Genomic DNA, 55,563 nt, shown 5'->3' with positions numbered 1-55,563 from the left:
GGTACGGAGTGCGCGCAGGGCGGCCCGCAGCGGAGCCTCGGCTGCGCCGGTCACGTGGATGTGGCGGCGTGGCATGGACCGAGCGTATGGCGCGGAGGGGCCCCCGGCACTTTGTACGCTGGACGGCCGGGGCCGCACCCCCACCCCGTACGGACGAAGGAGAAACACCGTGCTCGTGCTGTTGCCGCCCTCCGAAGGCAAGGCCTCCTCGGGGCGGGGGGCGCCGCTGAAGCCGGAGTCGCTGTCCCTGCCGGGGCTCGCGGAGGCGCGGGCGGCGGTCCTGGACGAGCTGGTCGAGCTGTGCGCCGCCGACGAGGAGAAGGCGCGCGAGGTGCTGGGCCTGAGCGAGGGGCTGCGCGGCGAGGTCGCGAAGAACGTGGGGCTGCGGACGGCGGGCGCGCGCCCGGCGGGCGAGGTCTACACGGGGGTCCTCTACGACGCGCTGGGCCTGGCGACCCTGGACGAGGCGGCCCGGAAGCGGGCCGAGCGGTCCCTGCTGGTGTTCTCGGGGCTGTGGGGCGCGGTGAAGGTGACGGACCGGATCCCTTCGTACCGCTGCTCGATGGGCGTCAAGCTGCCGGGCCTGGGCGCGCTGGGCGCGCACTGGCGGGGTGCGATGGCGTCGGTGCTGCCGGAGGCGGCCGGGGACGGTCTCGTCCTCGACCTGCGCTCGTCGGCGTACGCGTCGGCGTGGAAGCCGAAGGGCGAGGTCGCGGCACGGACCGCGACGGTGCGCGTGCTGCACGCCCCGACCCGGAAGGTCGTCAGCCACTTCAACAAGGCGACGAAGGGCCGGATCGTCCGGAGCCTCCTGGAGGCGGGCGCGGCGCCCGCGTCGCCGGCGGAGCTGACGGAGGCCCTGCGGGATCTGGGGTACGTGGTGGAGGACGGCGGCAAGGCGGGGGCGCTGGACGTCCTGGTGGACGAGATCCACTAGCTGGAGGAGATCCACCAGTCCTGTTGCACACCGCGCAACGCTCGTTGCGGGTCCTGCTCGCCCTGGGCAGGATGAGGCCCATGACGAGCGTGTTCGGCCTTGCCCCGGAAGCCCCTGACGTCCCCGTCGTCCCCGTCGTCGTGATCGAGGACGCCGCCGACGCCGTGCCCCTGGCCCGCGCGCTGGTCGCCGGCGGGCTGCCGCTGATCGAGGTCACCCTGCGCACCCCGGCCGCGCTCGACGCCGTACGGGCCATCGCGGCCGAGGTGCCGGAGGCGGTCGTCGGCGCGGGCACGGTCGTCTCGGCCGCCGGGGTCGCCGACGCCGTGGGCGCCGGAGCGCGGTTCCTCGTGAGCCCCGGGTGGACCGAGCGGCTGCTCGACGCGATGCGGGCGTCCGGCGTCCCCTTCCTGCCGGGCGTCTCCACCACCTCGGAGGTCGTCGCCCTCCTCGAACACGGGGTGCGGGACATGAAGTTCTTCCCCGCCGAGGCGGCGGGCGGCGTCCCGTACCTGAAGTCCCTCGCGGGCCCCCTCCCCCACGCCCGCTTCTGCCCCACCGGCGGCATCTCCCCCGCCTCCGCCCCCGCCTACCTGTCCCTGCCCAACGTCGGCTGCGTCGGCGGTACGTGGATGCTGCCCCCCGACGCCCTCGCGGCCCGCGACTGGGCCCTGATCGAGTCCCTCGCGCGCGGGGCGGCGGGACTGCGACGGGGGCCGGGAGTACCCGTCAGCGGGCGGGACCGGTGAACTCCACGCCGACGTGGTCGGTCACCGGGCGGTAGCCGAGGCGCTGGTAGAGGGCGTTGCTGGTGGGGTTGGCCAGGTCCGTGAAGAGCAGGACCCGGCCGGTGCCGGCGGCGAGGACGGCACGGCTGACGGCGGTGGTGACGCCGGCCGCGTAGCCGCGACGGCGGTCGGCGGGCGGGGTGTGGACGAGGTGGACGCGCGCCTGGCCCTCGATGGTGCGCGAGACGGCGGCCATCGAGACCGGACGGCCGTCGGGGGCCTCCCAGAGGTGCAGCCGCCCCTCGGTGATCCGCTCCGTGACGAAGCCGGTGTAGTCCTCGGCGGGCTCCTCCCCGATGGCCACCGCGAACTCCCGCGTCCACCCGGCGACGAGCGGCACGTCCGCCTCGACCGCGAGCCTTCCCCTGCCCTCCGGCGCAGGGTCCGGCGGGGTCAACTCGCCCAGCCGGAACAGCCTCATCCGCCCGGTGACGCGCCACGGCCGTGCGCACGCCGCCGCGTACGCCTCGACTGCGGCCGTCTCGCCGCGCACGGCGACCGGGCCCCCGGAGGCCGGGCTCCCGGCGATCGAGCCCCCGGCAGCCGGTGCGCCTCCCGAGGGAACGAGCGCGTCGGCCTCGGCCGCGAGGGCACGGGCCGCCTCCTCCGTCGTCACCCCGAGGTCGAGGCCCGCGGCCGGGGAGTGGGCGAGCACACCCGTGACCCGGCCATCGGGCTCCTCCCACCAACCGAGGCGTTCCGCCCGGCCCATCAGGGTCAGCACGGCGGTGTTGCGGTCGGGCTCGGCGGCCAGGTGCCGCGCGGCGGCGGCACGGAAGGCATCGGCGTCCTCGGTGAAGTGCCAAGTCATGACCGGATGGTGGTACGCGGACGGGGCCCGCGCCACCCGTTTACCCGGGGCGATGCCGACCCGGCGGCAGAACACCCGCCGGGTCCCGTCCGGAAAACGGCGCCGTCTGCCCTACGGGCGGGACCTGGCCCCGCAGGTGGGAGGTGCCGTTGAGGAGTCGTACGGCAGTGGGGCACCTCCCGCGCCCGAAGGGCCACGGGGGACCGTGGCGGCCGACGGCGACGCGGTGAGCGTGCCAGTCGCTGCGAGCCCTGCCCCGCGGGCGGGCTCAGCCCCGCAGGTGGGAGGTGTCGTTGAGGAGGCGTACGGATGCGTTGCCGTCGGCGTAGTAGGCGACGGCGGAGAGCGAGGCCGCGGAGAGCTCCATGCGGAACAGGGATTCCGGCGGGGCGCCGAGGGCGAGTCTGACCAGGGTCTTGATCGGCGTGACGTGGGTGACGAGGAGGACGGTCCTGCCCGCGTACGCGGCGGCCAGCCGGTCCCGGGTCGCGGCGACGCGGCGGGCGACGGTCGCGAAGCTCTCGCCCCCGCCGGTCGGCGCGGCCTTGGCCGAGGCCAGCCAGGCGTCGAGGTCCGCCGGGTACTTCTGCCGGACCTCGCCGAACGTCAGCCCCTCCCAGGCGCCGAAGTCGGTCTCCCGCAGTCCCTGCTCGATCCGCACGTCGAGGCCGAGCCGGGCGGCGACGGCCGCCGCCGTCTGACGGCACCGGGTGAGCGGCGAGCTGACGATCTCCTGGACGGTGCCCCGGGCGGCGAGCGCCTCCGCGACGGCTTCCGCCTGCCGCAGTCCGGCCGCCGACAGCTCGGGGTCGCTCCCCCCGCTTCCCGAGAACCGCTTCTCGGGCGTGAGCGCCGTCTCCCCGTGCCGGAGCAGCACGAACGTCGCCGGCGCCCCCATGTCGGGCCCGGCCCAGCCCTGGGCCGGGGCGGCGGCCTCCGGCCGTACGGGCGCGGCGCCGTCGCCCTGCGCGGAGGCCGGGGCGGTCGGGGGCGCGGGCGCGTGGGAGCGCGCGGCGTGGCCGGTGGGGGCCGCGGCGCCCGCCTCGGCCTCGAAGTCACCCGAGGCGGTGACGGCCTCGGCGGCGAACAGGCCGTCGTCGTGGCCGGTGTCCTGGTCGGCGGCGGGGGTCGCCGGGCGCGGTGCGGCGCCCGGCCAGGCGCCGGAGCCCGTGGCCGTACCGCCGGGGCCGCCGGTCGTCCCGGCGGCGGTGGCCAGTGCGGCGCGGGCCCTGGCCGCGCCCGCCGCGGCGTCGCCGGGAGGGCCCGCGGGGGGCGGGGTGGCGGCGTTGCGGGCGGCGGAGGCGTCGAGGGCGGCCGTCGAGCCGGAGGGTTCCCAGCGGCGGCCGAGCTTGGCCGCGTCCATGGCCTCGTTGGCGAGGCGGTCGGCGTGCTTGTTGCGCTCGCGGGGGATCCACTCGTAGCGGACGCGGCCGGCCGGGAAGACGCGGCCGGCCTCGGCCGCGAGCGGCTTCATGTCGGGGTGCTTGATCTTCCAGCGGCCGGACATCTGCTCGACGACGAGCTTGGAGTCCATGCGGACGTGGACGGTGGCGTCGGGGAAGAGCTCCCTGGCCGCCTTCAGACCCGCGACCAGGCCCTTGTACTCGGCGACGTTGTTCGTCGCCACGCCGATGTACTCGGCCGCCTCCGCGAGCGTCTCGCCCGTGGCCGGGTCCAGGACCACGGCGCCGTATCCGGCGGGCCCCGGGTTGCCCCGGGAGCCTCCGTCCGCCTCGACGATCAGCTCGCGCGAAGACGTCATTACAGACCGGACTCCGAGGTGCGGACGAGGATGCGGCGGCAGTTCTCGCAGCGGACGACCGCGTCCTTGGCGGCGGCGCGGACATCGTTGAGCTCGGTGATGTTGAGCTCGATGTGGCAGCCCTCGCACTTGCGCTGGTACAGCCGGGCCGCGCCGACGCCGCCCTGCTGCTCGCGGAGCTTCTCGTACAGCTTGAGGAGGTCGGCGGGGACGGTGCCCGCGACGACCTCGCGCTCCTTGGTGACCGTGCCGGCCTCGGTGTCCAGCTCGGCCTGGGCGGCGTCGCGGCGGGCGGTGGCGTCGTCGCTCTTGGCCTGCACGGCGGAGACGCGCTCGGTGAGCTCGGTGACGCGCTCCTGGAGGGACTCGCGGCGTTCCATGACCTCCAGGACGATCTCCTCGAGGTCGCCCTGGCGCTTGGCGAGCGAGACGATCTCGCGCTGGAGGTTCTCCAGGTCCTTCGGGGAGGAGACGGCGCCGGAGTCGAGGCGCTGCTGGTCGCGGACGGCGCGCTGGCGCACCTGGTCGACGTCCTGCTCGGCCTTGGTCTGCTCGCGGCCGCAGTCGCTCTCCTCGGTCTGCGCGGCGACGAGCAGGTCGCGCAGCTGGGTGAGGTCCTTGGTCAGCGCCTCGATCTCGGCGTGCTCGGGCAGCGAGCGGCGCTTGTGGGCGAGCTGCTGGAGGCGAACGTCCAGGGCCTGGACGTCGAGGAGGCGGATCTGGTCGGCGGGCGCGGCGTTCAGTTGGGGGCTCCAGGAGAGGTGTGGTGGGAGGACCAGGGGTCGGTGACCGTCTTCGAGACGTGGACGCGGAGGTCCCAGCCGTGGCGGTCGGAGATCGAGTCGAGCTGGGCGGCGGCCTGCTCGCACCAGGGCCACTCGGTCGCCCAGTGGGCGGCGTCGACCAGGCCCAGCGCGGACTGCTGGGTCGCTTCGGAGACGGGGTGGTGGCGCAGGTCGGCGGTGAGGAAGGCATCCACGCCCGCGGCGCGTGCGGCGCCGAAGAGGCTGTCGCCGGAGCCGCCGCTGACGGCGACGCGGCGCACGGTCATGCCGGGGTCGCCGGCGACCCGGATGCCCTGCGCGGTGGCGGGCAGCCGCGCGGCGGCGCGGACGGCGAACTCGGCGAGGGTCTCGGGGCGGTCGAGCTCGCAGATCCGGCCGAGGTTGTTCTCGGGGACGAGGGGCCCGGTGACGCGGAGGTCCAGCGCGCCGGCGAGGGCGTCGGAGACGCCGGGGTCGGCGGTGTCGGCGTTGGTGTGCGCGACGTGGAGGGCGATGTCGTGCTTGATCAGCGTGTGCACGACGCGGCCCTTGAAGTGGCCGGCCGCGACCGTCGTCGTCCCGCGGAGGTAGAGCGGGTGGTGGGTGACGACCAGGTCGGCGCCGAGGGCGATCGCCTCGTCGGCGATGTCCTGGACGGGGTCGACGGCGAAGAGCACGCGGGTGACCTCGGCGTCGGGGTCGCCGCAGACGGTGCCGACGGCGTCCCAGGACTCGGCCCGCTCTGGCGGCCAGAGGGCGTCGAGCTCGGCGATGACTTCAGACAGACGGGGCACGGAGGAAAGGCTACCTGTCCTCCGTGCCCCCTTGCTCTGGCCGGAGTCCCGGCCTGTGGACAACCTCGTCCGGACCTACTTGACCAGGTCCTCGCGCAGGTCGTCGAGGACGCTGTTCGCCGCGGTGACGCCGAGGCCGAGGTACCAGGTCTCGTCCGGGACGTCCTTGGCCCGGCCGGCCTTGACGGCCTCGAGGTTCTTCCAGAGCGGGTTGGCCTGGGCGGTGTCCTTCTTGGTGGCCTTGGCGTCGCCGTACACGCCGGTGAAGATCCAGTCGGCGTCGGCGTCGTCGATCTTCTCGGGGCTGATCTCGGCGGCGAGCTCATTGATCTGCTGGTTCTTCGGCCGGGGCAGGCCGGCGTCCTCCAGGATCGTGCCGATGAAGGAGGCCTTGGCGTAGAGGCGGATCTTGCCGGGGAGGTAGCGGACCATCGAGACCGTCGGCTTGTCCGGGCCGATGTCCGTCCCCAGCTGCTTCGCCCTGGTCTCGTACGCGGCGAGCTTCGCCTTCGCCTCGGCGGTCCTGTCGAGCGCGGCGGCGTTGAGGAGGTAGTTCTCCTTCCAGGTGAAGCCCGGGCGGATGGAGAACACGGTCGGCGCGATCTTCGACAGCTCGTCGTACTTGTCGGCGGCGCGGAGCTGGCTGCCGAGGATGAGGTCGGGCTGGAGCTCGGCGATGGCCTCCAGGTTGAGGTTGTTGATGGTGCCGACGGACTTCGGGGCGCCGGCGTCCTTCTTCAGGTAGCCGGGGATGCCGTCGTCTCCCTCGGAGGGGGCGTAGCCGACGGGCTGGACGCCGAGGGAGACGACGTTGTCGAGCTCGCCGACGTCGAGGACGACGACCCGCTTGGGGGCGGCCTTGAGCTCCGTCCTGCCGAGGGCGTGGGTGAGGGTGCGCGGGAACTGCCCGGCCTGCGCGTCGGTGCCCATGGCCGCGGTCTTGGCGGCGGCGTCGCCGAAGTCCTTGCCGCCCGTGGCGACGTCCTTCTTCTTGGCGGTGTCCCCCTTCGCGGCGGGGTCGGCGGGCCCGTCGCCCCCTCCGCAGGCCGCGAGCGAGAGCGCGGCGGCGAGGGCGACGGCGGCGGCGGTGCCGCGGCGGCGGAGGGACATGAGAAGGCTCCTGTACGGGTCGTCCTGGCGGAGGCTCAGACTCCGCTTAGGTTCGCCTTACCTTACTCACCATGGGTCACTCCAGCACAACCGCCCCCGCACCCTCGGTCGAACCGCCGCACGACCACCCTTATGTGTGAAGTGACCCGGCTCGTGTTGTTCGGCTGGAAGCGCGAAAACTAGCTTCGTGGCCGGAGGTGACGAGTCGATGACAGCGTGTGCCATCGAGACCGCGGCCGAGGACGACGACCGCGACAGGGACACCGGGTGGCCGACGGGGTTCACGATCACGGCGAACGGCGCGTACGCGGCCAGGCTCGCGGGCGCCGGGAACGCCCTGTACGTGGAGCGGTGGACCCTCGACGGCCCGGAGCCGTACGCCGTTCCGCTCCCCCTCGACCAGCCGGAGGAGCCGGGCACGCGGCTGCTGCCCCTCGCGGACGGCCGGGTCCTCGTCGCCCGCCGGGTGGACGGACGGCGGAACACGTTCTCGCTGCTCTACCCCACCGGCCCCGCCACCGGTGAGCTCCAGCTCGGCGCGGTGGAGGCACCCGGCTCCGAGCACCTGGTGCTCCTGCCGCCCGCGCCCGACGGCATCCGCGCGTACGCGATGTGCGTCGGCCCCGACACGACCACCCTGTGGCTGGTGGCGGGCGGGGCCTTCGGCCCCGAGCGGGTCGCCGAGGTCGAGGGCCGCTGCTCGGGCGGGGTGTGGCTCGACCGCGCGGGCCGGATACTCGCCCTCGACCGGCGGCTCGACGACGGACCGGTGAAGGCCGTCGCCGTCGACCTGGAGCGGGGCGGGGAGGCGACGCCGCTGCTCCAGATCACCGAGGACAGCGACGACCGGCTGCTCCTCGCCGACCCGGACAGCGGGCTGCTCCTCATCCGCTCCGACGCGCCGTCCCCGGGGCACGACCGGCTCGGCTGGGGCGTCCTCGGCAGCCTGCTGCCGGTGCGCTTCCCCGAGTGCCTGCGGCTCGACGACGCGGCGGTGACGCCGTTCGCGGTCCAGCCCGGCCAGGTGCTGATGCCGGAGAGCTGCGCGGTGGCGCTGCGGATCGACGCGGCGGGCGGGAGCTGGGTGGGCACCTGGCAGCCCTCGTCCCGCCGACTGGGCCAACTGGCCGCCCCCGCGGGCTGGCTGGCCGGGGCGGGCCTGTGGACGGCCGGGGGCCTGCTGCGGCTGCCGTACGCGACGGCCGAGGTCCCGTGCGGCCTCGCCGACGTCGAGCCCCCGCCGGAGCCCGCTCCCGAGCCGGCCGTCACCGCCGAGGAGCCCCGGGTCTGCCGTCCGGTGCCTTTGCAGCAGGCTCCTCTGACGGACCGCAGGCCGGCTGGCTAGACTCACTGGCCGCACAGCAGCAAGAGACACGTACGGGGTGAGTTCGACCATGTCGGAAGCAAGCATGGAGGGTACGGAGCCGAACGGCTCCGGGAAGCACCGGGGCGAGGCCTCTCCGGCGGAGGACTCCACGTCCTCGCCGCACGGCCGGCACCGCCGCGAGGCCGACGCCCACGCGCGGTGACGGAGAACGGCGAAGGGCCCCGGGGCCTCCCCCGGGGCCCTTCGCCTTCCCCCGACCCGGCGTCCCCACACCGGGTGTTCCCACCGCCGGACGTTTTTACGACCCGGCGTCACCACGCCCCGGTTCACCACCGCCGGACGTCCCCACGACCCGGCGTCACCACAACACGGCGCCACCGCCGCCGGACGTCCCCACGACCCGGCGTCACCACAACCCGGCGCCACCGCCGCCGGACGTCCCCACGACCCGGCGTCCCCGCCGCCGGGCCCTCGCCACCTCCGCGGCTCAGTCCTTCTTCAGGCCCAGCACCTCCGTCGCGGCGAAGGTCTCGCCCGCCGGGCGGGTCGCGTAGTGCGGGGTCAGCACGGCGTCGAGCTCCTCGTAGGTGAACGCCTCCTTGGCCGTGTCGAACTTGGCGGAGACCCGGGGCCGTTCCACGACGGCCACCATCCCGCCGTGCACGACGAGCAGCTGGCCGTTGACCCCGGCCGCCGCGGGGGAGGCCAGATAGCCGACGAGCGGCGCCACGTGCTCCGGGGACAGCGGGTCGAGCTCCCCCTCACCGGCCGGCTCGGCGAAGCCCGCGAAGACGTCCTCGGTCATCCGGGTCCGGGCGCGGGGGCAGATCGCGTTGGCGGTCACCCCGTACCGGGCGAGCGCGAGCGCCGATGAGGTCGTCAGGCCCACGATGCCGCCCTTGGCCGCCGCGTAGTTGGGCTGTCCGGCCGAGCCGGCGAGGAAGGCCTCGGACGAGGTGTTGACGATCCGGCCGTAGACGCCGGTCTCGCCCGCCTTGGAGCGGCCCCGCCAGTGCACCGCGGCGAAGTGGGTGGTGTTGAAGTGGCCCTTGAGGTGGACCCGTACGACGGAGTCCCACTCGTCCTCGCTCATCGAGAAGACCATCCGGTCGCGCAGGATGCCCGCGTTGTTGACCAGGACGTCCAGCTTCCCGAACTCGCTCACCGCCAGGTCGACCAGGCCCCGGGCCGTCTCGAAGTCGGACACGTCGCCGAGGTGGGCGACCGCGCGCCCGCCGGCCGCGCGGATCTCCGCGGCGACCTCCTCGGCGGGCGCGGCGGAGGCCTCGCCCGAGCCGTCGCGGCCGGGCTGCCCGTAGTCGTTGACGACGACGGCTGCACCGAGCCGGGCGAGTTCGAGCGCCTCGGCGCGGCCGAGTCCCCGTCCGGCGCCGGTGACGATCGCGCTCAAGCCCTCCAGGGGGAGTGACATCTCGCAGCAGTCCTCTCAGATCTCGATGCAGGTGCGGAGTGCCGTGCCCGTACGCATCTGCTCCAGTGCCTCGTTGATCCCCGCGAGCGGTACGCGGTGGGTGATGAGCGACTCCAGGTCGACGCGGCCGGCCCGCCAGAGCGCGATGGTCCGCTCGTACGAGGTGAGCACGTCCCCGCCGCCGTACATGGAGGGCAGGATCCGCTTCTCGTCGAAGAACAGCTCGAACATGTTGAGCTGGAGGTTGTCGTCGAGGGCGCCGGCGCCGACGATGCAGAGGGTGCCGCCGCGCCGGGTCGTGTCGTAGGCGGTGCGGGCGGTGGCGGACTTGCCGACGACCTCGAAGACGTAGTCGAAGCCCTCGCCGCCGGTGACGCGCTGCTTGGCGTCGGCGAGCGCGTCCGGGGCGACCGCCTCGGTGGCGCCGAACCTCAGCGCGGCCTCGCGCCGGGACTCGACGGGGTCGACGGCGACGATCTGGGCGGCGCCCTGGAGCTTGGCGCCCTGGATCGCGGAGATGCCGACGCCGCCGCAGCCGATGACGGCGACCGAGGAACCGGCCTCCACCTTCGCGGTGTTGATGGCCGCGCCGAGACCCGTGGTGACGCCGCAGCCGATGAGGGCCGCGATGTCGAAGGGCACGTCGTCGGGGATGGGGACGGCGCAGCCCGCGTCGACGACGACCTCCTCGGTGAAGGTGCCGGTGCCGGCGAAGCCGAAGACGTCGCCGCCGGGGCGCTTGAAGTTGGGCGTGCCGGCGTTCATGAAGCCGGCCAGGCAGAGCTGGGTCTGGCCGCGCTTGCAGGCGGGACAGGTGCCGCAGGCGGGCAGCCAGCAGAGCAGGACGCGCTGGCCCGGGGTGAGGTGGGTGACACCGTCGCCGATGTCGAGGATTTCGCCCGCGCCCTCGTGGCCGGGGACGAAGGGGGCGGGCTGCGGCAGGACGCCGCTCATCGCGGAGACGTCGGAGTGGCAGAGCCCGGTGGCCCGGACGCGGATCCGCACCCTGCCGGGGCCGAAGCCCACCGCCTCGACGTCGTCGACGACCTCGAGTTTGTCCTGGCCGATCTCGTGCAGTACGGCTGCGCGCATGGGTGCGGCTCCAATCGGTACGGATCTGCTCGGTACGGATCTCTACTCGGTACGGATCCCGTCGGTGCGGATCCGCGGGTCAGGAGTGCTCGACGACGGTGTCGGCGAGTACGGGGGCGTCGTCGCGCTCCACGGCGGTGACCGTCACCTGGACGGTGCCCTCGCCGGCCCACATCCGGACCCGGAGGGTCTCGCCGGGGAAGACGACGCCGGCGAAGCGGGTGCGGTAGGCGCGGACCCGGGTGACGTCACCGTCGAGCAGGGTGTCGACGACGGCCTTGAGGGTCATGCCGTACGAGCAGAGGCCGTGCAGGATCGGCCGGTCGAAGCCGGCGAGCTTGGCGAACTCCGGGTCGGCGTGGAGCGGGTTCCAGTCGCCGGACAGCCGGTAGAGCAGGGCCTGTTCCTCGCGGATCGGCCGTTCGGCGACGGCGTCGGGCTCCCGTTCCGGGACCGGGAGGCGTTCGGAGGGCCCGCGGTCGCCGCCCCAGCCGCCCTCGCCGCGGACGAAGATCTGGGCGTCGCTGGTCCAGAGCGGCCCTTCGTCGTCGGCGGCCTCGGTGCGCAGCACGAGGACGGCGGCCTTGCCCTTGTCGTACACGGCGGCGACGCGGGAGGTGGAGACGGCCCGGCCGCCGGTGGGGACGGGCCGGTGGAGTGTGACCGACTGGCCGCCGTGGAGGACGGCGGCGAGGTCGATGTCGATGCCGGGGGCAGAGAGTCCGCCGACGACCCCCATGCCGGCGCCCGCGACGGTGGCGAAGCTGGGCAGGACGTGGAGCCGGGACTCCAGGGTGTAGCGGAGTTCGTCGGGGTCGGTCGCGGGTGTGCCCGCGCCGAGTCCCAGGTGGTAGAGCTGGACGTCCTTGTGGTCCCAGGAGATCTCGGCGCTGCGGGGTTCGGCGGCGACGGCCTTGGCGGGGTCGATCGGCATCGGGCTGCTGCTCCTCGTGGGCGCGTGTTTCCTCGTGGGCGAGGTGGCGGGGAGAGACCTCGATGCGACCGTCCGCACCGTCGGTCGCACCGAGGCCGTGCGGGACCGTCCCGGACGCGGCCGTTCTAGAACGCGTTCTAGGTCGGTGGATCTCATGTATAGCCGAGGCAAAGGGAGTTGGGAACCCTCCCGACATCGCCTGCCTGACGGTACGTCAGAAAGCTGCATGAGGGGGCGGAGAACTCCCGGCCGACACGACGACGCCCCGCCCGTGGCAACGGCCACGGGCGGGGCGGCAAGGGATCAGGACCGGGTCGGGCCCGGGTGCGGACTCCGGTCCGGGTTCAGGCTCCGGTTCGGACGGCCGGCCCGCCGGGGGCCGTACGCCGGACCACTGCTCGGCGCCGTACTCCTCGAAGCGCTCCGCCCCGGTGAACCGGCCGAGCGCCGCCGCACACGCGGTCTAGCGCTGCGCCCGCCACGTGCCTGCGGCCCCACCGGCGGTGGTGACCAGGGCAACGAGCCGTCCCGGAATGCGCTGTACGGTCAAGTGCAGCCCACCGAGGCGGAGTTCGATTGCGGGGCGGGTGGATGTGGACGACATGGCGCTCTCCCTGTTCGACGAGATGAAGCGACGTTCCGAGGTGGTGCCCACGTGGTGCCACAGATCGTAACCATCGCTATCCGCGCATTGATCGGAGCCTGAAAGCAGGGGGGGTGCATACGTCTGAGCTGGCGGGTTCGCCGGAGTGCCGGTGGGTCCGGCGGACCGACCGGCAGTTGCGCAACACTCAAGCCGGGCAGTTCGGCAGCGCCGACCTGCCACATCCTTCGATCATGATGCGCTGGCGCATGCCGGGTCCGGTCCTGCGAGGAGGTGCCCCCGTACCGCGTAGCCCCCGCCCCCGTGCCCGGTACGCGGAGGCCGTGCACCGCCGGTCCGTGGTGGGCGCCGCCCGGCCGCCGCTGGACAGGCCCCAACGGGTCTCCCGACATAACCTGTTCCTCGTGACCGAGATGCCGCAGGACCACCGCCCGGCGAAGTCCGTCCGCGTCCTCCTCGCCGAGGACCGGGGCATGGTGCGCGGGGCGCTGGCCCTGCTGCTCGGGATGGAGCCGGACATCGAGGTCGTCGCGCAGGTCGGGCGGGGCGACGAGGTCGTGGACGCCGCGCTGGTCGCGCGGCCCGACGTGGCGCTCCTCGACATCGAGCTGCCGGGGCGCAGCGGGTTCGACGCCGCCGCCGACCTGCGGGACGAGGTGCCGGACTGCCGGGTCCTGATCCTCACGACCTTCGGCCGCCCCGGTCATCTGCGGCGGGCGATGGAGGCCGGGGCGGCGGGGTTCCTGGTGAAGGACGGGCCAGTGGAGGAGCTGGCCGAGGCGGTCCGGCAGGTGCTGCGGGGCGAGACGGTCGTCGACCCGGCCCTCGCGGCCGCCGCGCGGCGGCAGGAGGACCGGCCGTAGGACGACGGGGCGGGGCCGGGCCGCTCGCGGCGGGCCTACAGGCCCTCGGTCCGGGCCGCCGTCCGCTGGGCCTCGAAGTTCTTCACGTAGGCGTCGAAGACGGTCGCGTCCTCGTACTTGAGCAGGGTCTCGTCGTTGTAGCGGAGCGCCGTCGTCGTGTAGGTGTGGCTGCCGGTGAAGACGATCTTCTTGTTCACGCCGCCGTAGTACGTGCCCTCGATCAGCAGGTACTTGGTGTGGGAGTCGGAGCCGCCGCGCTTGTCGTTGTCGAGCTGGTGCAGGGTGATGCGGCCCTTGCCCGTGACCGGCCTGGTCAGCCAGTTGGCCACCTGCCCCATGGGCTTGTCGTCGGTGGTCCAGTTGTCGAGCGAGCGGTAGACGATCTCGATGTCGCAGCCCGCGTCGGCGAGCTCCCACAGCTTCTTGGCGACGTCGGTGCGGGTGGTGTGGCCCTGGGCGATGCGGATCTTCGTCCGGCCGTCGCTCGTGCCGAAGCCGGCGGAGTTGCCGCCGCAGGAGTCCGGGGTGCCGACCGGCGCCACCGTGCCGAGGATGTTGACGACGGTGTCCGAGCCGGACCTCGGGAAGAAGTAGACCTTCGCCTTGCCGGCCTGGGTGTCGTGGGCGTAGTCGGCGACCTGCGGGATCTGTCCGGCGGCGGCGGCCGCGAGATCGCCGAAGTACTGCCCGTACGCGCCGAACAGGGTGGTGTTGCCGACGACGGTGAGCGCGTCGTTCCACCAGTCGTCGGTGTCCTGGCTCGTGAGGTTCCCGGAGCCCTGCACGACGACGTCGTCGACCGCGACGTCGCCCTTGCCCCTGGTACGGGAGAACAGGAAGAACTTGTTGTGGTTGACGTTGTCGTACGTGCCGTTCGGGTCCGCCTCCGTGGTGCCCGGGTCCAGGGCCAGGCAGGCCTCCTCCGGCTTGCAGGTCCGCACCCAGGAGTCGGGGCTGCCCGCCGGGTCCGCCAGCCGGGTCTTCAGCGTTTCGAGCCCCGTGGACCGGCTGTCGGCGTCGACGACGACCTGGACGGTGACGCCCCGCTTGTGGGCGTCGCCCAGCTTGTTCGCCAGGTACACCGACTGGAAGAGGTAGAGGGAGATCCGGATGGACGACCCCGCCTCGGCGCCGTCGACGAGGTCCCCGAGGTGAAAGAGGATCCGCCCCCGCGCGGCGGCGTCGGTGCTGTTCGGGTCGTTGAACAGGGCGCCGGTGGTCACCGCCAGGACCGGCTCCGCCGAGGCCGAGGGCGCGACCGTCAGGGCGGCACCGACGGCGAGCGCGGTCACGGCCGTCCGGAACCTGTACCCGCTCGCGCCCTTGCCGCCGTGCTGCTTGTCGTTCTTGATCGATATCACCCGGGCATTGTCACCCGGCGCGCTCGGCCTCCTTCGGGAGCCGGACCAGCATCAGCACCGAGGCCGCCACGAGGATCCCGGCCGAGACGCGGAAGGCCAGGGCGTACCCCGGGACCAGGTACGAGGAGTCCGGGCCGCCGATCAGGGAGTACTCGGAGAACGCGACGGGGGCCGGCAGGCCGCCCGACGCCGCGATCGTGGAGAGGACCGAGAGTCCGAGCGCGCCGCCCATCGTGCGGGAGGTGTTGACGAGGCCGGAGACGAGGCCCGCGTCGCCCGGTTCCGCGTGCGAGGTGGCGAGCGTGGCCAGCGGGGTGGTGGCCAGGCCGAGGCCCACCATCATCACGACGCCGGGGCCGAGGATCGTCCCGAGGAAGGTGCCGTCGACCGTCAGCGTCGACTGCCAGGCGAAGCCGGCCGCCCCGATGAGCGCGCCCGCCACGGCGACGTTCCGGGCGCCGAGCGCCGGCATCAGGCGCGGGGCCAGCTTGGAGCCCAGGATGACGCTGAGGGAGCTGGGGACGAGCGCGAGGCCGGCCTGGATCGGGGTGTGTCCGAGGACGTTCTGCGCGTACACCGTCATGAAGTACCACATGCCGAAGGAGCTCGAACCGCACAGCAGGATCGCCACGTTGGCAGCCGACACGGCCCGGTTGCGGAAGATCTTCAGCGGCATCAGCGGTGCCTGCGTGCGCGCCTCGACGGCGACGAAGACGCCGAGGAGGGCGAGGCCGCCGAGGAGCGTCAGGAGGGTGGCCGGGTCGGTCCAGCCCGCCTCCTCGGTCTGGACGATGCCGTACGCGAGGGTGGCGAGGCCGCCGGTGACGAGCACGGCGCCCGGCAGGTCGAGGTGACGGCCGCCGGTGCCGGTGGGGCCCTCGCGGAGCCAGAGCAGGGCGGCGGCGAGGACGAGGACGCCGATGGGGACGTTGATGAGGAGGACCCAGCGCCAGGAGAGCAGGTCGACCAGGAGGCCGCCGACGAAACCGCCCGCGGCGCCGCCCGCCGCGCCGACCGCCGTCCAGGTCCCGATGGCCCGGGTCCTGGCCGGCCCGGCCTCGACGGCGCCGGTGACGAGGGTCAGCGTGGTGGGCGAGAGGAGCGCGGCGCCGAGGCCCTGCACGGCGCGGGCGCCGATCAGGTACTGGCCCTCCGGGGCGATGCCGCCGACGACGGACGCTCCGGTGAAGAGCCCGAGCCCGAGCAGGAACATCGCCTTCCGCCCGAAGACGTCCGCGGCCCGGCCGCCGAGCAGCATGAAGCCGGCGAAGGCGATCGAGTACGCGCTGACGACCCACTGCAGTCCCAGCGCGGTGAGGCCGAGGTCGTTCCGCATGGACGGCAGCGCGACGTTCACGACGGAGACGTCGAGGACGACGAGGAACTGCGCGGCGCAGGCGGTCAGGACGACCAGCCACGGGCGGGGCGTGCGGGGGGAGGAGGGCGTGGTGGTGTCGCTCGTGGCGGAGTCGTTCTGCGGCATGGATGTCATGGTCACAGACCGGTCGGGACCCGTACATGGGGATTCCGCCCTACGACCTCCGGACCCCTTTCGCCGGCCCCGGCCGCAACGTCACTCCGCCCGGAGGCCTCCCCCGAGGCCCCCGAGGCCTCCCCCGAGGGCTCCCCCGCTGCCCTCCCTGCCTCCTCTATGCCTTCCGCAGCAGCGTCACCACCGCCGCCCCGCCCAGGCCGATGTTGTGCGCGAGCCCGACCCGCGCCCCCGTGACCTGCCGTGGCCCCGCCTCGCCGCGCAGCTGCCACACCAGCTCGGCCACCTGCGCGAGGCCGGTCGCGCCGAGCGGGTGGCCCTTGGAGATGAGGCCGCCGGAGGGGTTCACGACCCAGCGTCCGCCGTAGGTGGTGGCGCCGGACTCGACGAGCTTGCCGGAGGCGCCGTCCTCGCACATGCCGAGCGCCTCGTAGGTGAGCAGCTCGTTGACGGAGAAGCAGTCGTGGAGTTCGACGACGTCGACGTCCTCGATGCCGAGCCCGGAGCGCTCGTACGCCTGGCGGGCGGCGGCCCGGGACATGGGGCGGCCGACGGCGTCGATGCAGGAGCCCGAGGCGAAGGACTCCTCGGTGTCGGTGGTCATGGCCTGGCCGGCGATCTCCACCGCGCGCCCGCGCAGCCCGTGCTCGTCGACGAAGCGCTCGGAGACGACGAGGGCGGCCGCCGCGCCGTCGGAGGTGGGCGAGCACTGGAGCTTGGTGAGGGGCCGGTGGACGGTCTTCGCGGCGAGGATCTCGTCGACCGTGTAGACGTCCTGGAACTGGGCGTTGGGGTTGTTCGCCGAGTGCTGGTGGTTCTTGGCGCCGACGGCCGCGAGCTGCACCTCGGTCGTCCCGTACCGCTCCATGTGCTCGCGGGCGGCGTTGCCGAAGATCTGGGCGGTGGGCGGGGACGTCTCGAAGCCGTGCGCGGCCGCCATGATCCCGTAGTGCCGGGCGACGGGGGAGGTCGCGAAGTCCCCGGCGCCCGACCCGCCGCCGAGGGCGCCCCTGGTCATCTTCTCGAAGCCGAGGGCGAGGACGCAGTCGGCGATGCCGCCCTCGACGAACTGGCGGGCGGTCATGAGGGCGGTGGAGCCGGTCGCGCAGTTGTTGTTGAGGTTGTAGACGGGGATGCCGCTGAGCCCCAGTTCGTAGACGGCCCGCTGTCCGGCGGTGGAGGCCTGGAAGCAGTAGCCGACGGCCGCCTGTTCCACGGTCTCGTACGGGATTCCGGCGTCGGCGAGGGCGGCGGTGCCGGCTTCCTTCGCCATGTCCCAGTACTGCCAGTCCCGGGTCTCCGGCTTCTCGAACTTCGTCATCCCGACGCCGACGACGTACGCCTTGGTGGTCATCGCGGGTCCCCCTCAGTCTCTCGGCAGGCCGAGCAGGCGCTCGGCGACGACATTGAGCTGTACCTGTGTGGTGCCGCCCGCGATGGTGAGGCAGCGGGACATGAGCATTCCGTGCAGCGCCCGTTCGCCGGGCCCCTCCCGCAGGGCTCCCTCGGGTCCGAGGAGTTCGAGGGTGAGTTCGGCGACCTTCTGCTGGTGGAGGGTCTGGACGAGCTTGCGGACGCTGGCGCCCGCGCCCGGTTCGAGGCCGGAGACCTGGAGCAGGGTGGTGCGCAGGCCGATGCAGGCGAGGGCGTGCGCCTCGGCGACGAGGCCACCGATCCGGGCGCGGACGGAGCTGTCGTGCCGGCCGGCCCGCTCGATGAGGGCTTCGAGGCCGGTGTCGAAGGCGACCTGGTCGGCCATGTGGACGCGTTCGTTGCCGAGGGTGTTGCGGGCGACCCGCCAGCCGTCGTTCACCTCGCCGACGACGGCGTCGGCGGGGAGGACGGCGTCGTCGAACCAGACCTCGTTGAAGAGGGAGTCCCCGGTGATCTCCTTGAGCGGCCGGATGTCGATGCCTGGGGTGTTCCGCATGTCGACGAGGAAGTAGGTCAGTCCCTGGTGCTTGGGGGCGGCGGGGTCGGTACGGGCGAGGAGGATCCCGTGGTGCGCCCACTGGGCGGCGCTCGTCCACACCTTCTGCCCGGCGATCCGCCAGCGGCCGTCCTCCAGGCGCTCGGCGCGGGTGCGGAGGGAGGCGAGGTCGGAGCCGGCGCCGGGTTCGGAGAAGAGCTGGCACCAGAGCCGTTCGCCGCGCAGGGTCGGGCCGAGGTGCGTCTCCTGCTGCTCGGGGGTGCCGTAGGTGAGGAGCGAGGGGACGACCCACGCGCCGATCCCGAGCCCGGGGAGGGCGATCCCGGCGGCGTCCAGCTCCCGCTGCACGGCGAGCTGCCGGAGCGGGTCCGCGCCGAGTCCGTAAGGCTCCGGGAGGTGCGGGGCCGCGTAGCCGGTGGGGGCGAGGGCGCGCCGGGCGGCGGCGGGTTCGAGCCCGACGGCGGGGGCGAGGGCCTCGCGGGCGGCCTCGCGGTACGGATCGGCCTCGGGCGGCAGGTCGAGGCGGAGGCCGCGCCGGACGCCGTCGGCGGCGTGCCGCAGGGCGGTGAGCCGGTGGTGGTCGCCGGTGCCGAGGAGCTGGCGGGCGACGACGGCGCGCCGGAGCAGGAGGTGCGCGTCGTGCTCCCAGGTGAAGCCGATGCCGCCGAGGATCTGGATGCAGTCCTTGGCGCAGGTGTAGGCGGCGTCGAGGGCGGTGGCGGCGGCGAGCGCGGCGGTGAGGGAGCGGACCCCGGCCTCGTCGTCCCCGGCGCGGGCGGCGTCCCAGGTGAGGGCGCGGGCCTGTTCGAGCCGGACGAGCATGTCGGCGCAGAGGTGTTTGACGCCCTGGAACCGTCCGATGGGCCGCCCGAACTGTTCGCGGGTACGGGCGTGTTCGGCGGCGGTCTCGACGGCGCGGGCGGCGGTGCCGCAGGCGTCGGCGGCGAGGAGGACGGCGGCGAGGTCGTGGACGAGGCCGGTGTCGAGGGCGAGTTCGCGCGCGGCGGGCACGTGGGCTGCGCGGGCGGTGAGCCCTCCGGTGGGGCGGGTCGGGTCGGCGCTCTCGTGGGCGCGGACGGTGAGGCCCTGGGTGTCCGTGACGTCGACGGCGAGCCAGACGGAGCCGTCGGCGGTGGCGGCCCGGAGGATCACGAGCGCGGCCTGGCCGCCGCCGAGGACGGGGGGCGGGGTGCCGTCGAGGAGCCAGCCGCTCGCGGTGCGGACGGCGGTGAGGCTGCCGGTGCCGCCGAGCGCGACGGCCGCGATCCGCTCCCCGCCGGCGACCGAGGCGGCCGACTCCCCCTGCCGGGCGCGGTGGAGGAGTTCGGCGGCGAGGACGGAGGGCAGGTACGGCCCGGGCAGCAGGGCCCGGGCGGCCTCCTCCACGACGACGGCGAGGTCCCCGAGCCCGCCGCCCCCGCCGCCGTACTCCTCGGGGAGGTGGAGCCCGAGGAGCCCCTGCCCGACGGCGGCGTCCCAGTAGGCGGGCCGTCCGGCGGAGGCGCCGGGGACGTCCAGGTGTTTGCGGACCTCTTCAGGAGGTACGGCGCGGGTGAGCCAGCCGCGGACGGATCGGGCGAGCTCCCGCTGTTCGTGCGTGATGGCGATGCCCATGCGCCGCAGACTAGAACACGTTCCATTCTGACGGAAGGTCAGGTACGGATCGGAATGCGGGAGGGCGTGCGCCGCGACGAACTCGGGTGAGCCGGCCGACGCCGATCCGGCTGACGAACGGCTCACCCCGGTCCCGGGAGGCCGCTCGGCTACTTCTCCCAGGCCGCGGCGCCGCGCAGGAGGTTGTGGTCGGACAGCCCGGCCGTGCAGGGCAGGGCGTCCCCCTGCACGGTCTTGAACCACTCGTAGCTCAGGAAGACGTAGTCGATCTTGGCGATCTCGGTCGGTACCGCCGTGCAGACCGTGTTCTCGCCGCTGCGGCAGCGGACCGCCGTCGCGGGGCAGTCGACGCCCTCCGTGAACTCCGCCTGGTCGTTCTCGTCGACCTCCTGGAACCGGCCGGTCGCATCCGTCCCGTGGTTGTAGAGAGCGTCCATGTCCGCGTGCTCGGGCAGCTGGTTGAAGTCACCACCGAGGACGACCGGCCCGCCGTCCTGCCGGTCCGCCTCGACGAGCCCGGCCACCGCCGTCACCTGGAGGGACGTGGTGGCGTCATGGGGGTCGATGTGGGTGTTGCAGGCACGCACCGTCCGGCCGTCCAGGGCCGTCTGGGCGCACAGGAGGATGCGGTCCTCCGTCGGGACGTCGGCCACCTCGGGCAGGAACGTCACGGTCCGGGTGCCGGGGACGACCGAGCCCTGTCCCTTCGAGAAGATCGCGAGCCCGAAGCGGCGGTCGGTATCGCCCCACTGGTCACACTTGGAGGCGACGGGCAGCGCCGCACCCCACACCGTGTCGTAGGAGGCCTTTCCGGCGCGCTGCGCCGGGGCCAGGGCGTCACGTATCAGCTTCCACTGCCCGTAGCAGAGCTCCTGGAGCATGACCAGGTCGGAGTCCCAGCTGTCGACCTCCGCGACGAGCCCGGACACCCACGCGGCCCTGGCCGCGCCCTTCTCGGCCTCCGTGGCGGTCTCCGGGTAGAGGGGGCACTTCGCCCCGCACACGTTGTACGAGATGAAGCGCAGCGGCTTCGCGGTCTCCGGCGTGACCTCGTCGGCACGGGCGGTCCCGGTCCCGGCGGCGAGCAGGAGGAGTGCGGAGAAGAGCGCGGCGAGGAGCGCTCTGAACGACACACGCACGGGCACGTCCTTTCATGATCGGTAACAGACGGCGCATCCTCGCACGCGCGCCCGCGGCCCGGGGTGTTGTCAGTGAGGCCTGTCACGATGCCCACAGATCGCGAACGATCACGAGCAGAGGGAATGAACACGCCATGGGCACCTGGGACATCGGTCCGTTCGACAACGACACCGCCGCCGACTTCTCGTACCGCGTGGACGAGGCCCCGGCGGAGAAGCGCGCGGAGGTGCTGCGCGCGGCCTTCGAGGAGGTGATCGCGACGGGCGACGACGACTTCCTGGACTCCTGCTTCGCGGAGAAGGCCGTCGCCTCGGCCGCCCTGCTCTCCGCACAGTGCCCCGGCGGTGATCCGGTCACCACCTCGTACGCCCCGAAGGAGCCCCTGCCCGAGCTCCCGACGGACCTCCGCCCCCTGGCCGTGGCAGCCCTCGACCGCGTACTCGGCCCCGAGTCGGAGCTCCTGGAGCTGTGGGAGGAGTCGAACGGCGAGGAGTGGAAGGCGGGCATACGGAAGCTGCGCGCGGTCCTCTCAGGGGCATGAACGCGCGGACGTTCCGGTGGTGGCGCCCGCCGGGAGGCGGATCCGCCAGGTCGTTCCATCCGGCGATCGCTTCGGGTGCTGCCTGGGGAGGTAGACCGAACTCGGGGTCACAGGGGACGGCCGGCGGGAAGACGGTGTGGTTCGAGTGCGACGCGGAGGGCGCGCGGGGGCAGGCGTAGGGCACGATAGGCGCCCGTAACCGCGTACTCGCCAGTAGGAGCCCATCATGTCCGTGCCCACTCCCGAGATCCTTGCCGCCTTCGAGGCCGCGAAGGGCTTCATGCCCGTCGGGGAGGGCCTCGCGCTGTACGGGGCGGCCACCGAGGCCGCGAAGCTCGGGCTGCCGCTGCTGGAGGTCGGGACGTACTGCGGGCGGTCGACGATCCTGCTGGCCGACGCGGCACGGCAGGCGGGGACGGTCGCGGTGACCGTGGACCACCACCGGGGCAGCGAGGAGCAGCAGCCGGGGTGGGAGTACCACGACCCGACGGTGGTGGACCCGGAGGTGGGCCTCATGGACACGCTGCCGACCTTCCGCCGGACGCTCCACAAGGCGGGCCTCGAAGAGCACGTGGTGGCGGTCGTCGGCCGTTCGCCGCTGGTCGCGAAGGCCTGGGGCGGGCAGCTCGGCCTGGTGTTCGTCGACGGCGGGCACACCGACGAGCACGCCACGAACGACTACGAGGGCTGGGCCCCCAAGGTCGCCCCCGGGGGCCTGCTCGTCATCCACGACGTCTTCCCGAACCCGGAGGACGGCGGCCAGGCCCCGTACCGGATCTACCTCCGCGCCCTGGAGTCGGGCGACTTCGAGGAGGCCTCGGCCACCGACTCGCTGCGGGTGCTCCGCCGCGTGGGCTGAGGCCGGTCGCCGCCGTGCCGCCGCCCGCGCCCGTCCGGGCGCTCCGGGTCAGTACCCGGACGTCACGTAGAGGCAGTTGGTGTAGCTGTAGCCGGGCTCGATCTTCGCCTTGCTGGACTTGGTGTCGCCCGCGCTCGCGGTGCCGGTGGACGTCCGCTTCTGGAGGAAGTGGTAGTCGCCGGCGGGCAGCAGCAGGGTCGCCTTCGGGTACTTCGAGGACGGCCCGGTGCAGGCCTTGACCTTCTCGCCGTTCGAGAAGACCGGACCGGGGTACTTGGTGCAGGTCCCGCACGCCTTGAGGGTGACCTTGCCGGTCATCGGGCCGGTGTAGAGGAGCTCGACCTCGCCGGGGCCGTCGTTGCTCACCACCATGACCATCCTGCCGCCGCCGGGGACGTCCGCCGGGGGCAGGTTCCTGCCGGCCGCCGGTTCCTCGTCGGCGATCTCGGCCGCGATGGCGATCGAGCGGGCGTGCGCCGCCTGCGGGCTGCTCGGGTACGCCTTGGCGTAGTCCGTCATGGTCGTGATCGCGGCGGTGAAGTCCTTGTTCTTGAACTGGAAGGTGCCGCAGGCGAATTCGCCCGTCCGCACCGCGTCGGCGGCCTCCTTCGCGGCGCCCTGGAGCGACGGGTCCGACATGTTGTCGAGGGAGGACCGGAGCGCGCGCAGCTCGACGGTGGTGTCGCAGGGCGCGGAGCCGCCGGTGAGGGCGGTCTTCCGGGTCTTGACCGCCGCGCGGACGGCCGGCTCGACGCGGGTGGCGTGGCTCGACTTCGGGAAGGTCTTCAGGAGTTCGTTGAGGCTCTCGCTGGCGGTCGGGTCGGCCGTCTGCACGCCGAGCGCGGCGGTCCCGCACTCGTAGAGGGACTCGGCGAGCGGATCGTCCGTCTTGGCGGGCCGGGAGCCGAGGAGGTCCTTGTCGACCGTGCCGGCCAGACCCCGCAGGTGCTTCAGCGGCGGGACGGCCTCGCAGTACCGCTTCTTCCCGTACGGGGCGGAGACGGTCGCGTAGTACGCGTCGAGGCGCTCGGGGACCAGCTTCCCGGCCCGCGACCCCGCGTGCCGCGTGCCGAGGTCCTCGTACGCGGAGAGCGCCGTGCGGAAGGTCGGCTCGGCCTTGTCGAAGGGGAGCCCGTCGGCGGACTTCACGAGGGCGTCCGCCGCCGCGAGCAGTTCGAGCAGCGCCTGCTCCTTCGCCTCGTCCCGCGCCGCCCCGTACGCGAGCGAACCGCCCGCGGGCACGGCCAGGAGCACGACGGCGAGCGGCAGCGCGAGGCGCCGGAGCGACGCGCCGATCCGCAGCGTGGCGCGCAGTCCGCGCCGGGCCCCGTCGGCGGCCGCGGCCAGCAGGAGGACGCCGTAGCCGACGAGGAGCCCGCCGGGCACGCCGTCGACGTCCGCGGGGAGCGCGAACACCAGCAGCGCGGCCGTGGCGAGCCAGCACAGCGCCGCCCCCGCCCAGTTGCGCAGCAGCACGTACCCGAGGCCGAGGCAGGACAGGTTCAGCAGCCCGATCAGCGCGGCCTGCGCCCGGTTCGCCTCCCCGCGCGGCTGCGCGGGCGGCTGCGGCCCGTACCCGGGCGGCGGACCGTACCCGGGCGGCCCGTACCCCGGCGGTGGCCCGTAGCCGGGCGGCGCCCCGGGCGGCGGCGCCGCGACCCCACCGCCCGCCCAGCCGGGCGCGGGCCCGGCCCCCTCGCCGTGGCCGGGCGGGACCTCTCCCCCACCGCCGGGCGCCGCACCGGACGGCGCACCGAACGCGAGCGTGGGCGTCCCGGGAGCGGCCGGAGCCGGAGCCGTGGCCGCGGGAGCCTGAGCGGCCGGGGCCTGGGTCGCGGGAGCGGCCGGGGTCGGGACCGGGGTCGGCGCCTGGGTCGGCGCCGGGGTCGTGGGCTTCGTCAGGTGCGGAGCGGTCCACGGCGGCTCGGCGGCCCGCGGAGGGCCCACGGGCGCGGGCGGCGCGGCCGGTGCCGGAGTCCGCGGGTCCACCGGGGCCACGCGGGCTGCCGGCCCTGACGGGTCTTCCGGGGTCACCGGCGCTGCCGAGGCTGCCGGTTCTGCCGGGGTTAAGGATCTGTCGTCCGGGATGCGGTCGGACGGTTCGGGACGTGCGTCGTTCGGCTCTTCCCCCACCACGGTTCCCCCTCGTGGTCCATGCGCGGTGGCACCCCACCGTCGCTCTTCTCACCTACCCTTCACCGTCTCCGCACACGCGTCCGCGGTTCCGGGAAGCGGTGACAAAGCTGCGACCTTCGCCCTGCGGGAATTCGCGCCGCCCAGGGCCTAGAGTCGCTGGGTGCCGTACGACCACCGGAACACCGCCCGCCGTGCCCTCGCCCTCGTCCTCGCCGCCACGGGCTGCTGCGCCGTACTCGCCGGATGCGCGGCCTCGCAGGCCGCCCCGCCCTCCGGAAAGGCCCAGGAGACCCGGGAAGCCCAGGAGACCCAGGAGGCCCAGGGCGCCCAGTCCCGTCCCCCGCTGGCGTCCGCCCCGACGCCGACCCGTTCGTCCGCGTCCGCGCCGGCGTCCGAGGGCGGCGGGTCCCTGGCCGGCCGGACCGTTGTCATCGACCCCGGCCACAACTCCGGCAATTTCCGCCATTCCAAGGAAATCAACCAGAAGGTGAACATCGGGACGAACCAGAAGGAGTGCGACACCACGGGGACCTCCACCGACGCGGGGTACACGGAGGCGTCGTTCACGCTCGACGTCTCGCACCGGCTGCGGGACCTGCTCACGGCGCGCGGCGCGAAGGTGGTGCTCACCCACGACGCCGACCGCCCGTGGGGTCCGTGCATCGACGAGCGGGCCCGCATCGGCAACGCCGCCCGCGCCGACGCCGTGGTCTCCGTCCACGCGGACGGTTCGGCGGTCGGCCACCGCGGCTTCCATGTGATCCTTCCCGCACGGGTGCGCGGCGGCGCGGCGGACACCGCGCCGATCGTGGGGCCGTCGCGCGCGCTGGGCGAGCGGATCGCCGACGGGTTCGAGCGCGCGACCGGAACGTCCCCCGCCAACTACCTCGGCGACGGTACGGGGTTGGACGTGCGCGACGACCTCGGCGGCCTCAATCTGTCAACCGTGCCCAAGGTCTTCGTCGAATGCGGCAATATGCGTGATCCGAAGGACGCGCAGCTGCTCACGTCGTCGACGTGGCGGCAGAAGGCGGCACAGGGCATCGCGGACGGCATCGCGACCTACCTCGGGGGGTAGAACCGGCGAGCGATAGATTCGCTCCGTACGATGGGGCCGCCCCCGTGCCGCGAGGCCCCGAGTGCCACCCCCCGACGCGACGACCGACGAACGACGAAGGACTCTTACGTGAATATCCGCTCCCTCACCCGAGGCGATGGCGTGCTGATCGGTGCAGCGGTGGTGCTGTTCATCGCCTCGTTCCTCGGCTACGCCAGCTGCGACGGCCCGGCGTCCATCTGCGACCAGATCGACACCCCGAACTCGTGGGAGGTGTCGCCGCTCGGCTGGGGCTCCTTCCTCCTCGGCATCGCCGGCGTCGCCCTCGTGGTCGTCTCCCACGGCCTGCCGCAGCAGCGCAAGGTCGTCGGCCTGGAGCTGAACCAGGTGGGTGCCGCGTTCACCGTCGCCTCCGCGTGGACCCTGCTGATGTGGGTCTTCGAGGCGACGAACGCCGGTGCGGGCCTGATCCTCGGTCTGATCGCCTCCCTGGTCGCGGCCGGTGCCGCGGTGGCCGGCCCACTGGTGCCGGCGCTGAAGGCGCCGCTGGTCGGTGCACCGAGCCCGCAGGCCCCGCAGCCGTACGGCATGCAGCCGGGCCAGCAGGGTCAGCCGGGCGTTCCCGGCGGCTACGGCTACCCGGGCGCGCAGCACCCGCAGTACGGCGGACCGCAGGACCCGTCGCAGGGTGCGGGCCAGCCGTTCGGCGCGCAGGCCGGCGCCCCGCAGCCGCACGCCCCGCGGCAGCCGGAGCCGCAGGCCCAGGCCCCGCAGCCGGCGGCGCCCGCCGCGGACTTCGCGCCGTTCTGGTTCGCGGTCCCGGTCGCCCGCCCGCTGTACGCGGAGGACGGCTCGCAGGCGCCGATCGCCGAACTGGCTCCCGGCACCTGGTACCTGGCGGTCGAGCAGCGCGGTCCGGCCCTGGTCGCCCAGACGCAGGACGGCCGTCGTGGTGTCCTCCAGGACACCACGGGCATCCAGCGCGGCTAGGACCCGCACGCATCGCGTGGGCAACGGCCCCCCGTCCGGAATCACTTCCGGGCGGGGGGCCGTTGCCGTACAGTGCCCGCACTATCTGATAGACCGTCAGAAAGGTTGCGGGGCATGCGACTCGGACTCGCCCTCGGCTACTGGGGCCGCGGCCCCTCCCCCGCCCACCTCGACCTCGCCCGCGAGGCCGAGCGGCTCGGCTACGACTCCGTGTGGACGGCGGAGGCCTGGGGCTCCGACGCGTTCACCGCGCTGACCTGGATCGCCGCGCACACCTCGCGGATCAGGCTCGGGACCGCCGTCGCGCAGATGGCCGCCCGCACCCCGACCGCGACCGCCATGCACGCGCTCACCCTCGACCACCTCTCCGGCGGGCGGATGACGCTCGGCCTCGGCCTCTCGGGGCCGCAGGTCGTCGAGGGCTGGTACGGCCGCCCGTTCCCCCGCTCGCCGCTGACCGCCACCCGCGAGTACGTGGAGGTGATCCGCCAGGTGCTCCGCCGCGAGGGCCCGGTCACACTCGACGGGCGCTTCCACTCCCACCCGTACGCCGGTGAGGACGGCACCGGCCTCGGCAAGGCTCTCAAGCCGATCACCCACCCCCTCCGCGCCGACCTCCCGGTCCTGCTCGGCGCCGAGGGGCCGAAGAACATCGCGCAGACCCTCGCCATCGCCGACGGCTGGCTGCCCCTGTACTGGTCGCCGGACCGCTGGGCCGAGGTCTACGCCCTGCCCGAGCGGCTCCCCGAGGGCTTCACCGTCGCCCCCATGGTCCGCGCGCAGCTCTGCGAGGACGTGGCGGCCGGGCTGCTGCCGGTGAAGGCGATGCTCGGCTTCTACATCGGCGGCATGGGTCACGCGGCCCGGAACTTCCACGCCGACCTGATGGGGCGGATGGGGTACGGGAAGGAGGCCGCCCGCATCCAGGAGCTGTTCGCGGCGGGGCGCCGCGAGGAGGCGGTCCTCGCCGTCCCGGACGCCTTCGCGGACGAGATCTCGCTCGTCGGCCCCCGCGACCGGATCGCCGCCCGCCTCGACGCGTGGCGGCGGGGCCCGGTGACGGACCTCCTCGTCACGGCCCCGGACCCCGCCACGCTCCGCCTGATGGCGGAGCTCAACGCCTAGGCCCTGTCCGGAAAGTCCCGCCTCAGCGGAAGTCCGCGGCGTGGTCCGCCGCCCACTCCCGGAAGGAGCGGGCCGGGGTGCCCGTGAGGCGTTCCACCTCGTCGTTGACCGGCTCGGGGTCGTCCAGCATCCTCGCCTGCGCCGGCAGGATCGCGTCCACCAGCTCCGCCGGGTAGCCCGCCGCCTTCATCCCCTCGACGGCCTCGGCGAGGCCGATCTCCTCGAACCGCGCCGGCCGGCCGGTCGCCTCGCCGATGAGCTCCACCTGCCGTTCCTGGGTGACCCGTGCGGGTCCGGTGAGCAGCGGGCGGGCGCCGAGCAGGGCGTCGGTGGTCAGCGCCTCCACGGCGACCGCGGCGATGTCCGCCTCGTGGATCAAGGGGCGGGCCAGCCGCGCCAGCGGAGCCCGTACCACGCCCGTGGCGCGGAGTTCGTCCGCCCAGCCCAGCGTGTTGCTCGCGAAGCCGGTGGGCCGCAGCGCCGTCCACTCCAGGCCCGAGGCCTCGACCAGCCGCTCCAGCTCCGTGTGGAACAGGGTGATCGCCTCGCCGGGCGCGTCCCCCTCGCTCACGTCGCCGACCCCGGCGGACGACAGGTACACCACCCGGCGGGCCTGCTTCCCGATCGCGTCGATCACGTCCGCCGCACCCTCGGCGCCGAGGAACGGCCACACGAGGAAGACCGCGTCGACGCCGTCCAGGGCCGTGGCCAGCGACGCGGGGTCGGCGAGGTCGCCGCGTACCGCCTCCACGCCCTCCGGGAGGGCGGCCTCACCCCGTACCAGCGCCCGGACGGGCACGCCCGCCGCGTGCAGCCGGGCCACCACCGCGCCGCCGACCTTTCCGGTCGCGCCGGTCACCAGAATCGTGGGTCGTGTCATCGCCAAGCTCCTCGTCTCGCCGTTCGGTTCGATGACACGACACTCGCTCCTCAACCTGGGTTGAGGTCAACCCCGATCCCGATCCCCATCCCGATCCCGGCTCCGGGCGTCAGCCACCGCCCCCGAGCTGTGCCGCGCTCGGGACCTTGTCGACGACCGTGGCGCCGGCGCCCTCGCCCGCGTCCTTGACGCTGTTGATGACGTTCTCGAAGGCGCCGACGTCCGCGGCGCCCGCCTCGCCCTTGCGGAGCTTGGTCCCGAGGTCCTTCAGCGACTCGATGCCGGCCGAGAGCGGCGCGACCGCCTTCGAGAGCAGCGGGTCGCCCTTCGCGTTGTTCACCGCCGCCTTGAGCCGGTTGTACGTGAACGCGCCCGCGAGGCCCGCCTTCACCAGCGCGACCGTCCGGCCGTCGGCGCCCTTGGCGAACTTGCCCGCGCGGTACGGCTTCACGATCCACTGGTACGCGGCGCCCGCCGCCAGACCCGCGTTGGCCACGAACCGGGTCTTCGCCAGCTTCTGCTGCTCGAAGGTGCTCGTGCTCGTCGGGGTCACGGCGGCGCCCGCGCTCCGGGCCTCGTCGTCCCCGCCGCACGCGGCGGTCGTCAGGAGCAGGGTGCAGGACAGCAGCAGCGCCACGACGCCACGCGAGACGGTTCTGGGCACGACGGGCACGGCGGACCTCCCTGGGGACTGTGGCGCCAGCCTCGCCCCGGCCCCGCCGGGCCGCCACCCGGGTGGCTCCGAACGGGGCCGGACCGGGGCGGTTCCGGACCAGGGCGGTTCGGGACCAGGGCGGTCCCGGACCAGGGCGGTCCCGGACCCGAGAGGTGCCGTCAGGCGCAGCAGTCCGGTTCGAGGCCCGCGGGAAGGCGTTCGCCGCCGAAGACCGCGACCGTGGCCTCCTCGCCGCCGAGGGCGGCGACCGCGAGCAGCAGGGAGCCGGCGGTCCAGGTGGTCTGCTCCTCGGGCCAGACGGCCTTGTCGGCCTCCTCGTCGCCCTCGAAGACGTACCCCGTCCAGTACATGCCGTTCTCGGCCCGCAGGTGCCGGATGTCCTGGAGGACCGCGAGGGCCCGGTCGGACTCCCCCATCGCCCAGAGCGTGAGGGCGAGCTCGCAGGACTCGCCGCCCGTGACCCACGGGTTCGGCACGACGCACCGCACGCCGAGGCCGGGCACGACGAACGTGTCCCAGTCGGCGTCGATGCGGGCCTGCGCCTCGGGCCCGGTGACCGCGCCGCCGAGGACCGGGTAGTACCAGTCCATCGAGTAGCGCGACTTGTCCAGGAAGCGTTCGGGGTGCCGGCGGATCGCGTGGCCGAGCGCCCCCGCCGCCAGCTCCCAGTCGGGCTGCGCCTCCTCGCGGACCTCGGCGATGGCGAGGGCGCAGCGGAGTGCCTGGTGGATCGACGAGCTGCCGGTGAGCAGCGCGTCGTTCACCGCGGTGCCGTCGGGCTCGCGCTTCCAGCCGATCTGGCCGCCGGGCTGCTGGAGCCCGAGGACGAACTCGACGGCCGCGTAGACGACGGGCCACATCCGGTCGAGGAAGGCGTCGTCGCCGGTGGACAGGTAGTGGTGCCAGACGCCGACGGCTATGTACGCGACGAAGTTGGACTCCCGGCTGCGGTCGGTGACCCGGTCCGCCTCCCCGTCCTGGTAGGCCGCGTACCAGGAGCCGTCGCCGTTCTGGTGCCGGGCGAGCCACTCGTAGGCGCGGGCGGCGGCGGCGTGCTCGCCGGCCGCGTCCAGGGCCATGGCGGCCTCGGTGTGGTCCCACGGGTCGAGGTGGTGGCCGCGGAACCACGGGATGGCGCCGTCCTCGCGCTGCCCGGCGAGTATCCCGGCGACGGTCTCGGCGGCCTGCTCGGCGGTGAGCACGCCGGTCAGGACCAGGTGCTCCGCGATCCGCTCGGGGCTCGTCACTTGGCGTCGACCTTCGGGAGGTGCGGCTTGGTCGCGTAGGCCACGAAGCTCTTGCCGACGACCGGGTTGAGCAGCTGCTCGGCGACCCGGGTCAGGGCGGGCTTCTTCATGATGTCCCAGACCAGCAGCTTGTGGTACGCGCGGACCGGCAGCGCCTTGTCGTTGTCGACGCCGAAGGCGCACTTCAGCCACCAGTACGGCGAGTGCAGGGCGTGCGCGTGGTGGGTGCCGTACGGCCGGAGCCCGGCCTGGCGGATCTTGCCGAGGAGTTCGTCCGCCTTGTAGATGCGGATGTGGCCGCCCTCGACCTCGTGGTACGCGTCCGAGAGCGCCCAGCAGACCTTCTCCGGGCCGTAGCGCGGGACGGTGATCGCGATCCGGCCGCCCGGCTTGAGGACGCGGACCATCTCCGCGAGCACGCCCTTGTCGTCCGGGATGTGCTCCATGACCTCGGAGATGATCACGACGTCGAAGGACTCGTCGGGGAACGGCAGGTTGAGCGCGTCGCCCTCCATGGCCGTGGCGGTCGCCCCGGCGGGGGCCTCCCCGGCCTCCTTCATCGCCGCGAACCACTTGGCGACCTCGCGGATCTCCTCGCCGTTCTGGTCGAGGGCCACGACCTGCGCGCCGCGCCGGTAGCACTCGAAGGCGTGCCGGCCCGCACCGCAGCCCAGGTCGAGCACACGATCGCCGGGGGCGAGCGGGAAGCGGGTGAAGTCGACGGTCAGCACGGGATCCTGCTTTCGGGGTTGACGAAGGTTGTGGGCAAGCGTTCCGCCGGGGCGGAACGGGTGGGCACCACCCACCCGCCGGACCGCGCCCGGTGGCGGCGCGCCGTCACCGGCGGGCTCCCGCGCCCTGGCGGGCGACGGCCTCCCGGTACAGCTCGGCCGTGCCCTGCGCCGCGCGCGCCCAGGTGAACCTCGCGAGCACCCGTGCCCGTCCCGCCGCGCCGAGCCGGGCGCGCAGCTCGGGGTCGCCCAGCACCCGCCCGAGCGCGGCGGCCAGCGCGCCCGCGTCGCCCGGCGGCACCGCCAGGCAGGTCTCGCCGTCGGGTCCGGCGACCTCGGGGATCGCGCCGCCCGTGGTGGCGACGAGCGCGGTCCCGGTGGCCATGGCCTCCGCCGCCGGGAGCGAGAACCCCTCGTACAGCGAGGGCACGCAGGACACCTGCGCCGAGCGCACCAGGTCGACGAGTTCGGCGTCGCTGATGCCCTTGACGAACTCGACGGCGCCTTCGAGCCCGTACCGCTCGATGGCCGCGGCGACGGGGCCCTGCTCGGCGCGCTTGCCGACGACGACGAGGTGGGCGTCGGGGTTCTCGGTGCGGAGCTTGGCGAGCGCCTCGACGAGGTGGACGAGGCCCTTGAGGGGGACGTCGGCGCTGGAGGTGGTGACGATCCGGCCGGGGACCTCGGCGACGGACGGGTCCGGGGACCAGAGGGTCGTGTCGGCGCCGATGTGGACGACCCGGATGCGGTCCTCGCGGACGCCGAGGTGCTCGACGATCTCCTGCCGGGAGGTGCCGGAGACGGTGAGGACGGACTCCATGCGGCGGGCGACGCGCTTCTGCATGCGGGTGAAGGCGTACCAGCGGCGGACGGAGGCGCGGCGCTTCCAGTCGGCGGCGGCGTCGAGTTCGAGCTGCCGGTCGACGGTGATGGGGTGGTGGATCGTGGCGACGAGCGGTGCGCCGAGGGCGCGGGCGCCGCCGAGGAGCCCGTATCCGAGGGTCTGGTTGTCGTGGACGACGTCGAAGTCGCCGCGCCGGGCGGCGAGCATGCGCCGGGCGCGCAGGGAGAAGGTGAGGGGCTCGGGGAAGCCGCCGGTCCACATGGTGGCGACCTCGAGGCCGTCGATCCAGTCCCGGTACTCCTCGCGCTTCGGCGTCCGGAAGGGGTCCGGCGAGCGGTAGAGGTCGAGGCTCGCTATCTCGGTGAGCGGCACGCCCTCGTCGAGGGTGGGGTACGGCTGGGAGCCGATGACCTCGACGGAGTGCCCGAGACGGGCGAGCTCGCGGGACAGGTGCCGGACGTAGACGCCCTGCCCGCCGCAGAACGGGTTCCCCTTGTACGTGAGGAGAGCGATCCGCAACGGTCCGTCACCGGCCGCGGTGACGCCCTGTCGGGGGCCTGCCTCTATGGCCTCAGCGGTCATGCGCGACCCCCTTCGAGCGTGCGTTTCGCCGGAGCGTAACCGCTCGCGCTAATCTAGAACAAGTTACAGACTTGATCGTTCGGGATCTTCTCGCCCGGCAGCCCACCGGTCCTCTTGATCCTCCGGGGAGGACAGAATCTACCGGCAGGTAGCTCCGTCGGGAGATCCGGAACAGGTGATTCGCGCCACGGCGGCGGCACCGCTACCGTCGCTCCCCACCGCACGGAACGGGACCTCATGACCGCAGAGAACAGAGCGGACCACAGACCCGCGTCGCCGCCCCTCACGGAGCGCCAGGAGGCGCGGCGCCGCCGCATCCTGAACGCCAGCGCCCAGCTCGCGGCGCGGGGCGGCTTCGACGCCGTGCAGATGCGGGAGGTCGCCGAGGCCGCCGGGGTGGCCCTGGGGACGCTGTACCGCTACTTCCCCTCCAAGATCCACCTGCTGGTCGCGACCATGCAGGACCAGCTCCAGCACATGCACACGACCCTGCGGAAGCGGCCGCCCGCCGGCGCCGCCCCGGCCGAGCGGGTCGCGGAGACCCTGATGCGGGCGTTCCGCGCGCTCCAGCGGGAGCCGCAGCTGGCCGACGCGATGGTCCGGGCGCTGACCTTCGCCGACCGCAGCGTGAGCCCCGAGGTCGACACGGTCTCGCGGCTGACGACCGCGATCATCCTGGACGCGATGGGTGCCGACCACCCCACTCCGGCGCAGCTCTCCGCGGTCAGGGTGATCGAGCACACCTGGCACTCGGCACTGATCACCTGGCTGTCCGGGCGCGCGTCGATCGCACAGGTGAAGATCGACATCGAGACGGTCTGCCGGCTGATCGACCTCACGGCCCCGGAGCCGGGGACGTCCTGACGGGTGCCGCCCGCGCCCCCGGCGGCCGGACCGCCGGAGGTGCGGGCGGCGCCGGCTCAGCCCTGGGGCTTGGCGTTGTGCGCGGCGAGGACCGCGGCGCACTCCGGGCTGCCGTCGACGGCCACGAACATCACGAGCTTCAGCGGGCCCGCCGAGTGGTTGCCGGCCTGGAGCTGCCGGCTGCTCTTCTTCAGCGACTTGACGACCGAGCCACCCGCGCCGGAGCTCCGCTCCTCGCTCCAGCCGCCCTTGGCCAGGGTCGCGACGGTGTCCGTGCAGGACTTCGCCGGGTCCGCCGCCTTCGCGGCGTCGGCCGTCCAGCTGACCATGCAGTTCTTGACCTCGGCCGGGATCTGCTCGCCCGAGGCGTCCTGCGTGAAGCCGGCCCCCGTCGCCGCGTCCGTCAGCTCCTTGGCGACAGCGGCCCCGTCCAGCTTCGCACCGTCCGAACCGCCCGAGCCGCCCGTCGCGGACGAACCGGCCGAGGACGAACCGCCGGACACCGAGCCGCCCCTGTCCGAGCCACCCCCGCTCCCGCAACCCGCGACCCGCAGCACCGCACCGGCGGCCGCGGCCACCCTCCCCCGAGTTCTCGACTTCGCTCGAACAGGGGGCACCCCCATCGCCTTGCGCACGGCACTCCCGAATACGCACGTACGAAGGCCTGTTGCCCCTGTTGGCAAGGGCACAGTTTTGCACGTGGAAATGAAGGCTCGTCACGAACCGGGCACGCGTCAGCCCTTGGTGCCCCCTTCGTCCCCGGAGAGGAGGTCCATCTCCCGCTCGCTGAACCGACTCATGCACGCGTCCTCCGTCGCCTGGAAGGAGACCATGTCCATCGCCATCGTCGTCGGCGCGTGGTGGCGGGCGAACAGCGTCCAGCCGCTCTTCTTGAGCGTGACGCCGACCGAGGTCCCTCCCTTGTCGTCGAGCTTCTCCTCGAACGGCTTGCCGGCCTTCCAGCCCTCCTTGCCGAGGGCGGCGACCGTCGCGTCGTACTTCCCCCGCGCCCCCTCGACCACGGGCCCGACGTACTGCCAGGCGGCGGTGCAGGCGGCGGCCCGCTGCACGATCCGGTCCCGCTCCGCGGTCGGCGCGGCCGTCGGCGTCACGGAGCCCGGCTCGGGCAGCTCGGACTTCGGCAGCCCCGCCCCGGCCACGGCCGCGCGGATCTCCTCCTGCGCCGCCTCGCGCCCGAAGCCCCCGGCCCCGGTCCCCTCCGCGCCGCACCCGGCGCCGAACAGCACCGCCGCCACCACACCCGCGACCGTCGTCATGTGTCTCGTACGCATGGTCAGCCCATCGGGTTCTCGTCGAGGCCGGCCTTCTTCGCGCAGGCGACGTCGAAAGCCATCGCCTTGACGTCACCCTGGTCGGTTCCGGCGCGGTACTCCGTCGTCACGAGCCAGCCGCGCTGCTTGAGAACCGTCTGGATGTCGATGACCGTCCGGGCCTCGTCCTCGGCCCTGCGCTCCCCCCGCCGCCCGGACTGCTCCCAGCCGCGCTCCTTCAACTCGCGCACCAGCGCCTCGTACTGGGGGACGCCCACAGGGGTGCCGTCCGTGCCATAGCCCTTGTAGGCGACCATGCAGCTCTCGCCAGACGTGCGGGCCGGCATGCCGGCCCAGTCCGGGTCGGCTGGCGGGGTGCCCGCGTCCGCCACCGAGCCGTCGATGTCCGCCTGCACCACGGCCTTGGTCAGCGGGCCCGTCCCCGCCGGCCGGGGCGCGACGGACGCCGGGCCCGCCGCCCCCGCCCCGCTCCCGTCGCACCCCGTGACGCCGACGGCCACGGCCACGGCCAGGACCGCGACGGCGGCCCCCCTCTTCCCGTACACAGCTCGTCCCCTCCCAGGTCACGGGGCCGGCGCCCCGTGATCGAGGGAGCAGTGTGCCACGGGCCGGAGCGGCTACTCCTCCGGGGGATAGACCGGTTCGCCGCCGTCCGCGAGGCTGATCAGGATGGCTTCGACCGGGCAGCCCTCGGCGGCCGCGAGGACGCGTTCGCCGGCGTCCGCCTCGGGCTCCACCGGATGGGACTGGCGGGCGGTGTCGAGGCGGAAACCGTCCGGGGCGTGGTTGACGCACATGCCGGAGCCGATGCAGACGCTGCGGTCGACCTCGACGCGCCAGCGGTCGCCCATCACGCGTCCCCGTACCCGGCGGGGAGGTGGATCATCTTGTGCTCCAGGTACTCGCCGAAGCCCTCGGGGCCGAACTCGCGGCCGAGGCCGGAGTTCTTGTAGCCGCCGAAGGGGCCGAGCATGTCGAGGCTGAAGGTGTTGACGTTGAAGGTGCCGGTGCGGACCCGGCGGGCGAAGTCGATGCCGTGCTCCACGTCGCCGGTCCAGACGCTGCCGCTGAGCCCGAACTCGGAGTCGTCGGCGATGCGGAGGGCGTCGGCCTCGTCCTCGTAGGGCAGGAGGCAGATGACCGGGCCGAAGATCTCCTCGCGGGCGATCCGCATGGAGTTGTCGACGTCGCCGAAGAGGGTCGGTTCGACGTACCAGCCGCGTTCGAGCCCGGCGGGCCGCCCGCCGCCCGCGAGGACCTTGGCGCCCTCCTGCTGGCCGATGCCGATGTAGTCGAGGGAGCGCTGCTGCTGGCGCCGGGCGACCAGCGGGCCGACCTGGGTGGCCGGGTCGAGCGGGTCGCCGACGACGAGCGCGCCGGCCGCGGCGGCGAGGGCCTCGGCGATCTCCTCGTACCGGGAGCGCGGGGCGAGGATGCGGGTCTGGGCGACGCAGGCCTGGCCGTTGTTCATCCAGGCGGCCGGGACGATCCCGGCGACGGCGGTCGCGGTGTCCGCGTCGGGCAGGATCACGGCGGCCGACTTCCCGCCGAGTTCGAGGGTGACGCGGGTGAGGTTGCGCGAGGCGACCTCCATGACCCGTCGTCCCGCGGCGACCGAGCCGGTGAAGGAGACCTTGTCGACGCCGGGGTGGCCGACGAGGTACTCGCCGACCTCCCGGTCGGCGGGCAGGATGCTGAGGACGCCCTCGGGCAGCCCGGCCTCGGCGGCGATCTCGGCGAGGATGTACGAGTCGAGGGGCGCCTCCGGCGACGGCTTGAGGACCACCGTGCAGCCGGCGAGCAGCGCGGGCCCCAGCTTGGCGGCGGCGGTGAACTGCGGCACGTTCCAAGGGATGACGGCCGCGACGACGCCGACCGGTTCGCGCCGGACGAGCAGCGGCCCGAGGACGCCGCCGCGCCGCTCCTCGTACGGGAAGTCCCGGGCGACGGTGATCGCCGCGTCCCAGACCATCATCGCGCCGAGCGCCTGGGCGAGGACGGACCAGGAGTACGGGGAGCCGTTCTGCGCGCTGATGACGCGGCCGATCTCCTCGTACCGGACGGCGATCGCGTCCTTGATGCGGGTGACGACCGCGATCCGCTCCTCGACCGTCATCCGCGGCCACGGCCCCTCGTCGAAGGCCCGGCGGGCGGCGGCGACGGCCCGGTCGACGTCGGCCTCGGAGGCGTGCGGGACGCGTCCGATGACCTCCTCGGTGTGCGGCGATATCACCTCGATCACGCCGGTTCCGAGCGGTTCGGTCAACTCCCCGCCGATGAACAGCCTTCCGTGCTCCACAAGCTCGGTCATGACCGCTGCCTCCCGAGGAGATGGAATTGCCCTGAGTTTCTGACGATGCTTCAGAACTGATACCAGTTCTAGTTATGGTGGGCAATGGCCGTACCGGTACGCAGAGACGAGGACGCTCATGACCCAGGTGACCGAGCACGGCGGAGGCGTCTGGTCCCTGCGGGTGCCCATCCCGGACAATCCGCTGGGACACACCCTCGTCCACGTCCTCGACACCGACCGCGGCCCGGTCCTCGTCGACACCGGTTGGGACGACCCCGCCTCCTGGACCGAGCTGACCGGCGGGCTGGACGCGCTCGGCCTCTCCGTCCGGGACGTCCACGGGGTCGTCATCACCCACCACCACCCCGACCACCACGGCCTCTCCGGCCGGGTCCGCGAGGAGTCCGGGGCCTGGATCGCCATGCACGCCGCCGACACGGCCGTCGTCCGCCGCACCCGCGAGGCCGAACCCGGCACCTGGCTCGGCTACCTCGCCCGCAAACTCGCCGCCGTCGGCGCCCCCGAGGACCACCTCGCCCCGCTGCGGGCCGCCTCCGCCTCCGGCCGGACCCGGACCCTGCCCGGCCTGCGCTCCGCCCTCCCCGACCGCGAGATCGTCCCCGGCGAGCTCCTCGACCTGGTCGGCCGGCGGCTGCGCGCCGTCTGGACGCCCGGCCACACCCCCGGCCACGTCTGCCTCCACCTGGAGGAGGAGCACCCCGCCGGGCTACCCGGCCACGGCCGGCTCTTCTCCGGCGACCACCTGCTGCCCGGCATCTCCCCCCACATCGGCCTGTACGAGGACCCCGACGACGCGACGGAGACCGACCCCCTCGGCGACTACCTCGACTCCCTCGAACGCATCGGCCGCCTCGGCGTCGCCGAGGTCCTCCCCGCCCACCAGTACGCCTTCGCCGACGCCGCCGGCCGGGTCCGCGAACTCCTCGACCACCACGAGGAACGCCTCACCGGCCTCCTCGGCCTCCTCGCCACCCCGCTCACCCCCTGGCAGCTCGCCGAGCGGATGGAGTGGAACCGCCCCTGGGACCGGATCCCCTACGGCTCCCGCAACATCGCCGTCAGCGAGGCCGAGGCGCACGTCCGCCGTCTCGTGAAGCTCGGCCGCGCGGAGGCCGTGGCGGGCACCGACCCGGTGACGTACATCGCGGTGTAGCCGCTCACCGGGGGTGTGAGGCGCCTCGCACCCCCGGGTCCGGCCCCGTACGGGCCGGTAGAGTGAGCGGGTCGTCATCATGCCCGTACAGGGGAAAGCCACCCGGGACGTGACCGCCGGCACCGTCGAGGAACACGGAGCCGGAGCCTGGTGCCCCTGAGGCGTGCCGGTGCCCGGCCGCAGGAGAGGGCCCCATGAACACCGTCCGCCGCGGCGCCGCCGCGCTCGCCGCCGCCGCAGTCGCACTCGGCACCGCAGCAGTCGTCCCGGCCGCCGCCGCCCCCTCTCCGACCCCCTCCGCGGGCAAGCTGCCCGCGGGTCTGTACGGCACGACGGACCCGACGTACGACGGTGTCTGGCGCCAGTCGCTCGCCTTCCTCGCCCAGCGCGCCACCGGCTACCAGCCCGCCGACCAGGCCGTGGACTGGCTGATCGGCCAGCAGTGCGCGGACGGTTCGTTCGCCGCGTACCGCGCGGACGCGACGGTGCCCTGCGACGCGAAGACGATGCGGGACACCAACGCCACCGCCGTCGCCGTCCAGGCGCTCGGCGCCGTCCGCCGCCAGGCCGCCGCCCCCGAGAAGGTCGACCGGGCCGTCAAGGCCGGCAACGCCTGGCTGAAGACCGTGCAGAACAAGGACGGCGGCTGGGGCTACAGCACCGGCGGCGCCAGCGACGCCAACTCCACCTCGATCGTCGTCGGCGCGCTCGCCGCGACCGGCGTGAAGCCCGGCTCGTACGCCTCCGCCGACGGCCGCACCCCGTACGACGCGCTCCTCTCCTTCGCGCTGCCCTGCTCCGAGAAGGACGGCGCCGGCGCGTTCGCCTACCAGCCGGACAAGGCGGGCAAGCTCCTCGCGAACGCCGACGCCACGGCCGCCGCCACCCTCGCCGGGCTCGGCAAGAGCATCGTCGCCACCAAGGCCTCCCCCGAGCAGCCGCCGGCCTGCACCGACCCGACGAAGCCGACCGCCGAGCGGGCCGCCCTCAACGGCGCCTCCTACCTGGCGAAGGCCCTCGCGAAGACCGGCCACCTCACCACCCCGCCAATGCCGGGCGCCACCGACACCACCGAGAAGCCGGACGTCGGCAACACCGCCGACGCGGTCGTCGCCCTCGCCGCGGCCGGCGCCGCCAAGGAGGCGAAGCCCGCCCTGGAGTGGCTGGAGAAGAACTCCGCCGACTGGGCGAAGCAGAGCGGCCCCGCCGCCTACGCGCAGCTGATCCTGGCCGCCCGCGCCACGGACACCGACCCCCGCGAGTTCGGCACGGCGGACCTGGTCGAGCAGCTCAACGCCACCGGCCCCGCGCCCAAGACCCCCGACACCTCCGCGTCCTCGACCAGCGACGACGAGGACTCCGGCTTCGACATCTGGTGGATCATCGGCATCGGCATGGTCGTCGGCGTCGGCATCGGCTTCCTCGTGAGCGGCCGCAAGAAGTGAGAGCGACCGGCAGGACGGGCGCCCGGGCCGCGGGCGCCGCGGCCGGGGCGCTGCTGACCCTCACCGCCGTGGCGGCCGCCCCGGCGCAGGCCGCCGGATACCGCTACTGGTCGTACTGGGAGAGCGCCGGCGGGAAGCCCTGGGCGTACGCCACGCAGGGTCCCGCGACCGCGCGGCCCGCCGACGGCGACGCCATCGGCTTCCGCTTCGCGATCAGCCAGGGCACGAGCGACACCTCCCGGCCGTCCCCCGCGCCCGACTTCGCGGGCGTGTGCGGAGGCGTGGAGAAGAAGGACGGCGGCAAGCGGATCGCGGTCGTCGTCGACTTCGGCGGCCCCGCGGACGCCCCGCCCGGCGAGACCGCCCCCGCGAAGCCGATCGAGGTCGGCTGCGCGGAGGTCCCCGAGGACGCGACGAGCGCCGAGGCGCTGGCCGCGGTGGCGAAGCCGCTGCGGTACGACAGCGCGGCCATGCTCTGCGGGATCGCCGGGTATCCGGCGCGGGGCTGCGGCGAGCAGGTCGCGGAGCAGGCCCCGGGATCCGCCGCACCCACGGGGTCCGCCGCGCCCACCTCCGCCGCGGCCCCCGCGCAGGGCGGCGGGCCGTCCTTCGGCGTGCTCGCCGGCGGCGCGGCCGTCCTGGCCCTCGGCGGCGCCGCGATCTGGAAGGCCCGCCGCCGCGGATGAGCCCCGCCCGTAGCCGCTCCGCCCTCACGTCCCGGTTCGCCCCGCGGGTCGCGTTCGCCGCGCCCGAGGCGAGCCGGGCGAACGCCGTGCACGCCGGGGCCTGGTGGCTGTGGGCGCTCGGGCTGGCCGTGGCCGCCTCCCGCACCACCAACCCGCTCGTCCTCGGCCTGCTCGTCGGGGTCGCCGGATACGTCGTCGCCGCCCGCCGCACGGACGCGCCCTGGGCCCGCTCGTACGGCGCGTTCGTGAAGCTCGGCCTGTTCGTCGTCGCCCTGCGGGTGGTCTTCTCACTGCTGCTCGGCTCCCCCGTCCCGGGCACGCACCTCCTGTTCACCCTGCCCGAGGTGCCGCTGCCCGACTGGGCGCAGGGCGTGCGGATCGGCGGCCGGGTGACGGCCGAGCAGCTGGTGTTCGCGCTGTACGACGGCGCCAAGCTGGCGACCCTGCTGATCTGCGTGGGCGCCGCGAACGCCCTGGCCAACCCGGCCCGGCTGCTCAAGTCGCTGCCGGGAGCGCTGTACGAGGCCGGGGTCGCCGTCGTCGTGGCGATGACCTTCGCGCCGAACATGGTCGCCGACGTCGTCCGGCTGCGGACCGCCCGCCGCCTCCGCGGCCGCCCCACCGGCGGCGTGCGGGCCGTCCTCCAGATCGGGCTGCCCGTCCTCGAAGGCGCCCTGGAGCGGTCGATCGCCGTCGCCGCCTCCATGGACGCGCGCGGCTACGGCCGCACGGCCCGCGTCCCCGCCGCCGTCCGCCGCACCACCAACGTCCTCACCCTCGGCGGCCTGCTCGGCATCTGCGCCGGCTCGTACGGGCTCCTCGCCGCGGAAGGCGCCGGATACGGGCTCCCGCTCCTCGGCGCCGGACTCCTCGCCGCCCTGGCCGGCCTCCGCCTCGGCGGCCGCCGCACCCTCCGCACCCGCTACCGGCCCGACCACTGGGGCGCCCGGTCCTGGCTCGTCGCCGGCTCCGGGATCGCCGTCGCCGCCCTCGTGATCCTGGCGAACTCCGCCGCGCCCGACGCGCTCCATCCCGGCGTCGTCCCCCTCGTAGCGCCGGAGCTACCGCTCCGGCCGGCCGCGTCGATCCTCCTCGGCCTCCTCCCGGCCTTCGTCGCGCCCGTCCCCAAGGAGAGCACGTGATCCGCTTCGACAACGTCTCGGTGACGTACGAGGACGCCACCGCGCCCACCCTCCGGAACGTGGACCTCACCGTCCCCGAAGGGGAACTCGTGCTCCTCGTCGGTCCCTCCGGCGTGGGCAAGTCCACCCTCCTGGGCGCCGTCTCCGGCCTCGTCCCCCACTTCACCGGCGGCACCCTCACCGGCCGCGTCACCGTCGACGGCCGCGACACCCGCACCCACCCGCCCCGCGAGCTCGCCGACCTCGTCGGCACCGTCGGCCAGGACCCCTCCGCACACTTCGTCACCGACACCGTCGAGGACGAGCTCGCCTACGGCATGGAGTCCCTCGGCCTCCCCCCTGCCGTCATGCGCCGCCGCGTCGAGGAGACCCTGGACCTCCTCGGCCTCTCCGAGCTCCGCGACCGCCCCCTCGCCACCCTCTCCGGCGGCCAGCGCCAGCGCGTCGCCATCGGCTCCGTCCTCACGCCCCACCCCAAGGTCCTCGTCCTCGACGAACCCACCTCCGCCCTCGACCCGTCCGCCGCCGAGGACGTCCTCGCCGTCCTCCAGCGCCTCGTCCACGACCTGGGCACGACCGTCCTCCTGGCGGAGCACCGCCTCGAACGCGTCGTCCAGTACGCCGACCAGGTCCTCCTCCTCCCCGAGGCCGCGCTGGGCCGCCCGGCCGAGATCATGGCCGTCTCCCCCGTCCACCCGCCGGTGGTGGCCCTGGGCCGCCTGGCCGGATGGTCCCCGCTGCCCCTCACGGTGCGCGACGCGCGGCGGAGGTCGGGCGAGCTGAAGCGGCTGCTGGAGGGGCGGGTCCCCGCAGAGCCGCGGCACGCGGCCCCGCCGGCGTTCGAGGCGCGGGGGTCCGGGGACGGAACCGGAGCCCCCGGTCCCGGGAAGGGGCGGGGTGCGGGTCTCTCCCTCTTCCGACGGCGCCGCACCCGGCCGGCCGCCTCCACCCCCGCCGAGCCCGCCCCCCTGGTCAGCGCGACCGCGCTCGGCGTACGCCGAGGCCGCGTCGAGGCCCTCCGCCGCGTCGACCTCCAGGTCGCCCCGGGCGAGACCATCGCGCTCATGGGCCGCAACGGCGCCGGCAAGTCCACCCTCCTCGCCGCCCTCGTCGGCATGATCGCCCCGACCGCCGGCACCGTCCGGATCGCGGGCCGCACCCCGCACACCACGGACCCGCGCGAGCTGATCCGCCAGGTGGGCCTAGTCCCGCAGGAGCCGCGCGACCTGCTGTACGCGGACACGGTCTCGGCCGAGTGCGCGGCGGCGGACGAGGACGCGGGCGCGGAGCCGGGCACCTGCCGGGCGCTGGTGGAGGAGCTGCTGCCGGGGGTCACGGCCGACACGCACCCGCGGGACCTGTCCGAGGGACAGCGCCTGGCGCTCGCGCTGGCCGTGGTGCTCACCGGCCGCCCGCCGCTCCTCCTGCTCGACGAGCCGACGCGGGGCCTGGACTACGCGGCGAAGGCGCGGCTGGTCGCGCACCTGCGGGGGCTCGCGGCGGCCGGGCACGCGATCGTGCTGGCCACGCACGACGTGGAGCTGGCGGCGGAGCTGGCGCACCGGGTGGTGATCATCGCGGACGGCGAGGTGGTGGCGGACGGCCCGACGGCCGAGGTCGTCGTCTCGTCGCCGGCGTTCTCGCCGCAGGTCGCGAAGATCCTCGCGCCCCAGCGCTGGCTCACGGTCGAACAGGTGGAGGCAGCGCTGTGAGCGCGGGGCGGACGAGGGCCGGGGCCGCGCGCACCCGGCCCGGGGTCGCTCGCCCGGTCCGTCTCGGACCGCGTTCCGTGACCGCGCTCGTCCTGGTCTCCGTGATCGGGGTGATCGCGTTCTGCTGGCCGCTGTTCGCGGACGCCGGTTCGGCGGTCACGTCGCACGCCGGGGACGCGCCGTGGCTGTTCGCCGCGCTGCTGCCGCTGCTGGTCGCGGTGGTGGTCGCGACGATCGCGGACTGCGGGATGGACGCGAAGGCGGTGGCGATGCTGGGGGTGCTCGCCGCCGTGGGGGCGGCGCTGCGCCCGCTGGGGGCGGGGACGGCCGGTCTGGAGCCGATGTTCTTCCTGATGGTGCTGAGCGGCCGGGTCCTGGGGCCGGGGTTCGGTTTCGTCCTCGGCTCGGTGACGATGTTCGCGTCCGCGCTGCTGACGGGCGGGGTGGGCCCGTGGATGCCGTTCCAGATGCTGTCGATGGGCTGGTTCACGATGGGGGCGGGTCTGCTCCCCGGCGCGCGGGGCCTGCGGGGCCGGGGCGAGCTGCTGATGCTGTCGGCGTACGGCTTCGTGGCGGCGTTCGCGTACGGGACGGTCATGAACCTGCAGGGCTGGGTCCTGCTCCAGGGCCTGGGTTCCGGGGTGTCCTTCCAGCCGGGCGCCCCGCTGGGCGAGAACCTGGTCCGGTTCCTGGCGTACGTCCTGGCCACGTCCCTCGGGTGGGACCTGGGCCGGGCCGCGTTGACCGTCGTCCTGACGCTGACCGTCGGCGGCACGCTGCTCCGGGCGCTCCGGCGGGCCACGCGGCGGGCGAACTTCGAGGCCCAGGTCACATTCGAGGCCCGGAAAGGGCCCGCTCCGGGTGAGGCGCCCCACAGGACCTACGTCACGTACGAGTCGGAATAGTAGAGCGGCGGTACCCTCCCAAACCACCCCGGACTGGGCCATGACCTGCGGAAACCCGCCAAGCCGCCCGGCGGGACGTTCCGCCCGGGTCCGAACCTGCCTCGTATTCGGGGCCCTTGCCCCGGCCCCGCCGGCCCTGCTTGTGTAGTGGACGTCGCCAGGCAGCCGATGCTCACCGCAGCGCCTCGGACGGCCGGTTCCCCCCAGTTCCCGGGTCTCCCGGGCTCTGGTTCCGGCTTGCCGAAATCGCCTGGCGCGGCCCTTGTACCCGACGTTAGGTAGATACGTTGATCCGCTCGCTCGCCACTCGTGTCGTTGCCCGCAAGAAGACCTTCGCCGCCTCCGCAGCTGTGCTGCTGGGTGCGTCGGGTGCGGTGCTCGGCACGACGGGCTCGGCTTCGGCCGCCAGCCCGCAGGAGCTCGCTCGTGAGATCGTCCCCGCCTCGCAGTACGCGTCCTTCAGCAAGATCGTCGAGCACGAGTCGCACTGGAACCACACCGCGACCAACTCGTCCAGCGGCGCCTACGGCCTGGTCCAGGCCCTGCCGGCCTCGAAGATGTCCTCGGCCGGTTCCGACTGGAAGACCAACCCGGCCACCCAGATCAAGTGGGGCCTGAACTACATGAACGAGCGCTACGGCTCCCCGAACGCCGCCTGGGCGTTCTGGCAGGCCAACGGCTGGTACTAAGAGAACCCGCCGCCGCACAGCGCATCCGCAAGGCCCCGCCCTCCGCTCGGAGGGGCGGGGCCTGCGGCGTTCTCCGCCGTGCTTTCCGCTGTGTTCTCCGCTGTGGATTTTTAGTAGACCGGTCGTCTAGCATTCCGGCATCGGCGGGCCGACGGCTCCCGCCGCGACCCCGGAGGTTGACCGTGTCCGCGCTCCCCACCCTTCCCCCCGGCCGGTTCGGCGAGCTCGTCGGCGTCGCGCTCCCGATCGTGCAGGGACCCTTCGGCGGCGGCCTGTCCTCCGTCGAGCTCGCGGCGACCGTCTCCGAGGGCGGCGGCCTCGGCTCGTACGGGGCGCACATCCACACCCCCGAGGAGATCACCGCGCTGGTGGCCCGGCTCCGCGCGGCCACCGACCGCCCCTTCGCCGTGAACCTGTGGGTACCGCTGGAGGGCGAGGAGCGCGGACTCCCGGCGGCCGCGCTCGCCGAGCACGTCGAGCGCCTGCGGCCGTACTACGAGGAGCTGGGCGTACGAGCGCCCGGCGCGGCGGACGTACGGGCGTGGCCGGACTTCGACGAGCAGCTCGACGCGCTGCTCGCGGCGGCCCCGCCCGTGATCAGCCTGGTCATGGGCCCGCCGCCGCGCCGGTTGGTCGCGGAGGCCCGGCGGCGCGGGATCGCCGTGGTCGGCACGGCGACGACGGTCGACGAGGCGGTGGCCCTGGAGCGGGCCGGGGTGGACGCGGTCGTCGCCTCCGGCAGCGACGCGGGCGGCCACCGGGGCGCGTTCCTGCGGCCGGTGCGGGAGTCCCTGGTCGGCACCTTCTCCCTCGTCCCGCAGGTGGCGGACGCGGTGTCCGTCCCGGTGGTGGCGGCGGGCGGGATCGCCGACGGGCGCGGGATCGCCGCCGCACTCGCGCTCGGCGCGGACGCCGTCCAGATCGGCACCGGCTTCCTGGCCGCGCGCGAGTCGGGGGCGAGCGACGTCCACCGGCGCGCCCTCGGCACCCCGGAGGCCCGTACGACCGTGCTGACCCGGCTGTTCTCGGGGCGTACGGCACGGGGCATCCCGAACGACTTCGTCCGGGACATGGCCGCCCACGAGGAGCACGTACCGCCGTACCCCGTGCAGAACGCGCTGATGCGGCCGATCCGCCGGGCCGCCGCCGAGCAGGGCCGGCCCGAGTACGTGAACCTCTGGGCCGGCCAGGCCGCCGCGCTCGCCCCGGCGTCACCCCGGGCCGCCGCCTACCTCGCCGCACTCGTCGAGCAGGCGGTGGAGGCCACGGGGTGACGGCCGCTCGCGGGGCGGACGCGGCACGGCCGGGACCGCGGACCGGCGGCCCGCTCACCGAGCGGACGGGTCAGAGGCGCTGGATGATCGTGCCGGTGGCGAGCGCCCCGCCCGCGCACATCGTGATGAGGGCGAACTCCTTGTCGGAGCGCTCCAGTTCGTGCAGGGCGGTGGCGATGAGCCGGGCGCCGGTGGCGCCGACGGGGTGCCCGAGGGCGATGGCGCCGCCGTTGACGTTGACCTTCTCCAGGTCCTGGTCGAAGACCTGCGCCCAGCTCAGCACCACCGAGGCGAAGGCCTCGTTGATCTCGACGAGGTCGATGTCCTTGAGGCTCATCCCGGCCTTGCCGAGGACCGCGCGGGTCGCGTCGACCGGACCGTCGAGGTGGTAGTGCGGGTCGGCGCCGACGAGGGCCTGGGCGACGATCCGGGCGCGGGGGCGGAGTTTGAGGGCGCGGGCCATGCGCTTGGAGGCCCACATGATGGCGGAGGCGCCGTCGGAGATCTGGGAGGAGTTGCCCGCCGTGTGGATCGCGGCGGGCATGACGGGCTTGAGCCGGCCGAGTCCCTCCATGGTGGTGTCGCGGAGGCCCTCGTCGCGGTCGACGAGCCGCCACATGCCCTGCCCGGCGGCCTGTTCGGCCTCGGTGGTGGGGACCTGGACGGCGAAGGTCTCGCGCTTGAAGCGCTCCTCGGACCAGGCGACGGCGGCGCGCTCCTGGGAGAGCAGGCCGAGCGAGTCGACGCGTTCGCGGGTGAGGCCGCGGCGGCGGGCGATGCGCTCGGCGGCCTCGAACTGGTTGGGCAGGTCGACGTTCCACTCGTCGGGGAAGGGCTTGCCGGGGCCGTGCTTGGATCCCGAGCCGAGCGGGACGCGGGACATGGCCTCGACGCCGCAGCTGATCCCGATGTCGATGACGCCGGCCGCGACCATGTTGGCGACCATGTGGCTGGCCTGCTGCGAGGAGCCGCACTGGCAGTCGACGGTGGTGGCGGCCGTCTCGTACGGCAGGCCCATGGTGAGCCAGGCGGTGCGCGCGGGGTTCATGGACTGCTCGCCGGCGTGGGTGACCGTACCGCCGACGATCTGCTCGACGCAGTCGGCGTGGATGCCGGTGCGGCCGAGGAGTTCGCGGTAGGTCTCGCCCAGGAGGTAGGCGGGGTGGAGGTTGGCGAGCGCGCCTCCGCGCTTGCCGATGGGGGTGCGTACGGCTTCGACGATGACGGGTTCCGCGGCCATGAGCTCGTCCTCTCCTCGACCGGACGGGGTGTCCCGGCACCCCGGTCGGTCGGCGTCACGGGGGAACTAGTACGCGTTCTAGTTCTGAGTGCAGTCTTATGACCGCTACCGCCGGTACGCAAGGGTCCGGGACGCAACAGTTCCCGCTCCGCCCCTTGCTACTTGTAGAACTCGTTACTAACTTTCCCGGCAACTTCTGATGGTCCATCAGATATGGAGAGTGTTGCCGATGCCCTGCCCCCATCTCCCCGAAGGGCTCCCCGACGGGTTCGACGCCACCGATCCCGATCTCCTCCAAGACCGCGTCCCCTTGCCCGAGTTCGCCCGGCTGCGGCAGACCGCACCCGTCTGGTGGTGCCCCCAGCCGGCCGGCGTCACCGGCTTCGAGGACGGCGGGTACTGGGCCGTCACGCGCCACGCGGACGTCAAGTACGTCTCCACCCACCCCGAGTTGTTCTCCTCGAACGAGAACACGGCGGTCATCCGCTTCAACGAGCACATCAGCCGGGACCAGATCGAGGCCCAGAAACTGATCATGCTCAACATGGACCCGCCCGAGCACACCCGGGTCCGCCAGATCGTCCAGCGCGGCTTCACCCCCCGCGCGATACGGAACCTGGAGACCGCGCTGCGCGACCGCGCCCGCGCCATCGTCGCCGAGGCGAAGCGCGGCGCGGACGCCGACGGCACCTTCGACTTCGTCACCCGCGTCGCCGTCGAACTGCCCCTCCAGGCCATCGCCGAACTCATCGGCGTCCCCCAGGAGGACCGCTCCCGGATCTTCGACTGGTCGAACAAGATGGTCGCGTACGACGACCCCGAGTACGCCATCACCGAGGAGGTCGGCACCGAGGCCGCCATGGAACTCATCGGCTACTCGATGAACATGGCCGCGGCCCGCAAGGAGTGCCCCGCCGCCGACATCGTCAGCCAGCTCGTCGCCGCCGAGGGACAGGGCAACCTCTCCTCCGACGAGTTCGGCTTCTTCGTGCTCCTCCTCGCCGTCGCCGGCAACGAGACCACCCGCAACGCCATCAGCCACGGCATGCACGCCTTCCTCACCCACCCCGACCAGTGGGAGCTCTTCAAGCGCGAGCGCCCCGCGACCGCCGCCGAGGAGATCGTCCGCTGGGCGACCCCCGTCGTCTCCTTCCAGCGGACCGCGACCCAGGACACCGAGATCGGCGGACAGAAGATCGCCAAGGGCGACCGGGTCGGACTCTTCTACTCCTCCGCCAACAACGACCCCGAGGTCTTCACCGACCCCGAACGCTTCGACATCACCCGCGACCCCAACCCCCACCTCGGCTTCGGCGGCGGCGGACCCCACTTCTGCCTCGGCAAGTCCCTCGCGATCAAGGAGATCGAGCTGATCTTCAACGCCCTCGCCGACGCCCTGCCCGACCTCACCCTCGCCGGCGAACCGCGACGGCTCCGCGCCGCCTGGCTGAACGGCGTGAAGGAACTCCGGGTCAGGACCCCCGCCTGACCCGGGGGAGGTCGGAGTCCGCACCCCGGCCGGCCCGAGGGAGCTCCGGGTCGACCGGGGTGCCGACCCGAGGGAGCTCCGGGCCGGCACCCCGACCGGCCCCGCCTCCCCTCCCCTTCCCTCCCTCCCTCCCCCTCCCCTCCCTCCCCGGAACCGGATCACCACCGGGCGCGTCCGACCCCACATGCGGGGGACACACGGAAGCAATCCGGCCACCAGGATCCTGACCACACTCGTCGCACTGCTCGCGCTCCAGATCGGCTCGCTCGTCGCACCGGCGTACGCCTGCGGCTGCGGCGCGATGATCCCGGACAAGTCCGAGCGCATCGGCGTCGACCGCGAGGAGTCGGCCGTCCGCTGGGACGGCCGCACCGAGACCGTCGCCATGCGGTTCAACGTCCACGGGAACGCCAGGAAGGCCGCCTGGATCATGCCGGTGCCGAGCCGAGCCGAGGTCACCCTCGGCGAGCCGGCCCTCTTCGACGCGCTCGAATCCCTCACCGCGCCCGAGGAACGCGACCGGCACTACTTCTGGCCGCGCGAGGGCGACTGGCCGTTCGACGACCCGTGGGGCGACGGGGCCGCCGGCGCCGCCCCGGCCGCTCCCGGCCCCGGCGTCGGCGTCGTCGGCCGCGCCCGGCTCGGCCCCTTCGACGTGGCCCGGCTGACCGCCACCGACCCCGAGGCGCTCGGCGACTGGCTGCGCGCCAACGGCTTCGAACTCCCCGAACGACTCCCCGGCGCCCTCCGGCCGTACGTCGAGAGGAAGTGGGAGTACGTCGCCGTCCGCCTCGCCCCCGACGAGAAGGGCGCCGCCCTCCACGGCAGGCTGACCCCGCTGCAGATCAGTTTCGCCTCCTCCGAACTCGTCTACCCCATGCGGCTCTCCCGCCTGGCGGCGACACCGCAGGCGCTCGGCCTCTACGTCCTCGCCGACCACCGGATGGAGCCCCGCTCCGCCATCGGCGGCGACCGCCCCGAAGTGACCTTCGCGGGCCGGATCGCCGGCGACGAGAGCCACGCCCTCGCCCTGTTCACCGGCGGCACCCCGGTCCGGCTGACCGCCCTGGAGCAGCGGTTCCCGCATCCCGAGCGCATCGACGACGACCACCACCTGCGGGCCGTCGCCGACACCCCGTACCGCGAAGTCGCCTACACCGACCGGCTCCTCACGGTCGGCGGCGTCCCCGCCTGGCTCCTCGCCGCGGGCGGCGGACTGCTGCTCGCCACCCTCACGACGCTCCTCGCCGTACGGGCGAGAAGGCGCCGGGCGCGGCTCGCCACCGGTGTACGTTCGGCCGCATGACGAACCCTCAGTGGACCGCAGTCGACCACTACTTCGCCGACACGATCAGCCACGACGACGAGGCCCTCACCGCCGCGCTCGCCGCGTCCACCGCCGCCGGCCTGCCCGAGATCGCCGTCGCCCCCAACCAGGGCAAGCTCCTCCACCTGCTGGCCCAGATGCAAGGCGCCCGCAGCATCCTGGAGATCGGCACCCTCGGCGGCTACAGCACCATCTGGCTGGCCCGCGCCCTGCCCGCCGACGGCCGGCTGATCACCCTCGAGTACGACCCCGCCCACGCCGACGTCGCCCGCGCCAACATCGCCCGTGCGGGCCTCGACAAGATCGTCGAGGTCCGCACGGGCGCAGCCCTCGACTCGCTGCCGCGGCTGGAGGCGGAGGGCGCCGGCCCCTTCGACCTCGTCTTCATCGACGCCGACAAGGTCAACAACCCGCACTACGTGGCCTGGGCCCTCAAGCTCTCCCGCCCTGGCACGGTGATCATCGTCGACAACGTGGTGCGCGACGGCAAGGTCGCCACCCCGCACCCCGACGACCCGGCCATCACCGGCACCCGCGCCATGTTCGACCTGGTCGCCCGCGAACCCCGCCTCGACGCGACCGCCTTCCAGACGGTCGGCACGAAGGGCTACGACGGCCTGCTCCTCGCCCGCGTCACCGAATAGGACCGCGTCGGGCCGGGACGGGCCCCCTGGTTCCGGCCGGGACGGATCTCCTGGTCCGGCCGGGACGGATTCCCTTGGTTCCGGCCGAGACGAATCCTCTGGTTCCGGACCAGGTCCTGTCCGGAAAGCAGAGCCGGGCGGGACTTTCCGGACAGGGCCTACGCCCGCCGAGCGGAACCGTCGAACGGGGCACTGGACCGCCACCCGGCGAAGAGCGGCGCCCCGCCCTCGCCGTCGAGCACCACCACCCCGAACGGCCGGTCGAACGCGATCCGCTCCACCACCCCGTGCCGGGGCGGCGCCGCACCGCGGGTCATCGTCACCTGCGTGACGGCCGCCGCCTCGACCCCCTCCTCCGCGACCTCGACCACCGCCTCCTGCACCACCTTGTCGACGAAGAGGTCCGCCGCCGACAGCCCCGAGAAATCGGCCTCGGGGCGCATCGCCCGGTCGAGGCCGAGCGCGGCCAGCTGCCCCTTGGCGTCGGTCTTCGTCCGCAGCGTGAAGCGCGGCAGCGCCAGGTCGACCGACTCGGCCGCGAACGCCCTCCGCTCCCCCGGCCCCGCCCAGGCCGCCGGCAGCGCCTCACCGAGCCCGTCCCCGTCCGCCCCCAGCACGAACCGCACGACGGGCCCCGCGCCCCCCTCCCCCGCGCACGGCAGTTCCACCACCGTCACCCGGCCCACGGTCCAGGCCCACGCCGCCGGAATCCGCTTCCGCATGGTCGGCACCCGCCAGGTGTCGCCGTACCCGTCGGTGAACGGCTCCTCGCGGGTCAGCCGCCCGTCGAACGCCGTCAGCCAGGAGGCCTTGAGCGCCAGCGCGTTGAGCAGCACCAGGTCCTCGGACCCGTCCAGATCGAGCGGCAGCCGCTCGATCCGCCCCCCGGTCGCCTCCCGCACCCACGCGTCCAGCTCCCCCTGCGCGTCGGGGACCTCCTCCGGCGACACGCCGTCCGCCGCCCCGAGCACCCCCTCGGGCAGCGCGCCCCGCACCGCCCCCGGCAACACCCCGAACCGCACCCCGGGCAGCCCCCGCTCGAACGACGGGAGCACCGGCACCGTGCTCCACACCCCGGTCGCCACCGCCACCCCGCCCGACGCCGCGAGCCGCCGCCCGACGAGGGTCACGGCCTCGGCGGCCGCCTCTCCCTCGACGCCCAGCAGCTGCCCGAACTCCTTCGCCGTCGCACCCCGCGCCCCCGACGCCACCGCCCCCAGCGCCAGCCACAGGCCCACCGGCGACACCACGAAGTCGTCGTCCCCGAGCCGCGGGATCCACCGCGCGGCCAGTGCCCCGATCGCGTGTGCCGGGAAGTCGGCCGGTCCACGGGTCGTCATATCCTGCCCCCTATGAGCATCGTGAAGATCAACGTCCTGACCGTTCCCGCCGAGCAGCGCGAGGTGCTCGAACAGCGGTTCGCCGCTCGGGCCGGGGCCGTGGAGGGGTCCGACGGGTTCGAGTGGTTCGAGCTGCTGCGACCGGTCGAGGGAACGGACCAGTACCTGGTGTACACCCGGTGGCGCAGCGAGGAGGACTTCCAGGCGTGGATGAGCGGTTCCATGCAGGCGGCGCACCAGGGCGGCGGCGAGGGGGGCGAGCGCCCGAAGCCGGCGGCCTCGGGCTCGACGCTGTGGTCCTTCGACGTCGTCCAGCAGGCATCGCCGAAGTAGGCCGAGCGAACGGGGCGAGCCGAGGAAGCAGGGCAGGCCGAGGAAATCCGGCGGCGGGACCGGTCGCGCGGAACGCAGAATGGCCCGCATGACCTGGAACTTCTCCCCCGAGCACGTCGGCACCCCGGACGCGACCGCCCTGCGGCGCGACTACTTCGGCGACGTGGCGGGCCGCTACTGGAAGCGGCCCGTCACCGAGGCCGAGACCGACGCGTGGCTCACGGACGACGGAGCCGAGCAACTGACCCCGCCGACCGGGCAGTTCCTGGTGGGGCGGTACGAAGGCAAGCCGGCCGCGTGCGGCGGGGTGCTCCTCCTCGACGAGGACCGCGCCGAGCTGACCCGGGTGTTCCTGCGCCACGCGTTCCGCGGCACCGGCGGCGCGGGCATCCTGATGGACGGGCTCGAAGACGCGGCCCGCGCGCTCGGGGCACGCCGCATGGTCCTCAACACGCGCCTCGACCTCGTCGAGGCACGCGCGCTGTACACGCGGCACGGCTACGCGGAGATCCCGGCGTACTGCACGGGTCCGTACATGGAGATCTGGTACGGCAAGGAACTCTGAGCGGCCCTGCGGGAGGGGCGCCCGGCCCGCGCCCCGGACTCCGGCCTCGCCCCGGCCCGCGCCCCCGGCGCCGGCACTGCCCCGCCCCCGGCAACCGCCTTCCCGGGCGAGCCCGTCCCACCCGCTGGACTCCCCCTGAGCACCCCCTCCGCCCTGAGCGACCCCTCCACCCTGGCCCGAATGTCCGGTTATGGCTGCGGAAGGGCATGCCTGTTCACCCACCGGAGGGGGGTGGGCTGCATAATCGCTCGCAGTTGTATCGGGGAGGGGACCCATCATGACCGGACACGTCTGTCCTGAATGCGGTGTACACAGACCTGGCTGCGCCTGCGTCCAGGCGGAGATAGCCGCGGCCGAGGACTTCGATCCGCTGCGGATCAGGCCGTACGTGACGCTCGACGCGTCCGACGGCCCCGGGGGCCCGCGTCCCGCGGCCGGCCCGGCCGTGGCGGCGCCGTACGGTGCCGGGCCCGCGTCCGGCGACCCGAAGGCCCCGTACGGTGCCGGACCCATGCCCGACGCCCCGAAGGCGCCGTACGATGCCGGGCCCGCGAGCCCGGACGCCGACGCGACGGCGTTCCTCCCCGCGTACACGACGGACGATCCGCCGACCGCCCAGCTGGCGGCGATCCAGGTGGACGGCCCGGCGGGCGTGGGAGCGTCCTCCGAGGCGGCCTCCGGGTCCCGCCAGGCCGACGCGTTCGCGGCGGGACCCCGGCCCGCCCCGTACACCCCCGACGGGCACACCCCCGGCGCGTTCCCGGCGCAGCCCCACGCCGGCGCGTACGCCCCCGACACGTACACCCCCGATACGTACGACCTCGACGCGCACGACTCCGGCACGTACCTGGCGGAGCCCCACCCCGGCGCGTACCCGACCGGCGCGTACCCGGTGCCCGGCGCGCACCCCGGCGCCGGGGGCGATCCGTCCGAGACGATGCCGCTGCTGCTGCGCGGGGTCGGCGAGGTGCCGCCGACGCACGGCGGGGAACGGGCGCGGGGGCGGCGGCGCGGTGTGGTGGTCGCGGCGGTGGCGGCCGTCGCCGTGGCGGGGACGGCGGCGCTCGCGGCGGCCGTCCTGGGCGGCGGGGACGAGGGCGACGACCGGGCGGCGGTGCCCGAGGTGACGACGAGCGCGTCCCTGAACGTCGCGGTGTCGGAGGCGCCGTCCCCCTCCTCGACGAGTCCGGAGCCGTCCTCCCCCACCCCGGACAGGACGTCGGCGTCGCCCTCCCCGACCCCGTCCGCGACCCGCACGACCACGAGCCCCAGCCCGTCGACGTCGGAAGCGGTCGCGCCGACGGCCACCTCGACGGCCCCCACGACAGCGCCGACGACGGCCACCGCGTCCGCGCAGCCGCCCCAGGAGACGGAGGAGGCGGGGGTCACGCTGAGCTTCGGCGCCAGCGGGCCGGAGGTGCGCGAGCTCCAGCTGCGGCTGCAGGCGCTGTGGATCTACCGCGGCCGCATCAACGGGAAGTACGGCAGGGAGGTCGAGGAGGCGGTGGCCACGTACCAGCGCTGGCTGTACCCGCAGACGGACCCCGAGGGCGTGTACGGGGCCTTCACGCGCAGCCATCTGGAGGCGGCCACGCCCGACATCTGAGGCGCGCGCGATCCCGATGGGCGGACGGGTTGGCCAAGTCGGCCCCCGGTTTTGTATCGTGAAAGAACAAAGTGGCCCCGCCCGCACTCCCTGACCGGTGGGCGGGACCGCTTCGTTCTCCGCACCACCCCTCTGGAGACCCGATGCCCGCCGTCACCCCGGCAACGCTCACCGCCCGCGCCCTCCTCCTCGACATGGACGGCACCCTCGTCGACTCGGACGCCGTCGTCGAGCGCTGCTGGCGACGCTGGGCCGACCGGCAGGGCCTCGACGGGGACGAGGTGCTGAAGGTGGTCCACGGCCGCCAGGGGTACGCGACCATGGCCGTCCTCCTCCCCGACCGCCCGATGGCGGAGAACCACGCCGACAACCGGGTCATGCTGGCCGAGGAGACCGCCGACCTCGACGGCGTCGTCCCCGTGCTCGGCGCCCCCGCCTTCCTGGCCGCGATCGCCGACCTCCCGCACGCCCTGGTGACCTCGGCCGACACGGCCCTCGCCGAGGCGCGGATGGGCGCGGCCGCGCTCCGCATGCCGACGACCCGGGTCACCGCCGAGAGCGTCGGGGCCAGCAAGCCGGACCCCGAGGGCTTCCTCAAGGGCGCGGCGGACCTCGGCTTCGACCCCGCCGACTGCGTGGTCTTCGAGGACTCCGAGGCCGGCATCCAGGCGGGCCGCGCCGCCGGCATGCGGATCGTGGGCGTGGGCCCGCGCGCCGCCGCCTTCGCCCCCGACCTGCACGTCCCCGACCTCACCCACCTCCGCGTCGACGCCGCGGCCGACGGCTCGATCACCCTCACGACCCTGCCGTAAGCCCCGCAGGGCCCCCCGGCGCGGACGAACACCCCTCCCCCGCCTCCCTCCGGACCCTTCCCGCACAGGCGAGCGCCCCCACAGGCGCCCCGAGACCCCTTCGCACGGACGCACCCCGCTCCAGCCCCACCCGCCGGCCCTCTCGCGCGGACGTACGCCGTACGCCGCCCTACGCGGACGAAGGCCCCTCCCCCGCGGGGGGGCCGCCCCCCCCCCCCCCCCCCCCCCCCGCCCCGCCCCGCGGGGGGGCCCCCCCCCGGGGGGCGCCCCGGGGGGGGGGGGAGCAGAGCAGGGGGGGCGCCGCCGGG

51 protein-coding genes and 1 pseudogene (1 of these 52 cut by a window edge) are annotated in these 55,563 nt (G+C 74.1%); 25 read left to right on the top strand and 27 right to left on the bottom strand.

The features are described 5' to 3' along the window. Positions 1-75, bottom strand: partial view of an RNB domain-containing ribonuclease gene (locus ACIQFX_RS37780; protein WP_402472805.1) — the beginning only. The gene continues 1,368 nt to the left of window position 1, outside the view; only the first 75 of its 1,443 coding nucleotides appear in the window; it begins with the start codon at positions 73-75; its stop codon lies beyond the left edge, outside the window. A 94-nt stretch (positions 76-169) separates the two neighbouring features. Between ACIQFX_RS37780 and yaaA the strand changes: the two genes are divergently transcribed. Together yaaA and eda are read left to right on the top strand one after the other, a co-directional pair. Continuing rightward, positions 170-937: a peroxide stress protein YaaA gene (yaaA, locus tag ACIQFX_RS37775; protein ID WP_402472803.1), complete on the top strand. Its 768-nt coding sequence runs from the start codon at positions 170-172 to the stop codon at positions 935-937. Between the two features lie 80 nt (positions 938-1,017). After that, the gene (eda, locus tag ACIQFX_RS37770; RefSeq protein WP_402472800.1) at positions 1,018-1,686 is read left to right on the top strand and encodes a bifunctional 4-hydroxy-2-oxoglutarate aldolase/2-dehydro-3-deoxy-phosphogluconate aldolase; all 669 of its coding nucleotides are present in this window, start codon (positions 1,018-1,020) and stop codon (positions 1,684-1,686) included. Here the strand turns inward: eda and ACIQFX_RS37765 are convergent. From ACIQFX_RS37765 to ACIQFX_RS37745, 5 genes are all read right to left on the bottom strand, one after another. Then, a complete protein-coding gene (locus tag ACIQFX_RS37765) occupies positions 1,667-2,536 on the bottom strand; it encodes a GNAT family N-acetyltransferase (protein ID WP_402472797.1) in 870 nt (289 codons plus the stop codon). The genes eda and ACIQFX_RS37765 overlap by 20 nt on opposite strands. A 268-nt stretch (positions 2,537-2,804) precedes the next feature. Beyond that, the gene (locus ACIQFX_RS37760) at positions 2,805-4,298 is read right to left on the bottom strand and encodes a bifunctional RNase H/acid phosphatase (protein ID WP_402472795.1); all 1,494 of its coding nucleotides are present in this window, start codon (positions 4,296-4,298) and stop codon (positions 2,805-2,807) included. After that, the gene (locus ACIQFX_RS37755) at positions 4,298-5,041 is read right to left on the bottom strand and encodes a zinc ribbon domain-containing protein (RefSeq protein ID WP_402472857.1); all 744 of its coding nucleotides are present in this window, start codon (positions 5,039-5,041) and stop codon (positions 4,298-4,300) included. Before ACIQFX_RS37755 ends, ACIQFX_RS37760 begins: the two co-directional genes overlap by 1 nt. Then, complete coding sequence (locus tag ACIQFX_RS37750; RefSeq protein ID WP_402472792.1) at positions 5,038-5,856, bottom strand: Nif3-like dinuclear metal center hexameric protein; 819 nt, start codon at positions 5,854-5,856, stop codon at positions 5,038-5,040. Before ACIQFX_RS37750 ends, ACIQFX_RS37755 begins: the two co-directional genes overlap by 4 nt. 75 nt (positions 5,857-5,931) lie before the next feature. After that, positions 5,932-6,966, bottom strand: a complete 1,035-nt coding sequence (locus tag ACIQFX_RS37745; protein WP_402472790.1) for an ABC transporter substrate-binding protein — start codon at positions 6,964-6,966, stop codon at positions 5,932-5,934. A gap of 208 nt (positions 6,967-7,174) precedes the next feature. On the opposite strand from ACIQFX_RS37745, the gene ACIQFX_RS37740 reads away from it, so the two are divergent. Beyond that, on the top strand, positions 7,175-8,311 hold the full coding sequence (locus tag ACIQFX_RS37740; protein WP_402472788.1) for a hypothetical protein: 1,137 nt from the start codon (positions 7,175-7,177) through the stop codon (positions 8,309-8,311). 469 nt (positions 8,312-8,780) lie between these two features. On the opposite strand, the gene ACIQFX_RS37735 is transcribed toward ACIQFX_RS37740, so the two are convergent. The 3 genes from ACIQFX_RS37735 to ACIQFX_RS37725 form a co-directional block, all read right to left on the bottom strand. Beyond that, positions 8,781-9,725: a 3-oxoacyl-ACP reductase gene (locus ACIQFX_RS37735; RefSeq protein WP_402472786.1), complete on the bottom strand. Its 945-nt coding sequence runs from the start codon at positions 9,723-9,725 to the stop codon at positions 8,781-8,783. A 15-nt stretch (positions 9,726-9,740) separates the two neighbouring features. Next, a complete protein-coding gene (locus ACIQFX_RS37730; RefSeq protein WP_402472784.1) occupies positions 9,741-10,817 on the bottom strand; it encodes a Zn-dependent alcohol dehydrogenase in 1,077 nt (358 codons plus the stop codon). A 79-nt stretch (positions 10,818-10,896) separates the two neighbouring features. Continuing rightward, positions 10,897-11,751, bottom strand: a complete 855-nt coding sequence (locus ACIQFX_RS37725; protein WP_402472782.1) for a MaoC/PaaZ C-terminal domain-containing protein — start codon at positions 11,749-11,751, stop codon at positions 10,897-10,899. Between the two features lie 1,017 nt (positions 11,752-12,768). Between ACIQFX_RS37725 and ACIQFX_RS37720 the strand changes: the two are divergent. Further along, positions 12,769-13,194: pseudogene (locus ACIQFX_RS37720) on the top strand (response regulator transcription factor); the annotation flags it as partial. 59 nt (positions 13,195-13,253) lie between these two features. Here ACIQFX_RS37720 and ACIQFX_RS37715 read toward each other — a convergent pair. The 5 genes from ACIQFX_RS37715 to ACIQFX_RS37695 all read right to left on the bottom strand — a co-directional run bounded on the left by ACIQFX_RS37715 (position 13,254) and on the right by ACIQFX_RS37695 (position 20,754). Beyond that, on the bottom strand, positions 13,254-14,579 hold the full coding sequence (locus tag ACIQFX_RS37715) for a phosphatidylserine/phosphatidylglycerophosphate/cardiolipin synthase family protein (RefSeq protein WP_402472780.1): 1,326 nt from the start codon (positions 14,577-14,579) through the stop codon (positions 13,254-13,256). A 10-nt stretch (positions 14,580-14,589) separates the two neighbouring features. Next, positions 14,590-16,071 carry an MFS transporter gene (locus ACIQFX_RS37710; protein ID WP_402472777.1) on the bottom strand — a complete coding sequence of 494 codons (1,482 nt, stop codon included), beginning with the start codon at positions 16,069-16,071 and terminating at the stop codon, positions 14,590-14,592. Positions 16,072-16,228: 157 nt separating this feature from the next. Then, the gene (locus tag ACIQFX_RS37705) at positions 16,229-17,425 is read right to left on the bottom strand and encodes a lipid-transfer protein (RefSeq protein WP_402472775.1); all 1,197 of its coding nucleotides are present in this window, start codon (positions 17,423-17,425) and stop codon (positions 16,229-16,231) included. A gap of 12 nt (positions 17,426-17,437) precedes the next feature. Continuing rightward, positions 17,438-19,615, bottom strand: coding sequence for an acyl-CoA dehydrogenase (locus ACIQFX_RS37700; RefSeq protein ID WP_402472773.1), 2,178 nt, complete (start codon positions 19,613-19,615; stop codon positions 17,438-17,440). A gap of 149 nt (positions 19,616-19,764) precedes the next feature. After that, positions 19,765-20,754, bottom strand: coding sequence for an endonuclease/exonuclease/phosphatase family protein (locus ACIQFX_RS37695; protein WP_402472770.1), 990 nt, complete (start codon positions 20,752-20,754; stop codon positions 19,765-19,767). Between the two features lie 134 nt (positions 20,755-20,888). Between ACIQFX_RS37695 and ACIQFX_RS37690 the strand changes: the two genes are divergently transcribed. Together ACIQFX_RS37690 and ACIQFX_RS37685 are read left to right on the top strand one after the other, a co-directional pair. After that, positions 20,889-21,296, top strand: coding sequence for a DUF4259 domain-containing protein (locus ACIQFX_RS37690; protein WP_402472768.1), 408 nt, complete (start codon positions 20,889-20,891; stop codon positions 21,294-21,296). 226 nt (positions 21,297-21,522) lie between these two features. Then, positions 21,523-22,155: a class I SAM-dependent methyltransferase gene (locus ACIQFX_RS37685; RefSeq protein WP_402472766.1), complete on the top strand. Its 633-nt coding sequence runs from the start codon at positions 21,523-21,525 to the stop codon at positions 22,153-22,155. 48 nt (positions 22,156-22,203) lie between these two features. On the opposite strand, the gene ACIQFX_RS37680 is transcribed toward ACIQFX_RS37685, so the two are convergent. Beyond that, positions 22,204-24,102 (bottom strand): hypothetical protein, encoded by a 1,899-nt coding sequence (locus ACIQFX_RS37680; RefSeq protein WP_402472763.1) that lies wholly within the window; start codon positions 24,100-24,102, stop codon positions 22,204-22,206. Positions 24,103-24,451: 349 nt separating this feature from the next. On the opposite strand from ACIQFX_RS37680, the gene ACIQFX_RS37675 reads away from it, so the two are divergent. The 3 genes from ACIQFX_RS37675 to ACIQFX_RS37665 all read left to right on the top strand — a co-directional run bounded on the left by ACIQFX_RS37675 (position 24,452) and on the right by ACIQFX_RS37665 (position 27,463). Continuing rightward, positions 24,452-25,369 carry an N-acetylmuramoyl-L-alanine amidase gene (locus tag ACIQFX_RS37675; RefSeq protein ID WP_402472761.1) on the top strand — a complete coding sequence of 306 codons (918 nt, stop codon included), beginning with the start codon at positions 24,452-24,454 and terminating at the stop codon, positions 25,367-25,369. Between the two features lie 108 nt (positions 25,370-25,477). Next, on the top strand, positions 25,478-26,338 hold the full coding sequence (locus ACIQFX_RS37670) for a DUF5336 domain-containing protein (protein WP_402472758.1): 861 nt from the start codon (positions 25,478-25,480) through the stop codon (positions 26,336-26,338). A 114-nt stretch (positions 26,339-26,452) separates the two neighbouring features. Continuing rightward, positions 26,453-27,463, top strand: coding sequence for an LLM class F420-dependent oxidoreductase (locus ACIQFX_RS37665; protein ID WP_402472756.1), 1,011 nt, complete (start codon positions 26,453-26,455; stop codon positions 27,461-27,463). Between the two features lie 22 nt (positions 27,464-27,485). Here the strand turns inward: ACIQFX_RS37665 and ACIQFX_RS37660 are convergent, their stop codons facing one another. The 5 genes from ACIQFX_RS37660 to ACIQFX_RS37640 form a co-directional block, all read right to left on the bottom strand. Then, the gene (locus tag ACIQFX_RS37660; RefSeq protein ID WP_402472753.1) at positions 27,486-28,343 is read right to left on the bottom strand and encodes an SDR family oxidoreductase; all 858 of its coding nucleotides are present in this window, start codon (positions 28,341-28,343) and stop codon (positions 27,486-27,488) included. A gap of 109 nt (positions 28,344-28,452) precedes the next feature. Next, positions 28,453-29,007 carry a hypothetical protein gene (locus ACIQFX_RS37655; RefSeq protein WP_402472855.1) on the bottom strand — a complete coding sequence of 185 codons (555 nt, stop codon included), beginning with the start codon at positions 29,005-29,007 and terminating at the stop codon, positions 28,453-28,455. Positions 29,008-29,177: 170 nt separating this feature from the next. Then, entirely contained in the window at positions 29,178-30,266 is a 1,089-nt protein-coding gene (locus ACIQFX_RS37650) for a prenyltransferase (RefSeq protein ID WP_402472752.1), read from the bottom strand. Continuing rightward, complete coding sequence (locus tag ACIQFX_RS37645) at positions 30,263-30,997, bottom strand: class I SAM-dependent methyltransferase (protein WP_402472750.1); 735 nt, start codon at positions 30,995-30,997, stop codon at positions 30,263-30,265. The genes ACIQFX_RS37650 and ACIQFX_RS37645 overlap by 4 nt, the downstream gene beginning before the upstream one ends. 106 nt (positions 30,998-31,103) lie before the next feature. Further along, entirely contained in the window at positions 31,104-32,423 is a 1,320-nt protein-coding gene (locus ACIQFX_RS37640; RefSeq protein ID WP_402472748.1) for a glycosyltransferase family 4 protein, read from the bottom strand. A 237-nt stretch (positions 32,424-32,660) separates the two neighbouring features. Here ACIQFX_RS37640 and ACIQFX_RS37635 point away from each other — a divergent pair, with 237 nt between their 5' ends. Beyond that, complete coding sequence (locus ACIQFX_RS37635; protein WP_402472746.1) at positions 32,661-33,287, top strand: TetR family transcriptional regulator; 627 nt, start codon at positions 32,661-32,663, stop codon at positions 33,285-33,287. Between the two features lie 56 nt (positions 33,288-33,343). Here the strand turns inward: ACIQFX_RS37635 and ACIQFX_RS37630 are convergent, their stop codons facing one another. From ACIQFX_RS37630 to ACIQFX_RS37610, 5 genes are all read right to left on the bottom strand, one after another. Next, positions 33,344-33,790, bottom strand: a complete 447-nt coding sequence (locus tag ACIQFX_RS37630; RefSeq protein ID WP_402472744.1) for a hypothetical protein — start codon at positions 33,788-33,790, stop codon at positions 33,344-33,346. A 231-nt stretch (positions 33,791-34,021) separates the two neighbouring features. Continuing rightward, complete coding sequence (locus ACIQFX_RS37625) at positions 34,022-34,579, bottom strand: hypothetical protein (RefSeq protein ID WP_402472742.1); 558 nt, start codon at positions 34,577-34,579, stop codon at positions 34,022-34,024. 2 nt (positions 34,580-34,581) lie between these two features. Then, complete coding sequence (locus tag ACIQFX_RS37620) at positions 34,582-35,124, bottom strand: hypothetical protein (RefSeq protein WP_402472740.1); 543 nt, start codon at positions 35,122-35,124, stop codon at positions 34,582-34,584. Between the two features lie 72 nt (positions 35,125-35,196). After that, a complete protein-coding gene (locus ACIQFX_RS37615) occupies positions 35,197-35,430 on the bottom strand; it encodes a ferredoxin (RefSeq protein WP_402472737.1) in 234 nt (77 codons plus the stop codon). After that, the gene (locus ACIQFX_RS37610) at positions 35,430-36,890 is read right to left on the bottom strand and encodes an aldehyde dehydrogenase (RefSeq protein ID WP_402472735.1); all 1,461 of its coding nucleotides are present in this window, start codon (positions 36,888-36,890) and stop codon (positions 35,430-35,432) included. Before ACIQFX_RS37610 ends, ACIQFX_RS37615 begins: the two co-directional genes overlap by 1 nt. A gap of 118 nt (positions 36,891-37,008) precedes the next feature. Here ACIQFX_RS37610 and ACIQFX_RS37605 point away from each other — a divergent pair, with 118 nt between their 5' ends. From ACIQFX_RS37605 to ACIQFX_RS37570, 8 genes are all read left to right on the top strand, one after another. Continuing rightward, positions 37,009-38,046 (top strand): MBL fold metallo-hydrolase, encoded by a 1,038-nt coding sequence (locus ACIQFX_RS37605; protein WP_402472733.1) that lies wholly within the window; start codon positions 37,009-37,011, stop codon positions 38,044-38,046. A 194-nt stretch (positions 38,047-38,240) separates the two neighbouring features. Beyond that, complete coding sequence (locus ACIQFX_RS37600) at positions 38,241-39,491, top strand: prenyltransferase/squalene oxidase repeat-containing protein (protein ID WP_402472730.1); 1,251 nt, start codon at positions 38,241-38,243, stop codon at positions 39,489-39,491. Continuing rightward, positions 39,488-40,177: an SCO2322 family protein gene (locus ACIQFX_RS37595; RefSeq protein WP_402472728.1), complete on the top strand. Its 690-nt coding sequence runs from the start codon at positions 39,488-39,490 to the stop codon at positions 40,175-40,177. Before ACIQFX_RS37600 ends, ACIQFX_RS37595 begins: the two co-directional genes overlap by 4 nt. Further along, on the top strand, positions 40,174-41,319 hold the full coding sequence (locus tag ACIQFX_RS37590) for an energy-coupling factor transporter transmembrane component T (protein ID WP_402472727.1): 1,146 nt from the start codon (positions 40,174-40,176) through the stop codon (positions 41,317-41,319). The genes ACIQFX_RS37595 and ACIQFX_RS37590 overlap by 4 nt, the downstream gene beginning before the upstream one ends. Then, positions 41,316-43,031, top strand: a complete 1,716-nt coding sequence (locus tag ACIQFX_RS37585) for an ABC transporter ATP-binding protein (RefSeq protein WP_402472724.1) — start codon at positions 41,316-41,318, stop codon at positions 43,029-43,031. The genes ACIQFX_RS37590 and ACIQFX_RS37585 overlap by 4 nt, the downstream gene beginning before the upstream one ends. Continuing rightward, a complete protein-coding gene (locus ACIQFX_RS37580) occupies positions 43,028-43,936 on the top strand; it encodes an ECF transporter S component (RefSeq protein WP_402472721.1) in 909 nt (302 codons plus the stop codon). Before ACIQFX_RS37585 ends, ACIQFX_RS37580 begins: the two co-directional genes overlap by 4 nt. A 287-nt stretch (positions 43,937-44,223) precedes the next feature. Then, on the top strand, positions 44,224-44,625 hold the full coding sequence (locus ACIQFX_RS37575) for a transglycosylase SLT domain-containing protein (protein ID WP_402472718.1): 402 nt from the start codon (positions 44,224-44,226) through the stop codon (positions 44,623-44,625). 182 nt (positions 44,626-44,807) lie between these two features. Beyond that, on the top strand, positions 44,808-45,899 hold the full coding sequence (locus ACIQFX_RS37570) for an NAD(P)H-dependent flavin oxidoreductase (protein WP_402472717.1): 1,092 nt from the start codon (positions 44,808-44,810) through the stop codon (positions 45,897-45,899). A 70-nt stretch (positions 45,900-45,969) separates the two neighbouring features. Here ACIQFX_RS37570 and ACIQFX_RS37565 read toward each other — a convergent pair whose 3' ends face one another. Then, complete coding sequence (locus tag ACIQFX_RS37565) at positions 45,970-47,139, bottom strand: steroid 3-ketoacyl-CoA thiolase (protein WP_367825487.1); 1,170 nt, start codon at positions 47,137-47,139, stop codon at positions 45,970-45,972. A gap of 229 nt (positions 47,140-47,368) precedes the next feature. Here ACIQFX_RS37565 and ACIQFX_RS37560 point away from each other — a divergent pair, with 229 nt between their 5' ends. From ACIQFX_RS37560 to ACIQFX_RS37550, 3 genes are all read left to right on the top strand, one after another. Beyond that, entirely contained in the window at positions 47,369-48,628 is a 1,260-nt protein-coding gene (locus ACIQFX_RS37560) for a cytochrome P450 (RefSeq protein WP_402472715.1), read from the top strand. A 184-nt stretch (positions 48,629-48,812) separates the two neighbouring features. After that, on the top strand, positions 48,813-49,934 hold the full coding sequence (locus tag ACIQFX_RS37555) for a DUF2330 domain-containing protein (protein WP_402472713.1): 1,122 nt from the start codon (positions 48,813-48,815) through the stop codon (positions 49,932-49,934). Next, positions 49,931-50,599: an O-methyltransferase gene (locus ACIQFX_RS37550; RefSeq protein WP_402472710.1), complete on the top strand. Its 669-nt coding sequence runs from the start codon at positions 49,931-49,933 to the stop codon at positions 50,597-50,599. The genes ACIQFX_RS37555 and ACIQFX_RS37550 overlap by 4 nt, the downstream gene beginning before the upstream one ends. A 158-nt stretch (positions 50,600-50,757) precedes the next feature. Here ACIQFX_RS37550 and ACIQFX_RS37545 read toward each other — a convergent pair whose 3' ends face one another. After that, the gene (locus ACIQFX_RS37545; protein WP_402472707.1) at positions 50,758-51,939 is read right to left on the bottom strand and encodes a serpin family protein; all 1,182 of its coding nucleotides are present in this window, start codon (positions 51,937-51,939) and stop codon (positions 50,758-50,760) included. Positions 51,940-51,951: 12 nt separating this feature from the next. Between ACIQFX_RS37545 and ACIQFX_RS37540 the strand changes: the two genes are divergently transcribed. The 4 genes from ACIQFX_RS37540 to ACIQFX_RS37525 all read left to right on the top strand — a co-directional run bounded on the left by ACIQFX_RS37540 (position 51,952) and on the right by ACIQFX_RS37525 (position 55,255). After that, the gene (locus ACIQFX_RS37540; protein ID WP_402472704.1) at positions 51,952-52,272 is read left to right on the top strand and encodes an antibiotic biosynthesis monooxygenase family protein; all 321 of its coding nucleotides are present in this window, start codon (positions 51,952-51,954) and stop codon (positions 52,270-52,272) included. A gap of 79 nt (positions 52,273-52,351) precedes the next feature. Beyond that, positions 52,352-52,837: a GNAT family N-acetyltransferase gene (locus ACIQFX_RS37535; RefSeq protein ID WP_402472703.1), complete on the top strand. Its 486-nt coding sequence runs from the start codon at positions 52,352-52,354 to the stop codon at positions 52,835-52,837. 277 nt (positions 52,838-53,114) lie between these two features. Continuing rightward, positions 53,115-54,443, top strand: coding sequence for a peptidoglycan-binding protein (locus ACIQFX_RS37530; protein WP_402472701.1), 1,329 nt, complete (start codon positions 53,115-53,117; stop codon positions 54,441-54,443). Between the two features lie 143 nt (positions 54,444-54,586). Beyond that, on the top strand, positions 54,587-55,255 hold the full coding sequence (locus ACIQFX_RS37525) for an HAD-IA family hydrolase (protein WP_402472698.1): 669 nt from the start codon (positions 54,587-54,589) through the stop codon (positions 55,253-55,255). The last annotated feature ends 308 nt before the right edge of the window (positions 55,256-55,563 follow it).

Source organism: Streptomyces sp. NPDC093089 (assembly GCF_044754405.1).
Classification (GTDB): Bacteria; Actinomycetota; Actinomycetes; order Streptomycetales; family Streptomycetaceae; genus Streptomyces.
The sequence above is the reverse complement of the archived record's forward strand: the minus strand, read 5'-3'. Positions and strand labels throughout refer to the sequence as shown.

Excerpts from the sequence above, each read along its gene's own strand:
- eda (WP_402472800.1), top strand. The coding sequence starts at position 1,018 with ATGACGAGCGTGTTCGGCCTTGCCCCGGAAGCCCCTGACGTCCCCGTC.
- ACIQFX_RS37545 (WP_402472707.1), bottom strand. The coding sequence starts at position 51,939 with ATGACGACCCGTGGACCGGCCGACTTCCCGGCACACGCGATCGGGGCA.
- ACIQFX_RS37565 (WP_367825487.1), bottom strand. The coding sequence starts at position 47,139 with ATGGCCGCGGAACCCGTCATCGTCGAAGCCGTACGCACCCCCATCGGC.
- ACIQFX_RS37735 (WP_402472786.1), bottom strand. The coding sequence starts at position 9,725 with ATGTCACTCCCCCTGGAGGGCTTGAGCGCGATCGTCACCGGCGCCGGA.
- ACIQFX_RS37560 (WP_402472715.1), top strand. The coding sequence starts at position 47,369 with ATGCCCTGCCCCCATCTCCCCGAAGGGCTCCCCGACGGGTTCGACGCC.
- ACIQFX_RS37690 (WP_402472768.1), top strand. The coding sequence starts at position 20,889 with ATGGGCACCTGGGACATCGGTCCGTTCGACAACGACACCGCCGCCGAC.
- ACIQFX_RS37555 (WP_402472713.1), top strand. The coding sequence starts at position 48,813 with ATGCGGGGGACACACGGAAGCAATCCGGCCACCAGGATCCTGACCACA.
- ACIQFX_RS37590 (WP_402472727.1), top strand. The coding sequence starts at position 40,174 with ATGAGCCCCGCCCGTAGCCGCTCCGCCCTCACGTCCCGGTTCGCCCCG.
- ACIQFX_RS37685 (WP_402472766.1), top strand. The coding sequence starts at position 21,523 with ATGTCCGTGCCCACTCCCGAGATCCTTGCCGCCTTCGAGGCCGCGAAG.
- ACIQFX_RS37725 (WP_402472782.1), bottom strand. The coding sequence starts at position 11,751 with ATGCCGATCGACCCCGCCAAGGCCGTCGCCGCCGAACCCCGCAGCGCC.
- ACIQFX_RS37615 (WP_402472737.1), bottom strand. The coding sequence starts at position 35,430 with ATGGGCGACCGCTGGCGCGTCGAGGTCGACCGCAGCGTCTGCATCGGC.
- ACIQFX_RS37535 (WP_402472703.1), top strand. The coding sequence starts at position 52,352 with ATGGCCCGCATGACCTGGAACTTCTCCCCCGAGCACGTCGGCACCCCG.
- ACIQFX_RS37710 (WP_402472777.1), bottom strand. The coding sequence starts at position 16,071 with ATGACATCCATGCCGCAGAACGACTCCGCCACGAGCGACACCACCACG.
- ACIQFX_RS37740 (WP_402472788.1), top strand. The coding sequence starts at position 7,175 with ATGACAGCGTGTGCCATCGAGACCGCGGCCGAGGACGACGACCGCGAC.
- ACIQFX_RS37730 (WP_402472784.1), bottom strand. The coding sequence starts at position 10,817 with ATGCGCGCAGCCGTACTGCACGAGATCGGCCAGGACAAACTCGAGGTC.
- ACIQFX_RS37625 (WP_402472742.1), bottom strand. The coding sequence starts at position 34,579 with ATGCGTACGAGACACATGACGACGGTCGCGGGTGTGGTGGCGGCGGTG.
- ACIQFX_RS37760 (WP_402472795.1), bottom strand. The coding sequence starts at position 4,298 with ATGACGTCTTCGCGCGAGCTGATCGTCGAGGCGGACGGAGGCTCCCGG.
- ACIQFX_RS37540 (WP_402472704.1), top strand. The coding sequence starts at position 51,952 with ATGAGCATCGTGAAGATCAACGTCCTGACCGTTCCCGCCGAGCAGCGC.
- ACIQFX_RS37600 (WP_402472730.1), top strand. The coding sequence starts at position 38,241 with ATGAACACCGTCCGCCGCGGCGCCGCCGCGCTCGCCGCCGCCGCAGTC.
- ACIQFX_RS37745 (WP_402472790.1), bottom strand. The coding sequence starts at position 6,966 with ATGTCCCTCCGCCGCCGCGGCACCGCCGCCGCCGTCGCCCTCGCCGCC.
- ACIQFX_RS37610 (WP_402472735.1), bottom strand. The coding sequence starts at position 36,890 with ATGACCGAGCTTGTGGAGCACGGAAGGCTGTTCATCGGCGGGGAGTTG.
- ACIQFX_RS37605 (WP_402472733.1), top strand. The coding sequence starts at position 37,009 with ATGACCCAGGTGACCGAGCACGGCGGAGGCGTCTGGTCCCTGCGGGTG.
- ACIQFX_RS37700 (WP_402472773.1), bottom strand. The coding sequence starts at position 19,615 with ATGGGCATCGCCATCACGCACGAACAGCGGGAGCTCGCCCGATCCGTC.
- ACIQFX_RS37705 (WP_402472775.1), bottom strand. The coding sequence starts at position 17,425 with ATGACCACCAAGGCGTACGTCGTCGGCGTCGGGATGACGAAGTTCGAG.
- ACIQFX_RS37660 (WP_402472753.1), bottom strand. The coding sequence starts at position 28,343 with ATGACACGACCCACGATTCTGGTGACCGGCGCGACCGGAAAGGTCGGC.
- ACIQFX_RS37665 (WP_402472756.1), top strand. The coding sequence starts at position 26,453 with ATGCGACTCGGACTCGCCCTCGGCTACTGGGGCCGCGGCCCCTCCCCC.
- ACIQFX_RS37765 (WP_402472797.1), bottom strand. The coding sequence starts at position 2,536 with ATGACTTGGCACTTCACCGAGGACGCCGATGCCTTCCGTGCCGCCGCC.
- ACIQFX_RS37640 (WP_402472748.1), bottom strand. The coding sequence starts at position 32,423 with ATGACCGCTGAGGCCATAGAGGCAGGCCCCCGACAGGGCGTCACCGCG.
- ACIQFX_RS37525 (WP_402472698.1), top strand. The coding sequence starts at position 54,587 with ATGCCCGCCGTCACCCCGGCAACGCTCACCGCCCGCGCCCTCCTCCTC.
- ACIQFX_RS37550 (WP_402472710.1), top strand. The coding sequence starts at position 49,931 with ATGACGAACCCTCAGTGGACCGCAGTCGACCACTACTTCGCCGACACG.
- ACIQFX_RS37530 (WP_402472701.1), top strand. The coding sequence starts at position 53,115 with ATGACCGGACACGTCTGTCCTGAATGCGGTGTACACAGACCTGGCTGC.
- ACIQFX_RS37635 (WP_402472746.1), top strand. The coding sequence starts at position 32,661 with ATGACCGCAGAGAACAGAGCGGACCACAGACCCGCGTCGCCGCCCCTC.